The following is a 55,457-nucleotide window of genomic DNA, read 5'->3' as shown; positions in this document are numbered from 1 at the left end:
GGTAGGTGCGCACGTAAAGGCGCGACCAGCTCGGAATACGATCGGCGCGCGTATCGGTCCACGCGCGGCGGAAATGCAGCCAGCGCCATTTGACGTAGCGCAGCGGCGGCAGCGGCGGTGCATCGGGGTGCGAACGGGTTCGTCGGATCATCTCGGCTCCCGGCCGGCGGGTGGAATGCCCGCGCGGAACGTGACGGCGTCGTACGAACGCCGCGTCATTCCCACGCGTGCTTGCTGAATTGATAGCCCTTGCTGCGGATCGTCTTGATCCGCTGCGGGTTGCTCGCGTCGTCGCGCAGCTTGCGGCGCAGCTTCGAGATGCGCCCGTCGATCGTGCGGTCGAGGCCGTCGAACTCGACGCCGCGCAACTGCAGCATCAGGTCGTCGCGGCTGACGACTTCGCCCGCATGGCACACGAGCGCCCACAACAGGTCGAATTCGGCCGACGTCAGGTCGGGCGTGCTGCCGTCGGGCAGCACGACGGAGCGGTCGGTGCGGTCGATCGAGAACTTGCCGAACGCGTAGCGCTCGGGCTGCGGCGCGGTGCTCTCGGCCGCGCGCGCGGGCGCACGGCGCAGTTGGGCCTTGATCCGCGCGAGCAGGATGCGCGGCTCGACCGGCTTGTGGACATAGTCGTCCGCGCCGAACTCGAGGCCGAGCAGTTCGTCGAACGGCTCGTCGCGCGCCGTCACCATGATGATCACGCCGTCGTACTGCTTGCGCGCCTCGCGACAGATTTCGAAGCCGTCCTTGCCCGGCAGGTTCACGTCGAGAATGACGAGATCGGGACGAATGGACAGGATCGCCGGCACCGCGGCGTCCCCATGCAGCACGGTGTCGACTTCATAGTCGTTCTTGCGCAGGTAGCCGGCGATCAGCGTGGACAGGCGGGTGTCGTCTTCGACGAGCAGGATGCGAAAAGACATGGGCAGCGGTCGGTTCATCGGGGAAGCCGCGGCGGCGCCGGCCGGTGCCGGACGCCGGCCATTGGCCGAAACGTACCGCATGATACTGCGCCCGCAGACTGCCTGTTCAGAGGTCTTGAGAATAAGGGCGCGATATCGTCCGCGCTTGACGAATCGGCGCCGGGACGGTTCCATACGGGCTCGCTTGAATCCTGGCCGCTTACCTACCCGCCTGACTCGATGAATTACCAGACTATCCTCGAACGCATCCACACCGAACTCACCCCCTGGATTGGCCGGGGACGGGTTGCCGACTACATTCCCGAGCTCGCGAAAGTGCCCGCCGACAAGTTCGGGATGGCCGTCGTGACGCTGGACGGAAACGTTTGCACGGTCGGCGACGCGGACGAGCGCTTCTCGATCCAGAGCATCTCGAAGCTGTTCGCGTGCACGCTCGCGTTCCAGCTGCTGGGCGACGCGCTGTGGGAGCGGGTCGGCCGCGAGCCGTCCGGCACCGCGTTCAATTCGCTCGTGCAGCTCGAAAGCGAGCGCGGCAAGCCGCGCAACCCGTTCATCAACGCCGGCGCGCTGGTTGTCACCGACGTGCTGTGCCGCCGCTTCGTGCGGGCCGAGACGGCGCTCGTCGAATTCGTGCGGCGGCTGATCGGCACGAACGACATCGACTACGATTCGCGCGTCGCGCAGTCGGAGCTGCAGCACGCGGAGCGCAACCGCGCGATGGCGCACTTCATGGCGAGCTTCGGCAACATGCAGATGCCGCCCGACACGGTGATCGACGCGTACTGCCGCCAGTGCGCGATCACGATGAACTGCGTCGAGCTGGCGCGCGCCGCGCTGTTCCTTGCGAACGGCGGCGTCGCGCCGGTCACCGGCGAACGGATCGTCGATTCGAGTTCCGCGAAAAGGCTGTCGGCGCTGATGCTGACCTGCGGCACCTACGATGCGGCCGGCGATTTCGTGTATCGCGTCGGGCTGCCCGCGAAAAGCGGCGTCGGCGGCGGGATCGTCGCGGTGCTGCCCGGCGAGATGGCCGTGTGCGTGTGGGCGCCGGGGCTCGATGCGAACGGGAACTCGCTGGCAGGGACGCTGGCGCTGGAGTGGTTGACGACTTATTCGGGAAGGTCGATTTTTTGAGGGGGCGGAGTTAAGTGCGCCTCACCTAGCGCAACGGCGGCAGATTCATGTCGGCGCGCACCGGCGCGCTCAATGGGGGAATTCGGCCATCGGCAGCAATCGCCCCCAAACGGGCGATCGATCCATCGCGAGCGAAACGGCCACTCTCTATGTATATCGGTCGCTCGCTTATCCTGAATTATCGACGGCCGCTCTGATATGGCTCGTACCAGCCAACCGGGCCACCGATGGCCGTTTGCAATCGAAAACTTGTCCGAGTTCCGACGTACACTTGCCTTGGTTTAATCTCAACCAGCCTGCTAGACCAAAAAGGACAGGTCCCGAGGTAAACTATTCTAGTTCGCCGCCAAGTCAGCGATAAGTGGAAAATGTACCTAGCACGGAATGCGCCGTCCACACCAAAATATTTTATAGAAAATAATTTTTCGGGGTTTGCAATGACAAAAAATCAATTGCGCATGCTCGTAAGGGCTATAGAAAATGTGAGTGACAGGGATGCCGACTCTGGAGCTTTGCGCAGAAGAGATAGCACATCTTTCGATGAGGCTATATGCTCCCCGATACTTTCTTATCTGGTAAATCCATATGAAGAGGGCTATTGGGAGCTCAAAGGTGCATGGGATAATTCGTCGCCACTGTCCCTCTATCTAATGGAGAGACTTGGAACACTCAGCGAGCTGGAGAAAAATGGGGAGACGGAGCGATTCCTGCCTGCCGTTACCGCAAGAAAGCTCGGCGAGGATAGTCGAGCGGAGTTGTTGCGATTAACCAATCGCTTGAGCCCCATAAATGTCCTATTTTCCGTAATGACCAAGAAAAAGGCGGGCATCACTGTTTCAAATATTCCAAACATCGATGCATGGATAGAAAAGATTGACCCGGTAGAATTTTGCGATAAATTCAATAGTGCGGTGAAGATATTTGAAGAGAAGGTGTTATTCGATGGGTTTAGATCGTCAGTTTTTCCGAATCGTCTATTTCAGATAAAAAACGGCCTGATATCATTCCTTCAGCTCCCTCGCATCGACGGAGCGTTATGCTTGGCAGCCATTCAAAAAGCCGACGTCTGCGCAATGCAAGAATTCTATTCAGCTATTGGCGTGCTTCAGAATGCAACTGTGAGCCGTGTGTTTGCACCTGATGATAGTCTATTTCGGCCATATTTCGCAATGGTGTCTGGCGTTCTTTTGAGCCTAATTGACGACCGCCAGATATCTAGTGCTTTTACACGAGCACTGGATTATTATGAGGATAATGATTTTCAGCATTGCGTTAGCACCCTTGGGTTAATAGCCGAGGATTATCTTCAGCGCATATACGTCAGCCTTTTGAGGGAGCAGATCCCAAGCAACTTAACGCTTGGCCAGACGTTGGATCGCCTGCATAAAAATATCGACGAACAATTCCCAAATGGGAAGATGACTCAATCGACCGCTGACACCTTGTTTGATAAAATTAGAGCGATTGACAATGATTCCGACATGGAAGGGATAAAACCAATCCTCCGGGAGTTTGTTTCTCTCATCAAGAGCGATCGATCATATTACGGAACAAAATTCGACGAGCTGACGAAGCCGAAGTCGCGCCGAACGCCTTTTCCGAGTCATGTTGGCGAATGTCTTAATGAACTCTTAAAGTGGCGAAACGCGGCATCTCACAACAGCCGGGTTCCACTTGGCGCACATGAGGCCGATAGAACGCTCTACTGCCTTGTTAGCCTCATTAGTTGGTGGCAAAAGCAAATTACGACCCTTGATTGGTCGAGGGGCAAATTTGAACTAATCGAACAGCTAGTCGATACTGCCAAAGGAGCCACGGCAAAATGAAAAATCGAAAATAGTGATATGGGGGAGGTGGGAGGGAGAAGTGACGCCCGATCTCGACTAGGGACGTCCGATATAGAGACAAAGGGCGCCACTCGAGTGACCGGTTCGTTGATTGGACGCATGACTGAACTGGTCGAACCCGGTCGTCGAAAGTAGCGCGGCACTCGCCCGCTTGGTCGGCGCCCGGACGACATAGTCGGTTTATATCGTCGGAGTGCCAGCACGCTGGCGCTGGAATGGTTGACGACTTATTCGGGAAGGTCGATTTTTTGAAGTGGCGGAGTTGGGCGTGCCTCATCATCTGGCGCAATGCCGGCAGGTGAATAATCGGCGCGCCCAATGGAGAACTCGCCATTCGGCAGCAATCGACCCCACCGAGACGTGCACCGGTTCACACAACGAGACCACGAAAAATGAAAATATTCCTCGTCGCTTCATTATTAGGAATGTCATTGCTTGTTCAAACATCACCCGCCTTCGCGGATAGTGATAACGGGAAAAAGATCTTCCTGGCGAGATGTGCCATGTGCCACGGAGCAGATGCCAAAGGAACAGGACCATTGGCCAATAAAAGCAACCCACCCACGCCTGATCTAACGACGCCCGCCTTCAAAAAACGACTCAACGATTATCCAGGCGTTATTGTCTCGTCAGTCATACTTCGTCCAAACGGGGACCTGATTCCAAAAACGTTGCGGGAAAATGGTGTAAAACTGCCACCCCACCCCTGGACAGTCAAGGATTTTCGCGATTTGAATCAATACATGAGCGGATTGATTTTAAGGAAATGAATACCTTGATGCGAGTTTATATTGCCGGAATGTCAGCACGCTGCCGCTGAAATGGTTGACGACTGATTCGAGGCGGTCGTTTTCTATCGTGCCGATACCACGCACGATTGCCCCATGGCAACAGCGGCGGCCGGTTGATATCGGCACGCGCCGGCATGCTCATGGACGAATTGCTTTGCAATGACCCTGGCTTATAGCCCATTGCGTCCACGGATAACCTCACGATGCATTCGAATCTGCTCACGCTGCCGCCCGGTGTCCACACCGGCGTGCAGATTCGGCCGCGCTGGCCCGCGCGACACGTCCACGTGGATGCGGATGTCCTGGGCAAGCTGCAGGCGATGCAGGCCGCGTTGCCCGCGCCGGAATCACACCCTGATCCTGACACCAGTCCGAAAGCGTCCGCGCGTAAGTAGACTTGCCGGCACCTTGCGGCCCAAAAACGATATGTACCACTGCCAGGAAATCCCCTTCCTCGAGGTCGAGCGCCATCGTGGCGCCTTGGAATTGTTCTCGGCTCGGTCAGTCGGCCGGCGCGAAATTCAGCTCGACGCCATTGCCTGCCGGATCGCGGAAGAAAATCTGCATCTGGCCGGTGAGCGGAACGTAGGCACGCGTGAACACCACGTTGGCATCGGTCAGATGACGCGCCATTTCGGCGGCGTCCGCACAGGAGAACGCAACATGATCGAACGTATTGGCAACGTTTGACGGGCGCGACTCGCCCGGCCGCGCTTCCGACAGATGCAGCACGGCCTGCGTGCCCGCATACAACCAATACCCGAAGCTCTTGAACGGCGGACGAAACCCTTCCTGCAAGCCGACGATGTCGACGTAGAAATCGCGAAGCGAATCGAGTGTCTGCCGATCCGCCCGCAAATTGTAGTGACTGAATCCGGTAACTGGCATGACGTGTAGCTCGTGTTGGCGCAACGTGACAGGAAATGGCATCGCGCCGGGCATTGCCGCTTCGGGCACGCTCCGCGCGAAAACGGCAAGCCGGCAGTGGCAAGCAATCGCGGCCGACGATCGACATGGGCATCGCACGACCGTGAACGACCGTGGGCCGATAAAGCGCACGCCAGTATATTGCGGCGGCGCAGGGACGTGGCGCCGGTTTGGCGGGGATGGCCGCGCGACGCGGCAAAACGCCCCTACGAGAATCGCATCGGCAAGCGCCCCGATTTTCCGGTACAAATCGGGAACGCTGAAATTCCCCGCGGGCAATCGGAGACACTCGTTCATGACTCGGCAAAACGCACCGGATATCGCAACGGCAACCCGCACGACTCCCGGCGACAGCCCATCCGCGCCGATTCCCGCCATCGTGCCGTCAAGCACCGCGCTGCTCGTCATGCATTACCAGACCGACATCCTCGGCCTCTTCCCGTCCGTCGCGCCCGGGTTGCTCGCCAATACGCGCCGGCTCTGCGATGCGGCCCGGGCAAGCGGCATCGGCGTCTGGTTCGCGAACCTCCGGTTCAGCCCCGGCTATCCGGAAATCAGCCCGCGCAACAAGAACGGCCAGGGCATCAAGCAGCTCGGCCTCTTCGTCGACGACGGCCCGTCGCCGGAACTCGGCCGGCAGCCCGGCGAGCCGCTGATCGTTGCGCATCGCGCCAGCGTGTTCTTCGGCACCGATCTGCAAGCGCGGCTGGTTGAACAAGGTGTCGATTCGCTGATCATGGTCGGCATCGCGTCGACGGGCGTCATGCTGTCGTCGATCGCCTACGCGAGCGACGCGGACTTCCGCCTGTACACGGTCAAGGACTGCTGTTACGACCCGGACCCAGTGGTCCATGAGCACCTGTTCTCCACCGCTTTCGAATCGCGCACGACGGTGCTGTCGCTCGCGGACGCGCTGCGGCTGATCGAGTAAACCAGCGTACGCGCGAGCGTGACAGGCCGGCGGCTCGACGCGAATCGGCCCGCGGCATAACACCTACCGGGCCGTTCCGATCCCTTTCAGGATGAGGTCGACGCCGGCCACGAACTGCTCGCGCTCGTCGTGCGCGGCCAGTTGCGCCGCCACCTTGCGCACGAACGGACATTCCGCGGGATCGAGTTGCTTCCACCGGCCGGCGACGGCCGCAACGATCTCCGGCTGCGCCGGATCGCGCGAATGCAGGCGGGCGCCGGCCGCGTATTGGCCGGCCAGCCCGAAGATGGAGTGCATCAGCGCGGATGCCGCGTTGAATTGCGCGGGCCCCGGCACGCCCAGCACCTGCAGAGGCCCGCCGACGCTTTCGAGAATCCGCAGCACCGCGTCCTACCACGGCGCGCGGAACAACTGCGCGCCCACCCACGGATGTGAGCTGAACGCATCGAACAGACGCAACGCGACGCGACGGATCGCCTCCGCCGCATCGCCGTCAGGCGCCGCCGACTCGTCCGCCATCGCGCCCGCGATCACCCGATCCGCGGCCGCCGCGAGCAGGTCGTGCTTGTCGGCGACATGCCAGTAGATCGCGCCGCTTCCGGTCACCAGGTGCGTAGCAAGCGCGCGAAACGTCAGCGCGCCTTCGCCGTCGTTGTCGAGGATGCCGATCTCGGCGACGGCCATCCGCTCGCGGGACGCAGCGTTCCCGACTTCGAACTGGCCGACGGAACCCGGCTCGGCGAACACGTCAGGCACGGCAAAGGTGTGCTGCTGGACTTCGATGGCGGAAGGCCGTTTCAGGCGCTCGCCAATCGCTGGCGCGACCGGATCGCCTATCTCGCCAGCGATGCGAAAGACCGGTTGGGATTGCGCGCCGTGCTCGTGCGGCCCGACGGTGTCGTCGCGTGGGCCGGTGACGATGCTGCGAGCGCCGACGAAGCCGCGCACGCTGCAGCGCGATGGTTCGGCAAGCCCTGCGCCGCGCGTTGAATGCGGCCGCTCGTCGCCTGAGGAATCCGGTGTATATTGCCGACCGATACGCCTGCATGCGCGCCGTCGCCGGTGTGCCCGACCTCATCGAATGCCAACGCCATCCGCCCTGCCGACCCCTGCCGAACTGAACCGCACGCTGCCGTTCGCAGCCGGTGCGCGGCCGTGGCGGCTCGTCCGCTATGCGTGCATCGACTGGCTCGGCATCCTGCTGTGCTGGGCCGCGATCCGCTTCGTGCCGAATCCGTTCGTCCATGTCGCGGCCGTGTTACTGATCGCGGGCCGGCTGCAGGCATTCGGCGTGATCCTGCACGATGCCTGCCATCTCCCGATGCGGCGCATGACGCTGCCGCTGGCGCTCGTCGAAGCGCTCGCCGGCTGGACGATCGGTTCGTCGATCGCCGCGATGCGCTATCACCACCTGCGCCATCACCGTGCGGTCGGCACCACCGAGGATCCGTACCTGCACCGGCTGGCCGCGCGCGGCGGCTGGGTGCGGCGTGTGATGATGCTGCGCGGCGCGCTGCTGCCGGTCTGGTGGCCGCTGCGCGCGCTGATGGCGCCGCTTGCGCTCGCCTGGCCCGCGTTCCGGCCGTGGTATGCGCGCGGCTTCATGCAGGACCGCTCGCGCCAGGATCTGCGCCGTCACCCTGAAGTCATCGCATGCGCGCGCGCCGACCTGCCGCATTGTGCGGGCTATCTGCTCGCGATTGCGGCCGTCGTGCACTGGGATCTGCCGTTCTTCACGTACTACGGACTGCCGTGGATCGTCGGCGGCATCATGAACGCGAACCGCGTGCTGCTCGAACACCAGCACGTCGAGATCGACGAACGCGCGCCGGAATCGATCTGGCGGATGACACGCACGATGACGTTCGGCTGGATCGGCAAGCTCGTGCTGTATCCGCGCAATATCGGCTATCACCAGGTGCATCACGCGTATCCGGCGCTCGCGCTCGAACATCTGCCGGCCGTGCACCGCTACCTGACGGACGGCGCCGCATTCGCGCCGCCCGCGCCCGGCCAGGCCGGCTCCACACGCTAGACGCTAGACGCCCTGCGTCGCGCGGCGCCTACAGCTCGAAGCGCATCACCTTTTCGCCGCACTGCGCGGCCGGCAGCGGCTCGTCGTGCTTCACCGCATCGAGCAGCCGGTCGATCGCGACGTGCACGATGTCGGCGCGCACGTTATGCGGACGAAAGCCCGGCGCGTTGTCGAGGCCCTGCCGGTGCGCGCGCATGATCCGCACATCCTGCTGGATCACGAGATGCGTGTACAGGTTCAGCAGCGGACGCAGCGCGCGCAACATCCAGCGCGGCAGCCGGAAGCGATACGCGATGTACGTATAGACGCGCGAGCGGCGCGCATCGATCGGCGTGATCTGGCTGACGATCAGGAAACCGGAACGTTCGCCCCACAGATAGTCGCAGCGCGTCACGTTCGGCGCGATGAAGCGGTCGACGTGCGCGAGCGGCACGCGATCGGGGTTCGTGAGCCAGTCGAGACAGAAGCCGATCTTGTCGTCGCCGTCGTGATACGTGACGGCGACGCTGTCCGGCGTCGTCGCGACCGTCGCTTCCATCGCCTGGCCACGGCTGCTGCGGAAGATCCCGTCGTGCACGAATACCGTATGCGGCACGTCCATGAAGTTCTGCGCGAGCATCGCGATGTCGCCGTCGAACGTGTTCACCATGAAGTACGACTGCCACGGCGCGACGTCGCAAAACGGCATCCGGAAAATCGCGCGCGCCGACGGATTGCCCGTACCGAGATACACCCACACGAGCCCGTCGAGCAACCGCACGGGCAGCGTGCGCTGCCGGAACGGATAGCGGCCGGGCGCGCCGGCCGGCTGCGTGCCGTCGATGCTCGGCACGTGGACGACCTGCCCTGCGCCGTCGTAGCGCCAGCCGTGATACGGGCACACGAGCGTGTCGCGGTCGACCTTGCCGGCCGATAGCCGCGTGCCGCGATGCACGCACTGGTCGATCAGCGCGGCGACGCGGCCGTCGCGTTGCCGGAACAGCACGATGCCGGTATCGAGGATCCGCACGCCGAGCGGCTTGTCGCGCGGGAGTTCGCGTTCGGTGCACGCGACGAACCATTGCTCGTGCAGGCCGTCGGCCGGCGGTGCCGGCTCGCGCGAGCCCGCCGCATCGCGCGACGGGCAATCCTGCCCGCATCCGCGTGGTTCGATCATGTCGTTCATCGCGTCATTCATTCGTCATCGCAAGCAGCGCATCGGCCACCGGCAACCGCGTCACGAGTGCGCACGGCTTCACGTCGCCCGCACGGATGCCGGCCCGTTCGGCCGCCTGTTGCAGCAGGTCGCCGAGCCGCTCCGGCGATCGGCCCAGCCGTCGCACGCGCAGCGTGCCGAGCTGGCCGAGGCGGCGTGCGTGCGCATAGTGGAACGCCTGCACCAGTTCGGTTTCGACGGCTGCACACATGGCGCCGGCCGCGTCCGCACCGATTTCGCCGGCGACGCACAACACGTAATGCGGCAGCCCTTCTTTCGCGACACACGGCACGATGCACGCACCGACTTCGCCATGCTGCCCGCGCGCGCGATTCAGCGCATCGGCCGCAATCCGTTCGTCGAGCTTCTCGCCGACGAGATCGGCGCTCGCCGCCGCGCGCCCGACGAACGCAATGCGCGGCGTGCGCGCGGTCATGCCGACCACGCGCACGCGATCGCCAAGCGCATAGCGATACAGGCCACCGCCGGTGGTCAGCAGCACCTGTGCGTCGTCGCCGGGTCGCAGCCCTTCGACGTCGCACACGCTGCCGTCGTCGCGCATGAATTCAAGGTAATGGCTGCCGATCGCGAGCGGGCAACCGTCACCGGCGCCGAACGGAATGCTCGCGACGCCTTCAGTCGCGAACAGCCCTTTCGGCAGCCATTGCACCTGCGGAAACCGCACGCGCAACGCGTCGGCGTAATGCTGGCTCGGTCCGTCCAGCCAGCAGCTCACGGCGGCCAGGCGCGGCCACAGCGCACGGCAATCGCCATTCCCGATCGCACCGCGCAGCGCCGCGCGGCGGTCGGCCGGCAACGCCGCCTCGACCCATGCGAGGTCGCGAGCGCCGTCGGCATCGTCGCGATCGAACAGCGGGCGCAGCACGCTCGTCAGGAAGGTCGGGCTCCATACGCTGATGAACGCGAGCGCTTCGTCCGCGACGAGCGCGCGCAGCGTCTCGCGCCGCCACGTCGCCGCGTTGCCGGTCAGCGGCGGCACGAGCAGCGTCGACGCGAGCGCGGCCGCGCTGCTGTCGCCGAGGTAGTCGAGATCGCTCGCCGAGCCGACCGGAATCCCGTTGGGCGCGACACCCGGCGCCTGCAGCGGCGGCGACATCGACCAGTACGCACGCCCCTCGCCGAGCGCCGGACAAGCGCGATACATGTCGGCCAGCCATACGATCATCGCGGCCTGCAGTTCGCGCAGGAACGCGGGCGTATAAGGAATCCGCTTCTGGTGCGCGGTGCTGCCGCTCGTCCGTTCGAGGAACACCGGGCGCTCGGCGGTCAGCACCGGTTCCGTTTCGTGCGACACGCGATCGAGCCACGGCAGGAAATCGGCGGCCGCCTGCACGGGCACGCGCTCACGGAACTGCGCGGGGCCATCGATCCGGTCGAAGCCGAACCGGCGGCCGAACGCCGTATCGCGGTTCGCGGCGAGCAGCGCCATGAGCCGCCGCGCCTGCGCGTCCCCCGGCGCTGCGAGGCCGGCCTGCCAGCGATCGACGTCCGGCCGCGCGGCGCGCGCGAACGTGCGCCATGCGTCGACCGGGCTGCGTACCGAAGCGTCCATCAGAAATAGGTCTTGTCGAGTTGCGCGAGATCGTCGGGCAGCCGGCGCGGCGGCGCGAAGATCGTGAGCCAGCCGTACCACAGCGGCCGTGTCTCGCGCAGGTCCGACACCGCGTGCATGTCCTGCCAGCGCAGCGCGGGGCGGCGATGATGCGTGAGGTTGTAGTTGAAGTTCAGCAGCAGCCAGCGCACCGGCGTCGGCGCGCGCATGTTGTACGTGCCTTCGACGACGTCGAGCGGCGTGCGCATGTGGTACACCCATTGCAGCGACGACCACGAGAACGCGAATGCGAGATACGCGACCAGCACCGCCGACACCGACCAGTCGAGCAGCCAGCCGGCCAGCAGCCATGCGCCGACTGCCGCGAGCGTTTCGTAGCGGATTCGCCGGAAGTCGGCCGTCGTGAATTCCTTGAAGGCGGCCGCGTAGGTGTTGTCGTCGCCGCGCGCGGCGAGCCGCTGCATCGTTCGGCCGGGCACCAGCGCGAGCACGAAACTGCCGACGAAACCGCCGAGCCAGATGCCGCCGAGGATCGCGGCGTAGTATTCGATGCACTTGCGCAGCAGCGATTCGTCCGCGGTCGCGAAATCCGCCCGTTCGGCGCGCGTGCGGTTGCGCACGTGATGGCCGAGATGGTTCACGTGAATGAGCGTCGCGGCCGCGCCGAACATCGTGGACGCCCACCACATCATCATATAATTCGCGATCGGCCGGCGATGCCCGAACCCGTGGAAGGTTTCGTGCATCATCGAGAACACGCCCTGCATCACGAGGCAGAACGGCACGAGCGCGAGCCACTTGATCGCGCCGACGCCGGTATGCGAGAGCCAGGTGAGCGTGCCGGCCCACACCACGCTCTGCAGCGCGAGCACGAGCAGGTTCGCACGATCGTAACGTCGGGTCTGCACGGCAGCGGCTGGCGCGCTCGGTCGGTTCATGGCTCGGAATGGCGGTTGTTTGCACGGGAGGATACAACAGATGCGTCAGCCGCCGGTAACGGCCCGCGCCCCGTCCCTGACGGGGCGGAACTAGCATGCGGCCGTTGCGCCGCACGCCCGCCGACAGCACCGCGTCGCGCATGCCGGCCCGCGACGTGCGCTTCGCGATCGACGCACGCATTCCGCGCTTCTGGTATCGCGGCGCGTGCCATGTCACGCGCTTCTTCGACGCGTTTTCCGTGATGTTTCCGCTCGGCGAGCGCTTCTTCATCGAAAGCGTGCGGCCGTTTCGCGACCAGGTTGGCGGCGACGCGACGCTCGCGGCCGACGTCGATGCGTTCGTGCGGCAGGAAGCATCGCATATCCGCGTGCACCGGCTCTACAACGCGCGCCTCGCGTCGCAGCGGGTGCCGGTCGACGCGCTCGAAGCGCTGCTCGAAAAACGCCAGCGCAATGCCGCGCGGCAGGTATCGCCCGTCACGCGGCTCGCGCTGACCGCGTGCCTCGAGCACTACACGACGATCCTCGCGCACCGGCTGCTGAGCGACCCGGCGATCCTCGACGGCGCCGATCCGACGATGGCGGCCGTGTGGCGCTGGCATGCAATCGAGGAAACCGAGCACAAGACGGTCGCGTTCGACGTGTTCGCGGCGGCCATGCCGAACGCGGCGCGGCGCTATGTCGTGCGCTGCGCGGCCATGCTCGGGATCTCCGTCTACTTCGTGATCGACCTGATCCATTTCGTGCACCGCCTCGTCGCCGTCGACGGGCAGACCTGGAACCTGCGCGGCTGGCTGCAACTGCTGCGCTGGCTGTTCGTCGCGCCGGGCATCTTCACGCGCGTGATGCCGATGTGGCTGTGCTGGTTCTCGCCGCGCTTCCATCCCGATCGCCTCGACAGCGACGCGGCGCTGCGCGCGGCACGCGCCGCGCTCGCACCGTACCTGGCCGGCGCCGAACGCGAACCGGAGTCGCACGCATGACGCGCGCGCCGTGGACGCCCGACGGGTTCGACGACTGGCGGCGCCACTATCCGGCAACGCCGTTCGCGCGTGCCGCGGTGAACCTCGACCGGACCGATGCGTTCATCGACAGCTGGACGCGGCGCACCGCCCGCCTGCCGCTGACGACGACGGTCGTGCTCGTCGCCGGGCTGTATTCGGAATGGCTGCCCGGCTGCAATCGCGGTGCGCGGCAGACGCTCGGCGCGGCCGGCTATCGCGTGCTGACGGTGCCGGTGCGTTCCGCGCGCGGCGTGTTCGATCAGGGCGCGCATATCGGTATGTACCTGCGCACGCACCTGCCGGCCGGCGGCGAATTCGTCGCGCTCGCGCACAGCAAGGGCGGCATCGACACGCTCGCCGCGCTCGTCGGCGATCCGGCGCTGGCCGCGCGTTGCGCGGGCCTCGCGCTCATGCAGCCGCCGTGCGGCCCGTCCGCGATCGTCGATACGATCTTCCGGCACGGCATGGCGCCGCATGCGGCCGCGCCGTGGCCTGACCGCATCGCACGCCGCATGCTGCGCACGCGCTGGGCCGACGCGGGCACGCGCGACATCAGCAGCCGGCGCGATCCGCGCGTCGGCGCCATGCTTGCCGCGCTGCCGCGCGACCTGCATCTCGTGCATGGCGTGAGCTGGTCCGTCGAGGCATCCACGCGCTTCGATTCGCATCACGGGCGGCTGAACGGGCATCGTCCCGGCTGCGCGCACGACGGACAGTTCTACCTCGAACACCAGGTGATGGCCGGCATCCCGCAGGTCTGCCTGCCGCGGCTCGACCACGGCCAGCCCGTGCTCGGCGGGCTCGGCTTCGACGCCGGCCGCTTCTGGCTCGCGCTCGCCGACCTGCTGCACGTCACGCGCGCTCAGACCAGGTAGATCTCGAAGCCCGGCACGCGGCCGGCCAGCAGGCCGTCGATCGGTGCGGCCGGCTCGCCGGTCGACAGCGTATAGAGATCCATCGGCGTACGCGCCGCGTAGTAGCGCGCGAGCGCCGGCCGAAGCGGATCGCCGTCGTACAGGCACAACTGCATCAGCGCATGACTGTTGCGCACGCGCAGCCACGCGGCATCGAGCAGCGCCGCGAACACGGACGGATCGCGCTCGCGCACCTGCAGGTGCGTCAGGTAGACGTCGCGCAACGGCTCGCCGGGCGCCGCGATACGCGGGCGGCGCAATGCGGGCGCGAGCGCATTGAATGCGGCACGCACCGCCCGCAGCGGCAACGGCAGCCGCTCGAGCACGATCCGTTTGATATCGCCGGCGTCCCATGGCGCGACACAGCCGAGCAGGTTGTCGTGCGCATCGAGCGCCAGCAGGAACGCGCCGATGCCGAACGACGGCCACGTGTCGAGCCGCCGCGCGAATTCGTCCACGGAGAATACGCCGCCAAACGGCTGGCGGCACGATTCGGCATCGAGAAACGCGCGCAGTGCGTCCGCATGATGCGGCTGCGCCTCGACGATCCGCACGCCCGGCACGCTGCGCGGCGCCGACGACAGCCCGCGCCGCGCATAGATCGACACGTTCTCGTAGCCGTGCCAGTGCGCGAAACGCAGCCGGTTCTCGCGCCGCGATCGTGCCAACGACTGCACCGCGAGCCGGTTGTCGCGGATCATGCAGCAATACGCATGCTGCACGCCGGCGTCGGCGCGCAGCGTCGCGAAGCGTTCGCGCACCGAGTCGGTCCACTCGCGCGACAGCCGCCGGTCGGGCATCAGCCGCAGGTCGCCGAGATAGGCGACCGGCTGCGCGCGTTCGCCGAGATAGCCGTCGCGCACGACGAGGCTCGCGAGCCCCTTCAACGACGCGCGCTCATCCTCCGCGAGCCAGACCTCGTGATGCGGCGCGTGGCAGCGATGCAGCGCGAAGTAGTCGGGCGCACGATCGAAGCGCAGCGGCAGGCTGCCCTGCATCGCATGGCGGGACTGGAAATCGAGAATGCGCGCGTTGTCGGCCGGTTGCGCGAGACGGATCCGCATGCGCGGCTCACCTGCCGTCGAACAGCCGGCGCGCGAGCGGCCGCAGGTTCGACGCCGACAGTTCGCACAGGCACACGAGTTCGTCGCCCCGCGCATAGCCGGGGTTGCGTGCGAGGAAGTAGTCGACGTCGGCCAGCCGCCGGTGCGCGGCCGGCACCTCCGCGAGCGCGGGCGTGAGCCGGCCCTGCGGCGTGTCGAACGACAGCAGGCCGGTAGCGGCATCGTACGCGTGCCCGTAGCGGCTCGCGGCCAGGTGATCCATCAGGTCCTGCGTGGCCGGTGCGGTCAGGTTGTCGGCACGCGGCGCGTAGTCGCGCGCGAACGCGCGCAGGTAGCGATAGGTGCGATGCCCCTTGCAGATCAGGAACCAGTACAGCGGCACGGCGGGCGCCTGCCGCCACACGTCGCCCGCGTGGCGGATCCACGCGAACGCGAGATGCTGCGTGCCCCAATGCGCGGGATCGATGATCGTATCGCCGGAAAAGATCACGCGGATCGATGCGTCGCGCCAGCGTGTCTCGTACTGCTTGAGCGTCGAGAAGCCCTGGATCGCGCCGCCGCCGTCGCGCAGCACGATGCAGTGCGTCTTGTCGCCGAGGTCGCGGTCGAACTGCGCACGAACCGTGTCGCAATAGGACGCCGCATACAACGAGAACATCCGGTCGATGTCGTCCGGGCCCAGGGCCGTTCGTTCGACGGCGGTGGCACGCAACTCCATCGGCTCCTCCTGCAAGACTGAACAGCTTGCTATGATAGCCCGTTACCCGCCCGCTCCCGCCATGTCCCACGCCGTTTTCCGCCAGGATGCGAACGACGCGCCGATCGCCCGGCCATGGCTGCTGCTCGCCGCCTATCTCGTCGTGACGGGCGCGTTCTACGCATTCGTCACGCACCTGCCGCTCGGGCCGGTCACGCTCGTTCCGGCGAGCGCGCTCGATCGCGCGGTTCCGCTGCTGCCCGGCGCCGTGCCGCTCTACCTCAGCTACCTGTTCGCGATGCCCGCGCTCGTCCGGCTCGGGCGCGGCCGCGCATGGCTGCTGCCGGCGTTCTTCGCCGGCGCGCTCGCGGCCGGCGCGTGCCTCGTGTGCCATCTGCTGCATCCGACCGCCGTCGCGTGGCCGCCCGCTCACGACGGCTGGATCGCGTGGCTGCAGCGAATCGATACGCCGCTTGCCGCATCGCCGAGCGGGCACGTCGCGCTGCCGGTCGCGATCGCGATCGTGCTGCTGGCGCAGCGGCAACGGTCAGCCGTGCTGTTCGCCGCGTGGAGCGCGCTGCTGATGGTGACGGTACTGACGACCGGCCAGCATCGCGCCGCCGATGTCGCATGGGGCTGCACGACCGGCATCGCGGCCGGCACGTTCACGCTCGCGTTGCTGCGCATCGAGGCCGACCTGCGCACGGTGGCGGCCGCACTGCTCGAATGGGCATGCATCGTCGTCGCGATCCGCGTGGCCGTCGCGCTCGGCGCGTGGTACCTGTATGCGCTTGCGGTGCTCGTCGTCGCGACGCGGCAGCATGCGCTGTTCATCCTGTATCACGACGCGACCCACTATCACCTCACGCGCCGTCGCGGTTTCAACGACTTCCTGATCAACGTCGCAATCGGCGTGCCGGGGCTCGTGCCCGTCGAGTTCTACCGGCCGCTGCATCTCGCGCATCACCGGCATCTCGGCACCGCGCAAGACCCGGAGCGCCAGTTTCTCTATCACGGCCAGCCGTGGCGGTTCCGGCCGCTCGACGCATGGCCGCTCGCGCGGCAGTTGCTCGGCGATCTGTTCGTGCTGAACATGGTGCGCAACATGGCGGCATTCCGGCGCGCGGGCGGGCAGAACATGCGGCTCGGCCCGCCGTTCCAGGCGGCCGCGGCCGTATGGGCGGTGATCGTCGCGCTGCTCGTGTGGGCGTGTTCCGCGCGAACGATCCTGCTGGTCGCGGCGCTGTGGTTCGCGCCGCTGCTCACGCTGTCGGTGCTGCTGCAGAAGATCCGCAGCATGGCCGAGCACAGCGGCGGCCCGCACGCGACGCCCGGCTGGGCCGACTGGACGTATTCGTGGCGCACGGGCTGGATCGGCCGCGTGTTCGTGTGGCCGTATCACATCAATCTTCATCTGCAGCATCACCGGAATCCGGCGGTGCCGTGGCATGCGCTGCCGGGCGCTATCGACGAACACGAGCCGCAGCTCGACGCACCGGAGCTGGCCCGGCTGCTGTGGTCGGGCATCCCGCCGAAGCCGTGACCGGCGACGGCGTGCGCGATGTCGCGCGCCGTCGCCCCCTGCCCCGTTACTGCGCGATGTACACGCCCGACGTCGGGCACGTGCCCTGCGTATTGCCGTCCGTCACGAGCGATGCGGCGCTCGGGAACTGCGCGGTCGCATTGGTCTTCACCGCGATCCACGCTTCGGTGAAGTAGCTGACGCCATTCGTCTTCGTGCACTTCAGCGACACCGCGCTGCGCGTATTGCTGCCGAATGCGCCTTCGAACGCCGACAGCAGCTGGTTACGCGTGACCGTCTTGCCCGCGTTCGCCTGCAGGAACGTGTTGAACGACGTGTTGCCGAGCCGGCTGATCATGCCGGACGCCTGGTTCCAGTACGCATCGGGCGTCGCCGAGTTCGAGCAGGTGCCGTGCTTGAACCACTCGTGCTTGTCGAGGCACGACGCGACGCCCGGCATGTACGTCGACAGCGTGTTGCGGGTCGCGCTGCTGATCGGATACGCATCCATGCTGCACCACTGATGCGCGTTGTCGAGGTCGATGTCGTTCTGCGGCACGCCGCAGTAGAACGGCTGGTTGCCGTCGTAGTTGTTCGGCCACAGGCCGTGCAGCGACAGGCTCGTCGCCGCGTACGTGCCGGCGAGGTTCGTGCATTCGGGCGTGTCGTGCGACGCGCAGAAGCCGGGCTCCCACGACGCGGCGAGCAACAGGTAGTCGTAGCTGGTCTGCGCGGTGGCGTGCAGTGAAGCGGAAGCGACGGCGAGTGCGGCAGCGGCGCGGGCGAGCGTCTTGAGCATGGCGTTTCCTCGGAAAAGGCTTGCGGTCGCGGGATGCGCCGCAAGGTTGTCGAATGTCTGTCCGCGATTGTTGCCGACGCAACGTGGCACGAATGTGAAGGTGGACGAAAGAACGCGCGACGCGACGCCGGCCTCGCCGGTCGCCCGCACGCTGGGCAAGCCGGTGCGGATCAGGCCGGCCACGATCGTGAGCGACTGATCGTCCGGCGCCGCCGCGGACGCCGCACTATCGACACCGGCTCGCGCACGCATGCGGCACGCCGCCCCTCACGATCCGGCGCCCAGCTGCGTGCACGCGCGTGCGATCGATTCGGGGCCTTCGAGCGCGAGGATCTGCCACACGCCGATGCTGACGCGCTGGCGCGCCGCCGTCGACGCATCGGCCAGCAACGCCTCGACGCGCGGTGCGGCGTCCGGCGCCTGCTGCTTCAGCGCCGCGTGATGTCGCGCGCGCGACGCCGGTTCCGATTCGTACACGTCGCACAGGCGCACCATGCCGGCGAGGCCGGCAAGGTCGTCGTCCTTGTCGATCGCACCCGGCTCGACCGGTGCGAGCCCCTTGCGCTCCGCCGCCGGCAGCTTGTTGCGCGCGCCTTCGTCGATCGACGTGGCGGATGCCGGCGGCAGGCCGCCGATCGCCGCGACGATCCGGCTGCCTGCGGCGATCATGTCGCCTTGGCACTCGATCTTCTCGTCGGCCGCGACGTTCGAGCAGAACGATACGGACGTCCGGTACACGTCGTCGCTCATGCGCGGCACTTCGTCCAAGCTCGCCTGCGCGAAGCCGGCGCTGGTCAGCGCCAGCGCGGCGGGAATCAGGATGCGGAATGCGCTCGTCTTGTTCATTGTTGTTTGCGTATGGGGGTTCTCGTGGCGGGCAACATTGCTCGACCGCGCAGTGGCAGCCGCAGTGACGCCGGGCCCGCGCCCGGCGGCACGCGATCACTTCATCGACGCAGCTTCCGATTGGCCGGGCGACAGCGCCGCGTTGTCCTGCTCGCGCCACGTGCGGCGCGACAGCATGATCGCCTTCACGGCCGAGCGCGCGACCTTCCACCACGCGAACGGCCGCGGATCGGCGAGCATGCTGAGCGCGCGTGCATAGTCGAGCGTGAGCCCGGGGGTCCATGCCATCGTCACCGCGCGCTTGCGGATCTGCGCGGCGACCCACAGCTCCGGCGTGAGCAGCAACCGCACGAACGCGCCCCACCCGGCACGCGCGCCCTTCAACCGCCACACCGCACCGTCGAGCGCGGCTTCGAGCGCGTTCGATACCGTGCTCGAGCAGTTGCGGTGCGTGAGGTTGTACGTCGCGTCCTGCCGGTACGACGACCAGAAGGCGTCCAGCTTCGCCGGATCGTAGTTGCGGATCCGCACGCGCACGGTCGACGGGCACCACGCCTTCGACTCGGTCGCGTAGTCGGGCTGGAACAGGCCCGGCACGTCGTTTTCGCGTGTCGCGCGCAGGATGCGCGTGAATTCGTCCGGAGAACGATCGATTTCGACACCCGGATACAGGCTGATATAAATGCCCTCGGGCGCCTCCAGCGCCGCGTGCCCGGTCGAGATCACGCCGTTCACGTCCACGGCCGCGATATAGCGGTCGATCACCGGATAGCGCTGCGCCTCGGCCTTCGACGTGCCGGTCGGCGTCCACACATGCACGGTGAGCGCATGCTCGCCGTCGGCCGGCGGGCCGTCCCATTCGGACTGCGCGAAATGCGGCCGGTCGCGCGTATCGTCGAGATCCGGCGCGAGCGCCGGCGCCGGCGAGGTTGCGAACGCCGGGTTGCGCGTCAGCCGCCGCACGCGCGCGGCGAGGCTCAGCATGTGCATCCCGCCGAACATCAGCAGCAGGCCGAGGCAGTACGGCACGGTGCCCACGTAGTGCGTCGGGTACGGCTGATAGAAGAAGATCGCCAGCAGGATCTCGACGACGCCCCATGCGAATGCGACGTTCCAGCGGCGATAGCGCACCATCCACGCTGCCGTGCACTGCAGCAGCCCGTCGACGAGAAACAGCGTGCCGAAGATCATCGACAGCAGGAAATGGCCGTGGTGATGCCCCGCGAACACGAGCCCGGCGGCAACCACGACCACGATCCCCTTCACGTAGCGCAGGATGCGCTGCCCGCCGACGCCGCTGCCGGCCACCGCGAGCGTTGCGAGCCCCTCGATCAGGAACAGCCACGCAAAGATCTGGATCGGGAAATGCAGCGCGCCGTCGAGCGCATCGACGAAGATCACGACGCCCGCGACGACCCATACCCAGCCGAGCACGGTCAGCCCGCGCCAGCGGGTGCGCAAGTATTCGATGCCCAGCAGCAGCAAGACCAGTCGTACCATCGCGCCCTCTCGTCATTTTTTCGGGACACGCGCTGGTCACGCGTTTCCTGTCGTTTCGACCGCGCATCGTGCCACGCGCAAGCCGAAAGGCGGTAATTCGTACCGGCGCGCCATGTCTCGACATGACCGTTGGCGGCCGGGATCCCCCGCACTGGCCGAATAATAAGATATGGCGGAGACGCTTGAAAGCGCGACGGTACCGTTATCGGCGCCGCACGGGCAGCGGCCGCCGACCGCTGCCGTGGCAGATATCCCGTTCGACAACGCGCGGCGGATACGCGAGAATCCGGCTTCCGAGGGCGAAAACCACTGAACCGAGCCGCACCAGACGGGACAACAACAATGACCGTATCGATCACGCGCCGGCGCCTGCTGGCCGCCGGCGTCGCCGCGAGCAGCCTTGCGCTGTCGGGCTGCTTCACGCCGAAGCTGTACAAGGACGACGCATACAGCGAATACGTATCCGGATTCATGATTTCCGAGGACGGCAAGAAACTGGTCGTGCTCGGCATGCGCTACCACTACATCTTCGATCTGCCGGCCCAATTGCGGCCGGTACTGCTGTCCGGCTACCGGAAATCGCTGCACACGACGTTTGCCGGCTTTCATGCGACCGGCGGCAGCGTCACCGGCCACTACCGGATCGTGTTGCCGAAGGACGCGTCGGACGACGATCGACAGGCGGCCGCCGCCGACGGATTCGTCGCCGAACCAGCCGGTCTCGTGCTCGAAGGCGACATCGACGGCAAACGCTACTCGACGGAAGGCTTCGCCGCGAAGGACAAAGGCGTCACGCAGCCGTTCAACAAGCAGTACTCGGTGTACATCCAGGAATCGCCGTCCGTCGTCGGCATGGGCCTGCGAATTCTCGCCACGCCGATTACCGTGGCCGCCGACGGCGTGCTCGTGCTGGGCGGCATCGTGCTCGTGCCGTTCGCGGCCATCGCGATCCACGCAAACGGCGGCCTGCGGATCATGTAACGGCGCGCGCGGTGCGCCTGCCGTACCGACGTCGACAGCCCGCGGCACGCGAGCGCACACCACGACCGCAACCGGAGCGTCGCCATGACCGCATCACCGCTTCACACGCCCCCGCTCGGCCCGCAACTCAAGCGCTGGCGCGCGCTGCATCGCGTCAAGCAAAGCCATGCGGCCGAACTGTTCGGCGTGGCGCAATCGACGATCTCGCGCTGGGAAGCCGGCATTCAGCAGATGTCGCCCGACGAGCGCGCGACCGCCGAGCGGTTGCTGGCTGCGCGCCTCGATTCCGCGGGCGACTACGCGCTCGCGCGGCTCATCGCGGGCAGCGCGGGCCGCATGCATCTCGTGTGCGACCTCACGCACCGCCTGCTCGCTTCTTCGCCCGCGCGCGCCGCCGAATTCTCGCAGCCGCTGCCGATGCTGCTCGGCACGTCGCTGTGGCGCTACGCGACGCCGGAAATTGCCCGCATGGAAGCCGCGCTCGGCACGCTCGGCTGGCATGACCATGCAGGGCCGCCTAGCGTCGAATTCGACACCGGCGCGAATGCGTCGCGTGTCGTGCCGATCCGCGGCAGCGTGTGCCGGTGGACACGGATGATGCTGTCGGACGGGTCGGCCGCGCGGCTCGTCGAGACGCTCCAGGATGTGTGATTGCCGGGGCGCGATGAAGAACCGCACGCCGGCAACGGCACGGCTACTTCGACGTGTCCGGCACGCAACGCAAAAGATGCGAACGTAAAGGGCAGCACGCCCAGGGGACATGCCACATGCCGACGAATGTCATGCGAGAACTCGTGATCGTCGCGTTCATTATCTATATGGGCGCCGCCGTGCTGGTCGCGCTTCGCTCGGGGGTGGCCAACGCCGGCGGCAGGCGCGTGGCGCGCCGCAGCAGCCCCTATCTGTTCACCCTGATCGTCGTTGTTCAGACGGGCTTCTTCGCGCTGTTCTGCTGGGCCGGGCTTTTCGCGAGGTAGGCGCACGACAAAGCGCCCCGATGCCCGCCCCCGCCACGCATATTTCATGCGTGGACGAACCGCGCCCACCCGCATTACGCTTGGCGGCTCATCGCAAGGAAGCCGACCATGACCTCCGATACGATCCACGCGCGGCTCGCTTTCCTGCGTGAAGCCGAACGCCTGAAGGATGTGCTGCGCAGCGGCTACACGTCGTCCGGGCGAGCGGAAAGCACGGCCGAGCACAGCTGGCGACTGTGCCTGATGGCGCTCGTGTTCGCGGACGCGCTGCCCGGCATCGACACGCTGAAGCTGCTGAAGCTATGCGTCGTCCACGATCTCGGCGAGGCGCTGCACGGCGACATCCCCGCGATCGAACAGGCCGCGCACCCCGACAAAAGCGCGCACGAACGCGACGATCTGCTGACGCTGACCGCGCCGCTCGACGCCGCACCGCGCGACGAGATCGTCGCACTGTGGGATGAATACGAGGCGGCGGCTACGCCGGAAGCGCGCGCGGCAAAGGCGTTCGACAAGCTCGAAACGATCCTGCAGCACAACCAGGGCAGCAATCCGGCCGATTTCGACTACGCGTTCAATCTCGGCTACGGTCACCGCTATACCGACGCCGCGCCGCTGTTCAGCGCAATCCGCGAGATCGTCGACGCGGATACGCAACGCCGGATCGATGCGGGCGGACAGCACGCGTAAGCTCGCGGGATCGGGCGCGCGTCGCCGCACAGCGCCAACGCACGTAAACGCACGCCGCACCACACGCACGGACCTTCGCCCGCCGTTCTCCTGGATCGCAGCAATGACGCCGCATGACCGCTGCCCCCGTGCGGCGTTCGCACAATTCGGCACAATTTCCACACGATTTGGCGTGATTTCCTCGCTTACCATGAGCGCCTGATTCGACTCGGCACGCCCGCGCGATGCGTACGCGGATTCCGTCGCGGGCAATGCGCCCGGCATGCGACGCCGACCGGATCGTCCCGCCCGGCCGCACGCATCGCCGGCACCGCTTGATCCTCGCCGCACGCTCATGACCCAGAAGACCCATCGCCGCCGGCGCATCGCGCTGGCTACCGTTGCCATCGTCGCAATCGCCGCCGGCGTCACGCTGAAGGCGTGCGCACCCGACAAGCATCCGCAATACCTGTCCGCGCCCGTCACGCGCGGCGATCTCGAAAACGCGGTGCTCGCGACCGGCGCGTTGCAGGCGTTCAAGCAGGTCGACGTCGGCGCGCAGGTATCGGGGCAGTTGAAGTCGCTGAAGGTCAAGCTCGGCGACAAGGTCACGAAGGGCCAGTGGCTCGCCGAGATCGACCCCGTGATCTCGGAAAACGCGCTGCGCCAGGCGCGCGCCAGTGAAGAAAGCCTGCGCGCGCAACAGCAATCGACCGCCGCGCAACTCACGCAAGCGGAACTCGCATTCCGGCGCCAGCAGGCGATGCTGCCCGACGATGCGACCTCGCGCGAATCGTTCGAGGCCGCCCGCGCGACGCTCGACGTGCAGCGCGCGACGCTCGCGTCCCTCGCCGCGCAGATCCGCTCGGCCCGCATCCAGATCGAAACCGCGCAGGCCAACCTCGGCTACACGCGCATCGTCGCACCGATCGACGGCGAGGTCGTCGCGGTCGTCACGCAGGAAGGCCAGACCGTGATCGCGCAGCAACAGGCGCCGGTGATCCTGAAGCTCGCCGATCTCGACACGATGACCGTGAAGGCGCAAGTGTCGGAAGCCGACGTGATCCGCGTGAGCGCCGGCCAGACCGCGTATTTCACGATCCTCGGCGAACCGGACAAGCGCCACTACGGCAAGCTGCGCGCGATCGAGCCGGCGCCGCAGAACTACGCCGAATCGCAGAGCCCGCTCGGCGGCGCGGGCGGCGGCTCGAAGCCGAACTCGGCCGTGTTCTACAACGCACTGTTCGAAGTGCCGAATCCCGAGCATCGGCTGCGCATCTCGATGACCGCGCAAGTCAACATCGTGCTCGGCAACGCACGCAACGCGCTCAGCATTCCAGCGGCCGCGCTCGGCGAAAAACGCAAGGACGGCACCTACGCGGTGCGCGTGCTGCGCGCCGACGGCAGCACCGAAACGCGCAGCGTCCGCATCGGCATCAACAACAACGTGCGCGTCGAAGTGCTGGCCGGCCTGAAGGACGGCGAACGCGTCGTGATCGGCGAAGCGGCCGGGGACGACCATGCGCCGCTGTCGGACGTGGTGTGACGATGAGCCAGCCCCTGCTGAAACTCGCTGCCGTCACCCGACGCTTTCCGGCCGGCGACAAGGATGTCGTTGTCCTGAACAATGTCAACCTGTCGATCCACGCGGGCGAGATCGTCGCGATCGTCGGCGCGTCGGGCTCCGGGAAGTCGACGCTGATGAACATCCTCGGCTGCCTCGATCACCCGAGCGAAGGCACCTACACGGTCGGCGGACGCGACACGCACATGCTCGACAGCGACGAGCTCGCGCAACTGCGCCGCGAACACTTCGGCTTCGTGTTCCAGCGCTACCACCTGCTGCCGCACGTCGACGCCGTCGCGAACCTCGAAATGCCCGCGATCTATGCCGGCACGCCGCGCGCCGAGCGGCACGCACGCGCACGCGAACTGCTCGCGCGCCTCGGTCTCGCGGATCGCGCGCACCATCGCCCCGGGCAACTGTCCGGCGGCCAGCAGCAGCGCGTGAGCATCGCGCGTGCGCTGATGAACGGCGGCCAGGTGATCCTTGCCGACGAACCGACCGGCGCGCTCGACACGAAAAGCGGCCAGGACGTGATCCGCATCCTGCACGAGCTGAACGCGCTCGGCCATACGATCGTCATCGTCACGCACGACAAGGCCGTCGCGCGCCATGCGAAGCGCATCATCGAGATCAGCGACGGCGAGATCGTCGCCGACCGGCCGAACCGGCACCATGCGAAAGCCCTCGCGGAAGCGGGTGTGGACGCAGCAGACGCTGAAGAAGCGACCGAAGCAGCGGCCGGCGAGTCACCCGCACGCGATCGCCACGACACGCCGCCGCCCGCAGCAGCCGACACCGATGCGCGCGCCGACACCGACAACGACGCCGATACCGGCACCCGCACACGACGCTTCGCGGCCGGCTCCGGCCGCTTCGCCGAGGCCTGCCGGATGGCGTGGATCGCACTCGTGTCGCATCGGTTGCGCACGCTGCTGACGATGCTCGGCATCATCATCGGCATCACGTCGGTCGTGTCGATCGTCGCGATCGGCGAAGGCGCGAAGCGCTACATGCTCGACGAGATCGGCAGCATCGGCACGAACACGATCAACCTCTATCCGGGCACCGACTGGGGCGACAGCCGCGCCGACGCGATCCAGACGCTCGTGCCCGCCGACGTCGCCGCGCTCGCCGAGCAGCCGTACGTCGACAGCGCGACGCCCGAAACGTCGCGCACGCTGCTGCTGCGCTACCGCAACATCGACGTGAACGCGCTCGTGAGCGGCGTCGGCGACCGCTTCTTCCAGGCGCGCGGGATGCGCTTCGCACTGGGTGTGGCGTTCGACGAGGACGCGGTACGCCGCCAGGCGCAGGTGGCCGTGATCGACCAGAACACGCGCCGCAAGCTGTTCGGCGCGACGCGCAACCCGATCGGCGAAGTGATCCTGGTCGACAACGTGCCGTGCGTCGTGATCGGCGTGACGGCCGACAAGAAGAGCGCGTTCGGCAGCGTGAAGAGCCTGAACGTGTGGGTGCCGTACACGACCGCGAGCGGGCGTCTCTTCGGGCAGCGTCATCTCGACAGCATCACCGTGCGCGTGCGTGACGGGCAGCCGAGCGCCGCCGCCGAGAAAAGCCTCGAAAAGCTGATGACGCAGCGCCACGGCCGCAAGGACTTCTTCACGTACAACATGGACAGCGTGGTGAAGACCGTCGAGAAAACCGGCCAGTCGCTCACCTTGCTGTTGTCGCTGATCGCCGTGATCTCGCTCGTCGTCGGCGGGATCGGCGTGATGAACATCATGCTGGTGTCGGTCACCGAGCGCACGCGCGAAATCGGCATCCGGATGGCGGTCGGCGCGCGCCAGTCCGACATCCTGCAGCAGTTCCTCGTCGAAGCCGTGCTCGTCTGCCTGCTCGGCGGCACGATCGGCATCGCGCTGTCGTTCGGGCTCGGCGCGCTGTTCTCGATGTTCGTCGCGCAATGGAAGATGGTGTTCTCGGCCGGTGCGATCGTGACCGCGTTCGTCTGCTCGACGCTCACCGGTGTGATCTTCGGCTTCATGCCCGCGCGCAACGCGTCGCGGCTCGATCCGATCGATGCGCTCGCGCGCGACTGACGCAAGGCCTGCCATGACGCATTCCTCCCCGCTTCACCGCCTGGGCGCATTCGCGTGCGCGGCCGCGCTGCTCGCCGGCTGCGCGGGCGCGCGCCATGAACCGCTGCCCGCCGTCGCGATGCCCGCGAACTGGGCAGCGCCGGTCGCGGCCGGCGCGCCGGCCACGACGCGCGACTGGTGGCGCGGCTTCGGCGATCCGCAACTCGACGCGCTGATCGACGACGCGCTGCACGCCAACAACGACCTCGCGATCGCGGCGATCCGCGTGTACCGCGCGCAACTGCAGGCCGGGCTCGCGGATACGAACCTGACGCCCGCCGTATCGCTCGGCGCGAACGGCGCCGTGTCGCGCACGCTCGATACGCACCGGATGAGCCGGACGAGCGGCGTGACCGGCTCGCTCAGCTATGAAATCGACCTGTGGGGCCGGCTGGCCGCGCTGCGCGACGCCGCGCGCTGGGAGGCCGACGCGACGGCCGCCGATCTCGAGGCCGCGCGGCTGTCGCTGATCGGCACGACCGCGTCGCTGTACTGGCAGATTGGCTATCTGAACCGGCAGATCGCGCTCGGCGACGCGAACATCGCGGATGCGGTCCGCACGCTCGCGATCGTCCGGTCGCGGCACGCGGCCGGCGCCGTGTCGGGGCTCGACCTTGCGCAGGCCGAACAGAGCCTCGCCGCGCAACGCGCCGCGCAGACGCAACTGATCCAGCAGCGCACCGAGAACCGCCACGCCCTCGCGATCCTGTTCGACCGGCCGCCTCAGCAACGCGCGGCGGAACCGTCGGCACTGCCCGATGCGGCGCCGCCGGACGTGGCGGCCGGCCTGCCGGCGAGCCTGCTCGGCCGGCGCCCCGACCTGCGCGCGGCGGAATTCCGGCTGCGCGAGTCGCTCGCGCAGGTCGACGCGACGCGCACGAGCTTCTACCCGACCTTCACGCTGACCGGCCAGGCCGGCACGTCGAGCACGAGCCTCGAGCGCGTGCTCGCGAATCCGGTCGGCACGCTCGGGCTCGGCCTGGCACTGCCGTTCATCCAGTGGAACACGATGCAGTTGCAGATCAAGGTATCGAAGACCCAGTACGAGGAAGCCGTGGCCGGATTCCGCCAGAAGCTCTACACGGCGCTCGCGGAAGTCGAGAACGCGCTGTCGGCGCGCGTGCAGCTCGAACGCGAAGCCGAGCAGCGCGCGCTGTCGCTGGCCCAGGCGCAGCGCGCCGAGCGGCTTGCCGCCGCGCGCTTCGCGGCCGGCGCGACCGCCGTGCAGCCATGGCTCGACCAGCAGCGGCTGCTGCGGGACGCACAAAGCGCCGACGCGCAAACGCGCCTGAACCGGCTCAACAACCAGATGACGCTGTACCGCGCGCTCGGCGGCGGGACGTCCTGACCGCGGCGCGCACCGGGCCGGCCGCGCGAGCCGTACCAGCCGCGCGCGGCATCATTCGCACACGGGCGCCCCGCGCCGCGCCGGCGCGAACGCCACCGCGCTCGCCGTCGCGAGCACGGCCACGCCCGCCGCGCCGTACATCATCACCCAGCCGAACCCGTGCACGAGCGCCGCGTGCAGCGCCGCGCCGGTCGGGTCGGCCTGCGCGAGCGCCGGTGCGATCTCGTGCAGCGCGTCGGTACGGCCGGATGCGATTTCCTGCGCGAGCCGGCGCAGCGCCGCGTCGCCGATCGTGCCCGCGATACCGGCCTTCAGGCTCGCGACGATCCCCGCGACCAGCACGAAGCCCATCGCCGCGATGTTCAGCGCGAGCGAGATCATCCGCGCGCTCATGTCGATACCCGACGCCATTCCGGCACGCGAGCTCGGCACCGCTCCCGTGGTCGTATTGGTCACGGGCGTGTTCGTGAGCCCGAGCCCGATGCCCGCGATCACGCAGCCGGGCAGCATCGTGATCCAGCTTGCAGGGTCGGCCGCGCTGCCGATCCGCATCAGCGCGAAACCCGCCGCGATCGTGAACAGGCCGCCCGGGATCACGACGCCCGGCCCATGGCGCAACGCGAGCCGTTCGCCGAGCGGCGGCGCGACCAGCGTCGGCAACGTGTACGCGAGCAACGCGAGGCCGGCCGTCACGCTGTCGTAGCCGAGCGCGACCTGGAACCAGATCGGCAGGTAGATCATGAACGGCCAGAAGCTGAAGTTCATCCCCATCGAACCGAAGATCGCGCCGGTGAACGCGCGAATCCGGAATACCGAGAAGTCGAACATCGGCCGCGCGCTGGCGCGTTCCGCGATGAAGAAGCCCGCCAGCGCCAGCACGGTCGCACCGAGCACGCCGAGGCCGGCGGCGCTGGTCAGCCCGAGTTCCGCGCCTTGCGTGATGCTGAACGCCAGGCCGAGCACCGCGAGCGACAGCGTGACGATGCCTGCCACGTCGAGCCTGCCCGCATGCGGATCGCGCGACTCCCGCACCGCGCCGCCGATCAGCACGAGCGCGATGGCCGCGAGCGGCGCATGGACGAGGAACACCCACGGCCAGCTTGCCAGCGCGACGATCGCGCCGCCGACGATCGGCCCGAAACCGAGCCCGATGCCGAACACGATCCCCCAGATCCCGAATGCGCGGCCACGCTCGCGGCCCTCGCGAAACTGGTGCGACAGCACCGCAATCTGGCAGATCAGCATCGCGCCGCCGCTGGCGCCCTGCAGCAGCCGGCCCGCGACGAGCACCGGCACGTTCGGCGCGAGCCCGCACAGCAGCGATGTCGCGCCGAACAGCACGGTGCCGATCGCGTACACGCGCTTGCGGCCGAACCGGTCGGCGAGCGTGCCGGCCGCCATCAGCACGGTCGTGCACGCGATCGTGTACGCATTCATGATCCACTGCATGCCGCTGAAATCGCCATGCAACACGTGTTCGAGCGTCGGCAGGATCACCGGCACGCTCGAGATTTCAAGGCCGAACATCAGCGACGTGAGACAGACGGCCGCGAGTGCGACCGCATTCCTGCGGGAGTCGGATAGCGTCATGCGTATTGCGCCACGGCCCGGGAACGGGCCGCGCGCCTCCAGGTGAGAAGGATTCGCCACGTGCGGCCGGCGACGCACGCTGGGCGGGAATCGGTACTATAGTGAGAATTTCCATCCCCATTGACGCACGCCTTTCTCCAGACTGGGGAACTGCAGGACTCAATTACCGCCCCCTCCCATGACCGACAGACTCGACGGCGTGACGACCTTCGTCCAGGTAGTGGAATCGGGCAGCTTCGCGCTCGCCGCGGAGCGGCTCGACATGACGCGCTCGGCCGTCGGCAAGGCGGTCGCGCGGCTCGAGAAGCGGCTCGGCGCGCGGCTGCTGCAGCGCACGACGCGCAGCCAGAGCCTGACCGACGACGGCCAGGCGTACTACGACCGCTGCGTGCGTGCGCTCGCGGAACTGGAAGCGGCCGAAGCCGACCTCGACTGCGGCCGCAACGAGCCGCGCGGCAAGCTGCGCCTGAGCGTGCCGCTTGCGTTCGGGCACCACTGCGTGACGCCCATCGTGCTCGATCTCGCGCGCACCTATCCGCATTTGCGGATCGACGTGTCGATCACCGACCGTTTCGTCGATCTCGTCGAGGAAGGCATCGACCTCGCGGTGCGCATCGGCACGCTCGCGGACAGCACGAGCCTCGCGGTGCGGCGGCTCGGCACGCAGTACGGCAGCCTGGGCGCGGCGCCGTCGTATCTCGCCCGCTACGGGATGCCGAAGACACTCGACGATCTGAAAGACCACCGGACGATCGCGTATTCACGTTCGGGCGTGATTCAACCGTGGGACTTGCGCGCGCCGGACGGCTCGACGGTGCGTGTCGACATGCCGCACCAGCTCAGTTTCGACGACGTGCAGGCGATTGCGGCGGCCGGCGCATCGGGGTTCGGGATCGCCTGGCTGCCGAGCTGGCTGCTCGATCACTACGTGAAGCGCGGCGAGATGACGGTCGTGCTCGACCGCTGCTTCGTCTGCGAAGGCGACATCCACGCGATCTGGCCGAAGACGCGCTACCTGCCGCGCAAGACGCGCTGCGTGATCGACGCGCTCGCACAGGCGATTCCGCCGATGATCGAGCGCCGGGATGAGGTCAACGAGATGAAATGAAACCGACGCGCCGCGCGGCGCGTCGGGCCGTCACGCAGCGCCGAGATCGGCCAGCGGATGCGCGAACAGCTTCCACGGCGACGTCAGGAAATGCCGCACGCGTTCGGCGCGCAGTTCCACGAGCGACGCGGGCGCCCAGCGCGGCTTGCGATCCTTGTCGACGAGATGCGCGCGCACGCCTTCGCAGAAGTCGCCTTCCTCGATCGCGCGCGCGACGATGCCGAGCTCCATCCGGAACGATTCGGCCAGCGTCATCTGGCGTCCGCGCAGCAGCGCCTCGCGTGTCACGGACAGCATCGTCGGCGAGTGGCCGGTGAGCGCTTCGAGCGTCGCCTGCAGCCATTGGCGGTGCTCGCGCGACAGCTCCTCGCGCGCAAGATCCTGCGTCAGCGTCGCGACGATCCGCTCGACGGTCGAACGCTTGTCGAAGTGACGCACGATCCACGGCATCTGGCTGTCGAGCGCCGCGTGCGGCACGACGTTGCACGGCGGCTCGAACACCTTGCGCAGCAACGGCAGCACATCGCCTTCCCACTTGACGCTTTCGATGCGCGTCTCGAACGTGTCGAGCCATGCGGACGGCACGCACAGATCGGCGAGCTTCGCGGTCAGCGCGTCGGCGCCCGACAGCATCGCGCCGGTCAGCCCGACGTACAGCTCGAGTTCGACCGGCATGCGCGACAGGAAATGCGTCGCGCCGACGTCGGGCACGAGGCCGATGCGCGTCTCCGGCATCGCGATCTTGCTGCGCTCGGTCGCGACGCGCAGCGCCGCGCCCTGCGCGAGGCCCATGCCGCCGCCCATCGTCACGCCGTCCATCAGCGCGACCACCGGCTTCGGGAACGTATGAATCGCGTAGTCGAGACGATATTCGTCGACGAAGAACGGCAGCCAGGTTTCGCGCTGCGCGACCATCCTGTACAGCGCGCGCACGTCGCCCCCCGCGCAGAAGCCCTTCTCGCCGGCACCGCGCAGCACGACCGCGACGATCTGGTCGTCGTCGCGGCAGCGCTCGAGGAGTGCGGCCAGCTCGCCGATCATCGCGTACGACAGCGCGTTGAGCGCGGCCGGCCGGTTCAGCGTGATCAGCGCCACGCGATTCACCACGCGGAACTGCACCTCGGATGCGCGCTCCGCGAACGCGTCGTGATTCGTCACCGGCGTGCTCATCGTTGCGACTCTCCGTCGGTACGCCACTGCGGCGCGCGCTTGCCGAGAAACGCGGCCACGCCCTCGCGCGGATCGTTCGTATCGAACAGGTCGACGAAGCGCTCCCGCTCGACCGCGAGCGCCGCGCCGCGCGGCACGCCGCGGCGCGCGAGGCCGATCAGCTCCTTGCTGTACGCGACCGCGTGCGGGCTCTGCCGCACGACGTTGCGCGCGAGCGCCAGCGCCGCATCGCGCGACGCGCCCGACTCCACGACGTCCTCGACGAGGCCGATCCGCAGCGCCGTGGCCGCGTCGACACGCGCGCCGGTCAGGATGATCTTCTTCGCCCAGCCTTCGCCGACCAGCCAGGGCAGCGTCTGCGTGCCAAGGCCGCACGGCAGCAGGCCGACCGACGGCTCGGGCAGCGCCATCTGCGCATGCGTCTCCGCGATCCGCAGGTCGCACGCGAGCGCGCATTCGAGCCCGCCGCCCATCGCATAGCCGTTGATCGCCGCGATCGTCACGACGCGCGCGTCGTGCAGCGCCTCGAACGCCGCGCCGAAGCGCGACGCCATCGCGCGCGCAACCGCGCGGTCGCCTTCGGCGAACGTGTTCAGGTCGGCGCCCGCGCTGAAGAACTTCGGGCCGTCACCGGTGATCACCAGCGCGCGCACGCGCGGGCTCGCATTCAGTTCGGCGACGGTGTCCTGCAGTTGCCGAAGCCCGTCGGCGGTAAAGGCGTTCGCGGGCGGACGCTTGAGCGTCGCGCACGCGATCGCGCCATCGTCGACGTAGTCCAGTTCGATCATCACGCGTCCTTCTTCGTTGCCGGTTGGTACAGGCGGATCACCGCCGAGAAATCCAGCTGGCCGTCGCCGCGGCTGCTCATCGTCTGGTACAGCTGCTGCGCGAGCGCGCCGAGATAGACCGGCTGGCGGGCCTGCTTCGCCGCGTCGTTCGCGAGGCCGAGATCCTTCAGCATCAGGTCGGTGCCGAAGCCGCCCGAGTAGCCGCGCGACGACGGCGCGGTATCGATCACGCCCGGATACGGGTTGTACGTATCGGAACTCCAGCAGCGGCCCGTCGACGTGTTGACGATGCCGGCCAGCACCTTCGGGTCGATGCCGAGCGCGACGCCGAGCGACATCGCCTCCGACACGGCCGCCATCGAGATGCCGAGCACGAGGTTGTTGCAGACCTTCGCGACCTGCCCCATCCCCGTCGCGCCGCAGTGGACGATGTTCTTGCCCATGCCCGCGAGCACCGGCTTCACGCGCTCGAAATCCGCATCGCTGCCGCCGACCATGAAGGTCAGCGTGCCGGCCGCCGCGCCGCCCGTGCCGCCCGACACGGGCGCATCGACGAACGCGCCGCCGTGCTCGCGCACGAGCGCGCCGAACGCCTGCGCGCTCGCCGGGTCGATCGTGCTCGAATCGATCACGGTCGCGCCCGCGCCGAGGCCGGCGAGCACGCCGTTCTCGCCGGACAGCACCGAGCGCACGTGCGGCGCGGCCGGCAGCATCGTGATGACGAACGTCGCACCCGATGCCGCATCGCGCGGCGACGCGGCCACCTGTGCGCCGGCGTCCTGCAGCGCGCGCAATGCGTCGGCGCTCAGGTCGAACGCGTGCACTTCGTGGCCCGCTTTCAGCAGGTTCAGCGCCATCGGCGCGCCCATGTGGCCGAGGCCAATAAAACCGATTTTCATGTTCGTGTCCTCCGCCGCTCAGTGCAGCCGGATCGTCGTATTCACCGGGGCGGCCGTCGTGTCGTCGTCGAACCAGCGCGCGGTGACCGTCTTGGTCTGCGTGTAGAACTGCACGACCTGCTTGCCGTACGGACCGAGATCGCCGAGCTTCGAGCCGCGCGAACCCGTGAAGCTGAAGAACGGCACGGGCACCGGAATCGGGATGTTGATGCCGACCTGGCCGATGTCGATCTCGCTCTGGAACTTGCGCGCGGCCGCGCCGCTCTGCGTGAACAGCCCCACGCCGTTGCCGAACGGGTTCGCGTTGACGAGCGCGATCGCGTCGTCGAGCGTGTCGGCTTCCATCACGACGAGCACCGGCCCGAAGATTTCATGCGTGTAGACCGACATGTTCGTCTTCACGCCCGAGAAGATCGTCGGGCCGACGAAGTTGCCCTGCTCGTAGCCGGGCACCTTCACGTCGCGGCCGTCGAGTTCGAGCTTCGCGCCTTCCTTCACGCCTGCGTCGATCAGCGACAGGATGCGCTCCTTCGCCGCCTTCGATACGACGGGGCCGACGTCCGTGCCCGCTTCCGCGCCCGCGTTGACCTTCAGCGCCTTCGCCTTCGCGACGATGTCCGGCAGCCAGTCGCGCGCGTTGCCGACGAGCACCGCGACCGAGGTCGCCATGCAGCGCTGGCCGGCCGCGCCGAAGCCCGCGCCGACGAGCGCGTTGATCGCCTGCTCGCGGTTCGCATCGGGCAGCACGACTGCGTGGTTCTTCGCGCCCATCATCGACTGCACGCGCTTGCCGTGCGCGCTGCCGAGGTTGTACACGTGCGTGCCGACGGCAGTCGAGCCGACGAACGAGATCGCCTTCACGAGCGGATGCGTGCAGATCGCATCGACGACTTCCTTGCCGCCGTGCACGACGTTCAGCACCCCTTTCGGTACGCCGGCCTCGATCGCGAGCTCGACGAGCTCCATCGTCGACAGCGGATCCTGTTCCGACGGCTTCAGCACGAACGTGTTGCCGCACACGATCGCCATCGGGAACATCCACAGCGGAATCATCGCGGGGAAGTTGAACGGCGTGATGCCCGCGCACACGCCGAGCGGCTGGCGCAGCGTGTAGGTATCCACACCACCCGCGACGTTCTCCGCGAATTCGCCGAGCTGCAGCGAACCGATCGAGCACGCGTGCTCGACCACTTCGAGGCCGCGGAAGATGTCGCCTTCGGCATCGGGAATCGTCTTGCCCTGCTCGGCCGTCAGCGTCTTCGCGATGCGCTGCTGGTTCGTGCGCACGAGATCCTGGAACTTCAGCATGATGCGCATGCGCGCGGCGATCGGCGTGTTCTTCCAGGTCGCGTACGCGGCGTGCGCGGCCTGCACGGCCGCGTCGACTTCCGCGACGGTCGCGAACGGCACGCGCGCGAGCACCTGCTGCGTCGCCGGGTTGACGATGTCACGCCACTCGTTCGTGGCGGACTCGACGAAGGCGCCGTCGATCAGCAGCTTGACCGTCGGCACGTCTTTCGAATTCGCGTTCATCGATCCCATCTCCTTGCAGAGGGCCGCGAAGCGCGATATCGCCGCGCGGCCGGTTCAATTCGGCTGCGGGCGGCCGCCGCGAATTGCGGCGTGCGCGGCCCGCGCTCACGTCACTTCAGTTCGGCGGCGAAATCCTCTTCCCAGTATTCGCCGGGCATCCGTTCGCTTGCGTCGTCGCCGCGCTCGATCTCGCGGCGACGCAGCTCGACGCGGCGGATCTTCCCCGAGATCGTCTTCGGCAGCTCCGCGAACTGCAGGCGGCGAATGCGCTTGTACGGCGCGAGCTTCTCGCGCGAGAAGCGGAAGATTTCCAGCGCGAGTTCCGGGCTCTCCTCGTAGCCCTGCCGCAGCGTGACGAAGGTCTTCGGCACCGACAGCCGGACGGGGTCGGGGCTCGGCACGACGGCCGCCTCGGCGATCGCCGGATGCTCGATCAGCACGCTCTCGAGTTCGAACGGGCTCAGCCGGTAGTCGGACGACTTGAACACGTCGTCCGCGCGGCCGATATAGACGTAGTAACCGTCGTCGCGGCGCATCGCGATGTCCGACGTGCGGTAGTGGCCGTCGCGCATCGCGTAGGCCGTCGCGTCCGGATTGTTCGCATAGCCTGTCATCAGCCCCACCGGGCGCGTCACGTCGGCGCCGATCGGCAGCGCGACCTCGCCTTCGGTCACGGGCGCGCCGTCCGGGTCGAGCAGTTCGATCCGGTAGCCGGGCAGCGGCCGGCCCATCGAGCCCGCGACGACCGGCTGGCCCGGCGAGTTGCCGATCAGGCAGGTCGTCTCGGTCTGGCCGTAGCCGTCGCGAATCGTGATACCCCACGCCTTCTTCACACGCTCGATGATCTCGGGATTCAGCGGCTCGCCCGCGCCGACGATCTCGCGCAGCTTCACGTCGAACGACGCGAGCGGCTGCTGCACGAGCATGCGCCACACCGTCGGCGGCGCGCACAGTGTCGTCACCTGGTACTTGACGAGCGCATCGAGCACCACCTTCGGTTCGAAGCGCGCGTAGTTGAACGCGAACACGCACGCCGGCGCGTTCCACGGCGCGAAGAAGCAGCTCCACGCGTGCTTCGCCCAGCCCGGCGAGCTGATGTTCCAGTGGATATCGCCCGGCTGCAGGCCGACCCAGTACATCGTCGACAGATGGCCGACCGGATAGGTGCGGTGCGTATGCTCGACGAGCTTCGGTTTCGACGTCGTGCCCGACGTGAAGTACAGCAGCATCGCGTCGTTCGACTGCGTGACGGCGTCGGGGCTGAATGCGGCGCTCGCCGCGTAGCCGTCGTTCATCGCGAGCCAGCCTGCGCGCGGCGCGCCGGCGACGATCCTCTGCGCGAGGCCGAGATCAGCCTGTTCGAATTTCGCGGTTTCGTTCTCGTCGACGATCGCGTATTTCGCGCCGCCGATCCGCACGCGGTCGCGCACGTCGTCGGGCGACAGTTGCGTGGTGGCAGGCAGCACGATCGCGCCGAGCTTCATCGCGGCGAGCATCGCGTCCCACAGCTCGACGCGGTTCGGCAGCATCAGCAGGATCCGGTCGCCGCGCACGACGCCGATCGAGCGCAGCCAGTTCGCGATCCGCGACGAACGCTCGGACATCTGCGCGAACGAATACGGATCGCCCGTGCCGGTCGCGGCGTCGACGATCCACAGCGCGGGCTGGTCGTTGCCGCGCGCCATCGGGTCGAAGTAGTCGAGCGCCCAGTTGAACGCGTCGAGCACCGGCCACTCGAACTCGCGATACGCGGTGTCGTAGTCGGTGCGATGGCGCAGCAGAAAGTCGCGTGCGTCCAGGAATGCCTGTACCGTCATCGTGTCGTCTCCTGTCGGTCCACGTTAGCGCTTTAGCGCTTACGTGGACCCCATGCCTTGCGCGGTCGACGAGAGTTAGCGCTTTAGCGCTTACTCTCGTCCCGTGCCTTGTGCGGTCGGTTCGCATAAGCGCTTCGGCACTTACGCCGCCTCCATGCCGCGGCAAGTCTCCATGCCTCGCGGTCAACCCGCGCATGCGCTGCATTACATGCCCGATTCCCTTTTACGCGGCGCACGGTCACGTCGTTGCGTGCCGCGTTCGCCGTGCTGCCCTCGCGCCCTTCGTGATGCTTCTGTCGACGCAATCGCCGCGGCTCAAAGCTGCCGCGCGATCACCATCCGCTGCACTTCGCTGGTGCCTTCGTAAATCTGCGTGATGCGCGCGTCGCGATAGTGACGCTCGACTTCGTAATCGACCAGGTAGCCGTAGCCGCCGTGGATCTGGATCGCGTCCGAGCACACGCGCTCGGCCATCTCGGACGCGAACAGCTTCGCCTGCGATGCTTCCGACAGGCACGGCAGCCCGGCCGTGCGCAGCTTCGCCGCGTGATGCACGAGCAGGCGCGCGGCGTTGATCTGCACGGCCATGTCGGCGAGCTTCTGCTGGATCGCCTGGTGCTCGGCGATCGGCTTGCCGAACTGCACGCGCTCGCCCGCATAGCGGCGCGCCTTGTCGAACGCGGCACGCGCGATGCCGAGCGCCTGCGCGGCGATGCCGATGCGGCCGCCTTCGAGATTCGACAGCGCGATCTTCAGCCCTTCGCCGCGATTGCCCAGCAGGTTTTCTTCCGGAATCGCGCAGTTCTCGAACGTGATCGGGCACGTATCCGACGCGCGGATGCCCATCTTCTTCTCGGGTTTGCCGACGATGAAGCCCGGCGTGTCGGTCGGCACCAGGAACGCGGAAATGCCGCGCTTGCCGGCTTCCGGGTCGGTCATGGCAAAAACGATCGCGACGCCGGCGCGCTGGCCGTTGGTCACGAACTGCTTCGCGCCGTTCAGCACCCATTTGCCGTCGCGCAGTTCCGCACGCGTGCGCAGGTTGTTCGCCTCGGAGCCGGCCTGCGGCTCGGTCAGGCAGAACGCGCCGATCACGCGGCCGGACGCCATCTCGGCCAGCCAGCGATCCTTCTGCGCCGGCGTGCCGAAGCCGAGGATCGGCCCGCAGCCGACCGAGTTGTGCACGCTCATCATCGTCGCGCACGCGGCGTCGCCCGCGGCGACCTCTTCCATCGCCAGCGCATAGGCCACGTAATCCGTATACGAGCCGCCCAGCTCCTGCGGCACGATCATCCCGAGCAGGCCGAGTTCGCCGAGCTGCGCGACGATCGCGTCGGGCAGGTGCGCATCGTGGTCCCATTGCGCCGCGTTCGGCGCCAGCATCTCGGTGGCAAACGCGCGCGCGGCGTCGCGGATCATCCGCTGGTCTTCGGTGTAAAGCTCGTCCATGGTGCTGCTGTCTCCCGCGGCCGCCGGGCGCGACCGTCCTTGCGTTTCGATGCAACAAGTGTAGGCAAGCAGGCGCGACTGTTCGATGCTCGCGTCGCTCATTTACACTGAGCGTTTTTGCCATACCGGCGGCACGGATGAAGCAGGAAGACAAGGGAACCGTCGCGATCAGCCTCGTCGCTTACAGCGTCGCGCTCGCGACCCGGCGCGGCGTCGCGGCCGAGCCGCTGCTCGCGCAAGCCGGCATCGCACCCGCGCTGCTCGAGCAGCCGCGCGCACGCGTGTCCGCGCAGCAATACGGCGCGCTGTGGAACGCGATCGCGCGCGCGCTCGACGACGAGTTTTTCGGGCAGGATCGCCACCCGATGCGCAGCGGCAGCTTCATCGCGATGAGCCAGGCGGCGCTGTCCGCGCGCGACGGCCTGCATGCGATGGCGCGTGCGGTGAATTTCATGCACTGCGTGCTCGACGACCTGCACGCGGAGCTCGACGCGAACCCGCAGCGCGTGCGGCTGCGCTTCGTGCACCGCAACAACGGCGCGACGCCCGCGATGTTCACGTACGCGACCTATTTCATCATCGTCTACGGGCTCACCTGCTGGCTGATCGGGCGGCGCATCCCGCTGCTGCACGCGAGCTTTCGCTGCGACACACCGCCCGCCGACCACGAATACCCGTCGATGTTCTGTGACGACATGCGTTTCAACGAGCCCGATTCGTATGTCGATTTCGATCCCGAATTCGCGACGCTGCCGGTCGTGCAGAACGCGAAGACGCTGAAGACGTTCCTGCGCAACGCGCCGGCGAGCTTCATCGTCAAGTACCGCAACCCGAACGCGCTCGCGCAGCGCGTGCGCGCGGTGCTGCGCGGGATGCCGCCGGCTGCCTGGCCGGGCGCCGGCGGGATGGCCGCGCGGCTGCACGTGGCCGAGGCCACGCTGCGCCGCAAGCTGCACCAGGAAGGCCACGCATACCAGTCGATCAAGGACACGCTGCGGCGCGATCTCGCGTTCGAGGCGCTGGCCGACCCCGCGCGCACGATCGCCGACGTCGCGGCCGCGACCGGTTTCGCGGAGCCGAGCGCGTTCTACCGCGCGTTCCGCAAATGGAGCGGGCGCAGCCCGGCCGACTATCGCGACGAAGTGCTCGCGCGGGGCGGCGGCGCGAGCTGAAGGCGGCCGGCCGTCGTTTCGCGCTTTGTGCCGAAACCGCCTACTCTTTAAGTGTCGGGCTCACGCCCTTTCCGCCAGCCGGGCGGCACGCGGCCGCGCGCCGCCCGGACGCCGCGATGCACTTTCACCGTCACGGGCCGTCGCCGGCGCCTGCCACGCCCGGCGGCCACCCACGTCACCCGCTGTCCGCGCGGGTCGCGCGCGCCGCGCTGTTCGCGGCGCTACTCGTCGTGTGTGCCGCGGTCGCCGCGCCGCCGCCCGCCGAAGCGCCCGCCGCCCGCCCGGTGATCGTGATCCCCATCAACGGCGCGATCGGGCCCGCCAGCGCCGATTTCATCGTGCGCTCGCTCGACCGCGCGGCTCGCCAGCATTCCCCGCTCGCGATCCTGCAACTCGACACGCCCGGCGGCCTCGACACGTCGATGCGGCAGATCATCAAGGCCATCCTGGGCTCGCCCGTGCCGGTCGCCGCGTTCGTCGCGCCGGGCGGCGCGCGGGCCGCAAGCGCGGGCACCTACATCGTCTATGCCAGCCACTTCGCGGCAATGGCGCCCGGCACCAATCTCGGCGCGGCGTCGCCCGTGCAGTTCGGCATCGGCGGCGGCGCCACGCCGCCTGGCGGGAACCCTGCGGCACCGCGGGCGCCGGCCGGCACCCCGGGGGCATCGGGAGCGTCCGATGCGGCCGCTACGCAGGCCGCGCTGCCGACCGATACCCAATCGACCGAGATCCGCAAGGCGACGCAGGACGCCTCCGCCTATATCCGCGGCCTCGCGCAGTTGCGCGGGCGCAATGCCGAATGGGCCGAGCGCGCGGTGCGCGAGGCAGTGAGCCTGTCGGCGAACGAGGCGCGTGCGCAGCATGTGATCGACCTGATCGCACAGGACCCGGCCGACCTCGCTCGCCAGCTCGACGGCCATAGCGCGACGACCACCGCCGGCACGGTGCGGCTCGCAACCGCGCATTCGCCGCTCGTCGTGGTCGAGCCCGACTGGCGCAGCCGCTTCCTGGCGATCATCGCCGACCCGAACGTCGCGCTGATCCTGCTGACGATCGGCATCTACGGCCTCTTCTTCGAGTTCGCGAACCCCGGCTTCGTGCTGCCGGGCGTCGTCGGCACGATCTGCCTGCTGGTCGGGCTGTTCGCGATGCAGTTGCTGCCGATCAGCTATGCGGGCCTCGGCCTCGTGCTGCTCGGTCTCGGCTGCCTGGTCGCCGAGGCGTTCCTGCCGACCTTCGGCGTGCTCGGGTTCGGCGGAATCGTGTCGTTCACGATCGGTGCGCTGATGCTGATCGATACCGACGTGCCCGGCTACGGGATTCCGTGGCCCGTGATCGCGAGCCTCGCGCTCGGCGGCGGGCTGCTCGTCGCGGGCGTGTCGAGCGTCGCGCTGCGCGCGCGCCGCCGCCCGGTCGTAACGGGCGCCGAGGCGATGGTCGGCAGCATCGGCGAAGTGCTCGACGACGGCCTGCTGGCCGACCAGCCGCGCGGCGCGGCCGGGCCCGCACCGTCGGCCGCGGGCTGGGCGCGCGTGCACGGCGAGCGCTGGCGCGTCGCGAGCAGCGTGCCGCTCGCCGCCGGTTGCCGCGTGCGGGTCACCGGGCGCCAGGGGCTGCTGCTCACCGTCGCCCCGCTGTACGACGTGCCGACGCAAGAACAACACCAGGGAGTCCCGTCATGATCGGTTATACGTTCGGCTTCAGCAGTGTCCTGATCGTCTTCTTCGTCGTGCTGGTCGCGTCGTCGATCCGCATCTTCCGCGAGTACGAGCGCGGCGTCGTGTTCATGCTCGGCCGCTTCTGGAAGGTGAAGGGGCCGGGGCTCGTGCTGATCATCCCGATCGTCCAGCAGGCCGTGCGGATGGACTTGCGCACCGTCGTGTTCGACGTGCCGCCGCAAGACGTGATCACGCGCGACAACGTGTCGGTGAAGGTGAATGCGGTCGTGTATTTCCGCGTGGTCGATCCGGAGAAGGCGGTGATCCAGGTCGCGCGCTTCTTCGACGCGACCAGCCAGCTCTCGCAGACGACGCTGCGTTCGGTGCTCGGCAAGCACGAACTCGACGCGCTGCTCGCCGAGCGCGAGCAACTGAACGCCGACATCCAGAAGACGCTCGACGCGCAGACCGATGCATGGGGGATCAAGGTGTCGACGGTCGAGATCAAGCACGTCGACCTGAACGAGACGATGGTGCGCGCGATCGCGCGGCAGGCCGAGGCCGAGCGCGAACGGCGCGCGAAGGTGATTCATGCGGAAGGCGAACTGCAGGCATCGGAGAAACTGCTGCAGGCCGCGCAGCGGCTCGCGCAGGAACCCCAGGCGATGCAGCTGCGCTACCTGCAGACGCTGACGACGATCGCCGCGGACAAGAACTCGACGATCGTGTTTCCGCTGCCGATCGATCTGCTGGGGGCGTTGCTGGATCGGTTGGGGGGGAAGCGGGAGGGGTGAACCGGATATGCACCGGATCGTGCGGATGAAGGGATGCGAGAACCGGAGCATCCCTGAACCGCCACATCGGCCGAATGGTATGGACGATGGCGGCCCACGAGAAGTTGACGTATACAACGAGATCCGCATGCATCGTAGTACGGATCAACGATGGGCAAGACTCAAGCAAGGAAGACTGCATCGGCGGCGCCGACCCGAGCCTACGGAAAGGTGGCCCTCAGCGCCGAGGAAACACTGCATCGACTATGGCAACGCGGCCTGCGTATCGACGATCGTCCGGCGAATTTGCGCATGCTCCGGTCAATCGGCCATTTCCGGTTGCTGGTTTACATGCGCCGGTTTCAGAACCCCATGACCAAACAGTTCTGGCCCAGAACCCGCTTCTCCGACATCGCCGAACTCTATGCATTCGATCGACGCCTCCGTTCGATCACGCTGGACGCGGTCGAGCGCATCGAGGTTGCCTTGCGCGCCGCGCTCAGCAATCCCCTCGCCATCGACTACGGCAGCCACTGGTATATCGAAAGGGACCGGTTCGTCGACCTGCGCCAGTATGCGCGCATACTGGATCAGATCGCCAGGGAATGCGAAACCCGGAAAGGATCGGCGCTGACGCACTACTATCGCACCTACGCCAAGCCGGACTTGCCGCCGATCTGGCTCGTATGCGAGCGATTGAGCCTGGGCGCGCTGTCCCGGATCTTCAGCGCGCTCTCGATGCGCGACCGCAAGATCGCCGGGCGTCACATATGGCCTGGCATCCCGGATACGGTGCTCACGAGTTGGCTGCAATCGCTCACCGACCTGCGCAATGCCTGTGCGCATCACGCGCGGCTTTGGGAAATGAAGCTGACGGTATCGCCTCCCGCGAAGCCGGCCGCAAAGACCCTCGTCCGATATGCCCCGGAAATGACCCGGCCGGAAACGTTCTATGCGCGCGCGACGATGATGAAGGCGCTGCTCGATCCACTCGGCTACGGAGGTGAATGGCGAGAAGCGCTGCGAGCCGCGTTGACGGGTTGCGATCACGTGGAGCCGTCCAGACATCTTGGCTTTACGAGCGATTGGCATGCCACGCCGGCATGGCGGTGAACGCAGACACGGTCGCAGCGGAACGCATGGCACCACACCGCTTCCGGCACGATTCATTTTTTGACATCCCGTCCATACTTCGCTAGCATCGACGATGAAAACGCTGGAGACGCCTCTCGACGAAGCGCAACACTCCAGACGGCAAAAGGACGCGCAAGCGTCCTTTTTTATTGCCGAGCCTCCTTCCTTTCCAGCCCATCCCCGGATTCAGCGGCCCGCCGCCCCGCTGTCGACCGCACACACACCCACGCCGATCCCTGCCGCTCATCCGGAAGGCGAACTGCAGGCGTCCGAGAAGCTGCTGCAGGCCGCACAACGGCTCGCGCAGCAGCCGCAGGCGATGCAGTTGCGCTACCTGCAGACGCTGACGACGATCGCGGCGGACAAGAATTCGACGATCGTGTTTCCGCTGCCGATCGATCTGTTGGGGGCGTTGCTGGATCGATTGGGTGGAAGCGGGAGGGGTGAATGCCCGGCGCCTTGCATACGTCGATCCGCCCCCTTAAGTCGCTGACGCCAGGATGGCGTCAATCAGTTCGGCACCGCCTTCGATGTCCTCGTTACCCAAGAATCGGGAAATCTCCATGTGTCCGTCATCGAACACGTCGATCTCGATCCGCTGCCCCACGACTGTTACGGAAACGAGAATGGAGTCGGGTCGATGGCGACTCAGTGCGTAAGCCACACGGGCGCCGTCCAGCTTCGTCAGCAAACCAAAAATCGGGTGAGTCATACTGGATCCTATTTCTTGAATCGGTTGTCGTTGAGCAGTTCAAGTGCTTTGCGCGCGTCCTTGACCCCATTGCGCGCATCACTCTGAATATCGTCCAGCGTCACGCCCTCGACGGATGCATCGTAGAGACGGACCGTCCACAACGCGGACAATTGCGACTCGCCCGCCACGCGCGTATTGGCGATGGGACTCAGGAAACAGCGCGGCAGCACGGATTCGGGCCGTTCTGACCGCTTTTTGGCGGTTCGCCAAAACTATCAACAAACGTCATCAGCACATCGCTTGTGCGCACCAAGCTAGCCACGATCACCCCCATCTAGAGCCTCCCCTCCATTTCCCCCTTCCATTAGGACAAATCCTCACCCCCGGGGGCTGGCGCCCGTCCCGGAACCGTCTATGATTATTACATTGATCAATGGCACATTAAATGCTGACTGAAATGACGCGCGGCGACTGACGCCGGCGGTGCATTCCGGATCAGCGCCCCACACGGAGACGCATCATGGCCGACCATCCGCTGCCGGAAGTCCACCTCGACGAGCTGCCGCAATTCCGCGCGGTCCAGCAGCTTGCGTACCGCTGCGTCGAAACGGTCGGCGCGATGCTCTACCCCGGCATCACCGAAAAGGAAGCCGCGCGCCTGCTGACCGAATGGCTGCAGGACAACGGCGTGCACGACTGGCTGCACAAGCCGTTCGCGTGGTTCGGCGACCGCACCGCATTCGAGGGCTTCTCGGGCCTCAGGCACATGGGCGGCTTCAATCTCGCGTTTTTCCCGAGCAACCGGCAACTCGAGACCGACATGCCGGTGATCCTCGACGTCGCGCCGGTGCTCGACGGCATCGTCGCCGACGTCGGCTACGCGCACTGCCTTGGCCGCAACCCGATCCTCGAACAGTTGCAGGACGACCTGATGGACCACCGCGACATGATCGTGCGGCTCGTGAAGGAGCGCCGGTCGATGGCCGAGGTCGCGCAGGAGGTCGATGCGCTGTGCCGCCGCCAGGGTGTCGAGCCGCGCCACAAGGCCTATCCGTTCAAGGTGCTCGCGCATCGCGTCGCGAAGATCCACAAGCTGTCGAAGCCGCGCTTCGTCGCGCGCTTCGGGCTGAACGCGACGCGCAACCTGCTGCTCGACCAGGGCCGTGCGGCGAAACAGCAAGGCTGGTCGCCGCTGTGGTCGATCGACCGCCGCTCCGAGCATGCGCCCGTGCCGGGCCTGTGGGCGGTCGAGCCGCACCTCGGCTTCGCCGGCGTCGGCGCGAAATTCGAGGAGCTGCTCGTGATCACCGACGACGACGCTTACTGGCTCGACGAAGACCTGCCGCACGTGCGCCGCCGGCAGCGCCGCCAGGCCGAGCGTACGCAGGCCGTCGCGACCGTGCCGGCCGCCGCCTGACGCCCGGCGCGAACGCGCCCTTCCTCCCGAATCCCTGAACGACGGACTCACGATGCAGCCTCTTTCCGACGAAGCGCCGCTGGCCCTGTTCGAATCGGTCCATGGCGAAACGGCGGTCGCCTCCGGCGACCTGACGCTCGCGGTCAGGACCTGGGGCGACCCGGCCCGCTCGCCGGTCGTGCTCGTGCACGGCTACCCCGACGACAGCAGCGTCTGGCAGCACGTCGCGCCGCTGCTCGCGCGCAAGCACTACGTGATCGCGTACGACGTGCGCGGTGCGGGCCTGTCCGGCGTGCCGACGCGGACGGCCGACTACCACCTCGCGAAGCTGACCGACGACTTCGTCGCGGTGATCGACGCGCTCTGCCCCGGCCGCGCCGTGCACCTGATCGCGCACGACTGGGGCTCGATCCAGGGCTGGGAGTTCGTCACCGATTCGCGCCTGGCCGGCCGGATCGCGTCGTACACGTCGTGCTCGGGGCCGTGCCTCGATCACGTCGGCTTCTGGCTGCGCGAACGCGTGCTGCGCCCGACACCGGCATCGCTCGCCAAGCTCGGCGGCCAGCTCGTGCGCTCGTGGTACGTGTATCTATTCCACCTGCCGTTCATCCCCGAGCTCGGCTGGCGGCTGTGGCTCGGCCGCGCGTGGCCGCGCCTGCTGCGCCGGCTCGAGAAAACACCTGCCGCGCCGCGCCCGACGCAGGCCGACGACGGCGCGCGCGGCGTACGCCTCTATCGCGCGAACTTCATCCGCTGCCTGTTCACGCCGCGCGAACGCTACGCGCATGCGCCGGTGCAGACGATCGTGCCGCTCGGCGACAAATACGTGAGCCCCGCGCTGTCCGAGAACCTGTCGCGCTGGGTGCCGCAGTACTACCGCCGCGAGATCGCGGCCGGCCACTGGCTGCCGCTCGCCGATCCGGCACGCTTCGCGGATCTCGCCGGGCAACTGATCGACGCGGTCGAATCGGGCAACGAACCGCCCGCGCTCGCGAAGGCACGCCGCCGCGCAACGAGCGGCCGCTTCAGCGGCAAGGTCGCGGTGGTGACGGGCGCGGGCAGCGGCATCGGCCGCTGCGCGGCGCTCGCGTTCGCCCGCGAAGGTGCGACGATCGTTGCGTGCGACGTCGATCTCGCGAGCGCCGAACGCACCGCGCTGCTGATCGGGTTGACCGGCGCGCAAGCGCACGCGAAGCGCGTCGATGTCGGGTCCGCCGACGAAATGGAAGCGCTGGCGACGTGGGTCGGCAGCGAACTCGGCGGCGCGGACGTCGTGATCAACAACGCGGGCATCGGCATGGCCGGCGGCATCCTCGACACGAGCACGCGCCACTGGGAACGCATCCTGCACGTGAACCTGTGGGGCGTGATCCACGGCTCGCGTCTGTTCGCGCGGCAGATGGCCGCGCGCGGCGCCGGCGGCCACATCGTCAACACCGCATCGGCCGCCGCGTTCGGTCCGTCGCGCGACCTGCCCGCATATGCGACGACGAAAGCCGCGGTGCTGATGCTCAGCGAATGCATGCGCGCGGAACTGGCGGCGCAAGGCATCGGCGTGACGGCCGTGTGCCCCGGCTTCGCGGAGACCGGCATCATGGCGTCGACGCAATACGCGGGCGCCAATGCCCAGGACGAAGCGCGACTGCGCAAGCGCGCGACGAAGCTGTACCAGATGCGCGGCCTGAAACCCGAAACCGTTGCGCAGGCAATGGTCGACGGCGTGCTGCGCAACCGTCCCGTCGTCGCGGTCGGCGGCGAGGCGCACGCGATGCGCTTCGTCGGCCGCTTCATGCCGTGGCTCGGCCGGATGATCGCCCGCGTCAGCATGGCATCGCATTGACGGCGCACGACGCCGCACAGGGAGACACAGATGACCGATACCGCCGACTATCACCAGATCAAGGCCCGGCACGTGAAGTTCGACTTCAGCGACACGCCGATCACCTGGGTGCCGAACGACCCGGGCAGCACGCACATCATCAACACGCTGAACCTGCTGTTCCCGGAAGGCGAGCTGTGGTTCTGCCGCGTGTACAACAAGGCATTGCCGCTGATCACCGATGCGCGCCTGCGTGACGAGGCCGAAGGCTTCCTGCGGCAGGAAGCCGTGCATTCGCGTTCGCACGGCGGCGTGCTCAAGCACTACTACGACCGGCACGGGATCGACACGAAGCCGTTCACGCAGAAGCTCAACCGCCTCTTCACGCGCGTGCTCGGCGAACAGCCGCTCGGGCTGAAGATCGGCCACACGCGTTTCTGGCTGCGCCAGCAGCTCGCGGTGATCGCGTCGCTCGAGCATTTCTTCGGCTATCTCGGCAACTGGGTGCTCAACGCGCACGGGCTCGACGAAGGAAAGGCCGACCCGACGATGGTCGACTTGCTGCGCTGGCACGGTGCGGAGGAAGTCGAGCACCGCACGGTCGCGTTCGACATCTACCGGCACATGGGCGGCACCTATCCGGAGCGCTGCGTGCACATGGCGTTCGTGATCCTGCTGCTGCTCTACTACATCACGACGGGCGCGAAGTTCATGTACCGGCGCGATCCGGCCGCCGGCCGCTACCCGGGTTTCGTGCTCGCGTGGCGGCACGGCTCCCGGCGCGGGCACCTGCCGTCGTTCTGGAAGGTGATCGGCGCGGCGCTGCGCTATTTCAAGCCGAGCTATACGCCGCACCACGAAGGCTCGACCGAACAGGCGCTCGCCTACCTCGCCCGCTCGCCGGCCGCGCAGGCGGCCGCGCACGGCGGCAACTGGGGCGCGACGAAGGGCGCCTGAACGGGTTTCCTGCCGGTTCGGCGGGCGGCGCCCGCCGAAATGCGTACAATCGCGGCTTCATTTCCCGGAGGTGCCGCGATGGCCATGAAGAAAACCGATCTCGAAAAGAACAAGGCGCTCAAGCTGACGCACGCGATGAAGCAGTCGAACACCGCGCGTTTCGGCAAGGGTGCCGAAGAAGCGGTCAAGCTCGACCGCCGCGCGCAGCGCAAGCTCGACCAGGAACAGGGCCTCGTGCCGTTCGCCTGCAAGCTCAACGCCGAACTCGTCGAACAGCTCAAGGCCCGCGCGGCCACGCACCCGGAAGGGATGACGGGCCTGCTGTCCGAGCTGCTCGTGAACGGGCTCGCGCAACGCGACGCGTGACCGCCACGTATCTCGAAATTTCCGTTGACATTGCTGCGCTGCCACGACACACTCGTTCGCATGCCTACGCTCAAGCCCGCCGCCATCGCGCATAAAAACCGAGTGAACGCCCACCCGCGGCGATCACCGGAGGCGCTTGTGCGTTAGCATCGAGATTCAGTTGTGCATGTCACAAGGCCTCGCCGGAAACGGATGAGGCCTTTTTGTTTGGGTACGCGTCATCCCGCCCGGCTCAACGGATGGAGATGACGATGGACCAAGCAAGCCGGCTGGTTGTCTGCCCCGATCGGTGCCGCACCGATGCGATCGCACTGCCGCGGGTCGTGATGCAATTCACGGTCGCGCCGCGCAAGACGCTGACATGGTGCGCGCAAAGCGATGCCGAGATCCGCGTGCACGACGCGACGCTGTGGGTCACGCGGCTCGGCAGCGTCGACGATTACTGGATCCGAACCGGCGACGTGCTGCGCGTGCGGCGCGGCGATCGCATCTGGATGAGCACCGACGACGACCGTCCGGCCGAAGCATCGATCACGACCGCGTACGCAATGCGACGCGGCGCGTGGCTGGCGCATGCGCTCGCGCGAATGCGCAGCTTGCTGCGCCAGCGATGTCGAAGTCTTGCATGACGAAAGCGCTGCTGCGCACTCGCTACGGAGATGCAGCAGCGTCACGCGATGCGCGGCGCGCACGTCGATGCATCGCGCTCTACTATCTCGAAAATTATCGTTGACAACGTCGTTCCACCCAGACAAACTCGTTCGCATGCCTACGTATACGCTCATCGCCGTCGCGATTCACTTCTCGATGAACATTCGAAAGAATGGTTCACGGGAGGCGCGTGTGCGTTAGCAATCGAGCAGTACCGCATGTCACACCAGGCCTCACCGGAAACGGATGAGGCCTTTTTGTTCTGGTGCGCGTCATCCGTCCGGCTCACTGAATGGAGAAAACGATGGACCAGGCAAGCCCGCTGTTTGACCGTCCCGATCGGCGCCGCGCCGGCGCGATCGCGTTACCGACTGTCGTGATCCGTTTCGCGGTCGCGCCACGTACGACGCTGACGTGGCGCGCGCCGCAGGACGCGGAGCTCCGCGCGCATGGCGCGGCGCTGTGGGTCACGCGCCCGCCGTGCGTCGACGACTATTGGGTGCAGCCCGGCGACGTGCTGCGCATCGCACGCGGCGAGCGCATCTGGCTCGGCACCGATGCCGGCCGGTCGGCGGAAGCGACGCTCACGACGGCATACGTGCGTCGCGGCGAGCGCTTCAGGCGCACGCTCGCGCAAGTGCAACGTTTGCTCTTCGGGGCAGGGAGAACGAGCGGATGAGTGACGCGCCGTCAGGCACGCGAGGCGCGGAACGGCCGCGACCGGAAACGGACGCACCCGCGGCGTAACGCGCCGCAGGTGCGCATCGAATGACGCGGCACGCCGGTGCGTGCCGCGCGCGATCGCGCGCCGTGCGCAGCGACGGGATGCAGCAGGTGCATCAGGTGCTGGCGGCGAGACGCGGGCCCGTGCCTCGGGGAGTGGAATCGAAGTCGGGACGTTGCGCTGCCTGCGAGGTCACCCACGGATCGATGCCCTGCTTCTGCACCTCCTCGAGGAATGACACCCGTGTACGCCAGTAATCCGCTTGTAATTTCGCATCGATGACGCGCTGTTCGGCAGCGAACAATTCCATGCGCGCCGTCACGAGCATCGACGCAGCGGTTTTTTCCGGCGTCGGGGCGTGTCGCATCGCCCACCGGCTGATCCAGTTCAACATGCTGACCTCCGTGATTACGGACGAACCCGCATCGGGCAATCGCAAGCGGCCGTGCCTGCCCGAACACGCAACGGCCTTGACCGCACCTCACCGCCCGGCCTGCACGGACTGCGACTCCCCCGCGTCGGCAATTACCGACCGGCGTGTGCATGTGCGGTGTATCTATCCTAGAAAGACTTGCCGGTTTATGCGATGGGGTCTTGCAATCTTTTACACAGAAACCACAGTCGCCCCCGCATCACGAAATGACAGTTGCGGGCGGGACGGCTTCGGCGCAGGATAGCCCGATATCTGCAACCGCCTGGACTGACGAATGGCCGCCGCACGCCGCGGCCGGGCATTCGTACCGGCCGAGCACGTGCGTTCCCGCGCACGCGCCGCCCGCCCCGCCCCGCGTGCGTGCGTGCGTGCATTAGGCAGGCTCTCCGTTTCAACCGGATGTCATCCCGCACCCGCCCCCTCCCGCGCGATACGCCGCGCGTGTCGTCGTGCATGCCGTTGCGCGCGCATCGGCCGGCGTCGTTCGCGCATCCCCCTCCCGCTTCAGCCATTTCTTCCGGCTCGTTCCGCCCGAACCGGTAAAATGCGCGCCTTCGTCGCGCGGCCGGGCTGCCTGACCGTTCGCGCGCAGGCAGCCGATCGATCTTTCGATCGTGCCCTCCAACTATATCGTCCGAGCTATCCGCGCTATTACAATCCGCCGATAGCCGGGCAATAGTGGCTGGTTACAGTAAGCCCGCCGCGCATTGCCTTTACAACAATTCGGCACAACAAGCAACACGACAACCCGACCGGAGAAACGCCTTCATGGAATCCATCAAGCGGTATTTCGGCTTCGCTGAAGCCGGCACCGACTTCCGCACCGAAATACTCGCGGGCGTCACCACGTTCCTGACGATGGCCTACATCATCTTCGTCAACCCCGCGATCCTCGGCGATGCCGGCATGCCGAAGGAATCCGTGTTCGTCGCGACCTGCCTCGTCGCGGCGCTGGCGTCGCTCATCATGGGGCTGTACGCGAACTACCCGATCGCGTGTGCGCCCGGTATGGGCCTGAACGCGTATTTCGCGTATACGGTCGTCAAGGGGATGGGCTTCACGTGGCAGGCCGCGCTCGGCGCGGTGTTCATCTCCGGCTGCCTGTTCCTGCTCGTCACGCTGTTCCGCGTGCGCGAGGCGATCGTCAACGGCATTCCGAAATCGCTGCGGATCTCGATTACCGCGGGCATCGGCCTGTTCCTCGGCATCATCTCGCTGAAGACCTCGGGCGTGATCGTCGGCAACCCGGCCACGCTCGTCACGCTGGGCGACCTGCACAAGCACGACACGATCCTCGCGATCATCGGCTTCTTCACGATCGTCACGCTCGACCACCTGCGCGTGCGCGGCGCAATCCTGATCGGCATCATCGGCGTCACGATCCTGTCGTTCTTCTTCGGCGACAACCAGTTCCACGGCGTGTTCTCGGCGCCGCCGTCGATCGACGCGACGCTGTTCAAGCTCGACATCCGCGCCGCCCTGTCGACCGGCATCATCAACGTGATCCTCGTGTTCTTCCTCGTCGAGCTGTTCGACGCGACGGGCACGCTGATGGGTGTCGCGAACCGCGCGGGCCTGCTCGTCGAAGGCAAGATGAACCGCCTGAACAAGGCGCTGCTCGCCGACAGCACGGCGATCGTCGCGGGCTCGGTGCTCGGCACGTCGTCGACCACCGCGTATATCGAAAGCGCATCGGGCGTGCAGGCCGGCGGCCGCACGGGCGTGACGGCGATCACCGTCGCGGTGCTGTTCCTCGCGTGCCTGTTCATCGCGCCGCTCGCCGGCGTCGTACCGGCCTATGCAACGGCACCGGCGCTGCTGTACGTGTCGTGCCTGATGCTGCGCGAGATGGTCGAGGTGCCGTGGGACGATGCGACGGAAGCCGTGCCGGCCGCGCTGACCGCGCTGCTGATGCCGTTCACGTACTCGATCGCGAACGGTGTCGCGTTCGGCTTCATTGCTTACGGCGGCCTCAAGCTGCTGACGGGCCAGGCCCGCTCGGTCAAGCCGATCGTGTGGATCATCGCGGCCGTGTTCCTGTTCCGCTTCTTCTATCTCGGCAGCGAGTGACGGCGGCGCTTCGGCGCGATGCATGATGAAAAAACGCCACCTTCGGGTGGCGTTTTTGTTGTGCGTGCCGTGCCGCCTGATCCGCGCGGACTACGGTATCGCGACGCGACCCGGCGCCACGACGATGTCGACTTCACCTGGCGCGCCCCGACCGATCGCGTCGTCATCCGATCAAGCCGCCCCGTCGGCCATCGACATGCCGGCTGCGAGCAACCATGCGCCTGCCGGCAGACGGCGCGCCCTTCCCCCATCCCGAACGATTCTCCACGTGCGGCACCGTCTTTTTATTGCGTCGGAATTCGAATGATTTTCTCTGCGATCCTGACGAATCGAGATGCCGGTTCGTGTCGGCACACCAGCAGCCGGCCCGGTGCAGTCACAATCCGGTGCGGCCCGCATACGAAAATGCCGCCCGGCCCCGCCGAACGGCATCGCGTGAGGGGCAACGCCTTCGCGTGCGCAACGCTCGGCGATGCGCGCCGCAAGACGAGCGTCGTGTCATCAGCGCCAGTTGGCCTCGTAGAAACGGACGTAGCCGCTGCGCAGCGTCACGCACTGCGCGCGCGTCTCCGACAGCAGGCGCCGTGCGGCCGCCTCGATACGGTCGCGATGCTGGTCGAATGCGCCGACCATGTCCTCGAAGCGCGGCGATGCCGCGCCGAAGTGATCTTCCAGCGCCTCGGCGGTGATCTGGCATTGGACACGCTCGCCATTGACCAACGCCGTGAACGCAAGCATCAGGTCACGCCCCGAATACTCGGGTTTCTCGTTCGTGAAATGGATCTGCATGGGAGCCGCCTCGACCGGTAGAAAACGAATGACCGCGTCCGTCGTCCGCTACCGGCCGGACGAAGTGTACGCGGGCTCGCCGGCGGAGGCACGGCCCGCGGGGATAGGCGCGGACAATGCATGCCGGTTGCTTTCCACTTTAGACGGTTTCGCGCAGGAGACAAATTTTACGGCGTGCGTCGTTCCGACGCGCATTTCATCTGATCAGCGCGGCATCCGGCACCGTTTCGGAAACCGGCGTCAGTGAGGATCGGTCGGCCAGACGTTGAGCGCGATCGCAGCCGTCGCGGCGCCCACCGCAATCGCGGCCGCCCCGTATCGCACCGCATCGGTCAAATCGAACAGCAGCCCGTGGATCGCCACGGCGATGCCGCCCAGCATGATGAAAGTGGCGATGGCCGCCAGCACGACCCTCAGTTCCGTCCGAACCATGATGCGTCTCCCGAACGGATGCATGTCGCGTCGCATGCATGTTGCAATGCGGAACACGGCGCGTGCGTGCTCCATTTCCATCATTGCAGGCGGGCATTTAAAAGCAAGGGGATTTTGTTCGCGGTCGCGCGGCGTACGTGACGCTTGTATGATGATGCGTACCCGGATGGTTGCCGTTCGCACATCGATGGTGCGCCGCACGTGGCGACGGGAATCTGGGGGTGTTTCGGCGCGTGTGCGTGCGCCGGGAGACGGTCAATTTCGAGAAGCATGGGCCCGGGTAAACGCTGAAAGCGCCAACCAGGACCGACCGCGAAGCATGGAGCATCAGTAAGAGCTGAAACGCCAACTGCTGCCGACCGCGAAGCATGGGCATCAGCAAGCGCTGAAGCGCTAACTGCTGCCGACCGCGAAGCATGGGGCATCAGCAAGCGCTGAAGCGCTAACTGCTGCCGACCGCGAAGCATGGGGCAGCAGTAAGCGCTGAAGCGCTAACTGCTGCCGACAGGAGACAAGTCATGCCGCAACACTTCGTGCTGCCCGCCACCGCGGGTCGCAACGACCTGCTCGCGCAGGCGCATGCGCGTTCGACCGCGGTCGGCCTGCGCGCGCACGAACGCCCGGATTTCTCGCCACTGTCGCACATCGCGCTGCGCGAACTGCTCGACACGAACCACACGCTGTTCTCGCACGCCCGCCCGGTGATGGAGAACCTCCACGCGCAAATCGCCGACACGCAAAGCCTCGTGCTGCTGACAGACGCCGACGGCGTGATCCTGCACAGCATCGGCGACGCGGACTTCATCGAGAAAGCCAACCGCGTCGCGCTGTGTACCGGCGTCTCGTGGGCGGAAGGCGCGCGCGGCACCAACGCGATCGGCACCGCGCTCGCATCGGGCCAGGCCGTCGCGGTGCACGGCTCCGAACACTTCCTGCGCGCCAACCACATCCTCACCTGCTCGTGCGCGCCGATCTTCGACCCGTTCGGCCGCACGCTCGGCACGCTCGACGTCAGCGGCGATCCGCGCGGCTCGAGCCCGCATACGCTCGCGCTCGTGCGGATGTCCGCGCAACTGATCGAGAACCACCTGTTCGCGAACCAGTGCTCGGAAGCCTTGCGGCTGCGCTTCCATGCGCACGAGGAATGCGTCGATTCGCTGTTCGCCGGGCTCGTCGCATTCGGCCCCGACGGCGGGCTGATCGCCGCGAACCGCAGCGCGCAATTCCAGCTCGGCGCATCGTTCGACGCACTGCAGCACCAGGCCAGCGACGCGCTGTTCGGCCTGCGCTTCGGCCAGCTCGCGCAGCAGGCGGCACGCGCGCCCGGTGCGATGTTCCGCCTCACGCTGTCGACCGGCGTACGCGTGCTGGCGCGCTGCGAATTCGCGGAAGCACACAAGACCACCGTCGCCGTCACGCCGCCCGCGCCCGCCGCGCGCGTGCGCACGCCGGACCCCGACGCGATCACGTTCGCGACGCTCGACACCGGCGACGCGCGCATGGCCGCCGTGCTCGAGCGTGTCGCGAAGATCCGCGGGCGCGACCTGCCGCTGCTGATCCTCGGCCAGACCGGCACCGGCAAGGAATGGCTCGCCCGCGCGCTGCACCAGGCATCGCCGCGCGCGGACGGCCCGTTCGTCGCGGTCAACTGCGCAGCGCTGCCCGATTCGCTGATCGAGGCCGAGCTGTTCGGCTACGAAGACGGCGCGTTCACCGGCGCGCGCAAGCGC

Annotated in this window: 56 protein-coding genes and 1 pseudogene (2 of these 57 cut by a window edge); 32 read left to right on the top strand and 25 right to left on the bottom strand. The window is 67.1% G+C overall.

Annotation, left to right across the window (positions count from 1 at the left end):
- Together HWX36_RS17200 and HWX36_RS17195 are read right to left on the bottom strand one after the other, a co-directional pair.
- On the bottom strand, positions 1-151 hold the beginning of the coding sequence (locus HWX36_RS17200; protein WP_175953242.1) for an ATP-binding protein. 980 nt of this gene lie to the left of the window's left edge; the window shows 151 of its 1,131 coding nt (coding positions 1-151); it begins with the start codon at positions 149-151; its stop codon lies off the left edge, out of view.
- Positions 152-215: 64 nt separating this feature from the next.
- Positions 216-926, bottom strand: a complete 711-nt coding sequence (locus tag HWX36_RS17195; protein WP_166961862.1) for a response regulator — start codon at positions 924-926, stop codon at positions 216-218.
- 219 nt (positions 927-1,145) lie between these two features.
- Here HWX36_RS17195 and HWX36_RS17190 point away from each other — a divergent pair, with 219 nt between their 5' ends.
- The 4 genes from HWX36_RS17190 to HWX36_RS17175 all read left to right on the top strand — a co-directional run bounded on the left by HWX36_RS17190 (position 1,146) and on the right by HWX36_RS17175 (position 5,093).
- Positions 1,146-2,060, top strand: a complete 915-nt coding sequence (locus HWX36_RS17190) for a glutaminase (RefSeq protein ID WP_175953241.1) — start codon at positions 1,146-1,148, stop codon at positions 2,058-2,060.
- A 437-nt stretch (positions 2,061-2,497) separates the two neighbouring features.
- Complete coding sequence (locus HWX36_RS17185; RefSeq protein WP_175953240.1) at positions 2,498-3,886, top strand: hypothetical protein; 1,389 nt, start codon at positions 2,498-2,500, stop codon at positions 3,884-3,886.
- Positions 3,887-4,299: 413 nt separating this feature from the next.
- Positions 4,300-4,677: a cytochrome c gene (locus HWX36_RS17180; RefSeq protein ID WP_175953239.1), complete on the top strand. Its 378-nt coding sequence runs from the start codon at positions 4,300-4,302 to the stop codon at positions 4,675-4,677.
- Positions 4,678-4,901: 224 nt separating this feature from the next.
- Positions 4,902-5,093 (top strand): hypothetical protein, encoded by a 192-nt coding sequence (locus tag HWX36_RS17175; RefSeq protein ID WP_175953238.1) that lies wholly within the window; start codon positions 4,902-4,904, stop codon positions 5,091-5,093.
- A 106-nt stretch (positions 5,094-5,199) separates the two neighbouring features.
- On the opposite strand, the gene HWX36_RS17170 is transcribed toward HWX36_RS17175, so the two are convergent.
- The gene (locus tag HWX36_RS17170; protein WP_175953353.1) at positions 5,200-5,586 is read right to left on the bottom strand and encodes a VOC family protein; all 387 of its coding nucleotides are present in this window, start codon (positions 5,584-5,586) and stop codon (positions 5,200-5,202) included.
- A gap of 334 nt (positions 5,587-5,920) precedes the next feature.
- Here HWX36_RS17170 and HWX36_RS17165 point away from each other — a divergent pair, with 334 nt between their 5' ends.
- Positions 5,921-6,556, top strand: coding sequence for an isochorismatase family cysteine hydrolase (locus tag HWX36_RS17165; RefSeq protein WP_175953237.1), 636 nt, complete (start codon positions 5,921-5,923; stop codon positions 6,554-6,556).
- Positions 6,557-6,619: 63 nt separating this feature from the next.
- Here the strand turns inward: HWX36_RS17165 and HWX36_RS37200 are convergent, their stop codons facing one another.
- Entirely contained in the window at positions 6,620-6,940 is a 321-nt protein-coding gene (locus tag HWX36_RS37200; RefSeq protein WP_244136439.1) for a hypothetical protein, read from the bottom strand.
- 6 nt (positions 6,941-6,946) lie between these two features.
- Positions 6,947-7,075 carry a hypothetical protein gene (locus HWX36_RS37780; protein ID WP_347879218.1) on the bottom strand — a complete coding sequence of 43 codons (129 nt, stop codon included), beginning with the start codon at positions 7,073-7,075 and terminating at the stop codon, positions 6,947-6,949.
- A 57-nt stretch (positions 7,076-7,132) separates the two neighbouring features.
- Here HWX36_RS37780 and HWX36_RS37190 point away from each other — a divergent pair, with 57 nt between their 5' ends.
- On the top strand, positions 7,133-7,546 hold the full coding sequence (locus HWX36_RS37190; RefSeq protein ID WP_347879221.1) for a hypothetical protein: 414 nt from the start codon (positions 7,133-7,135) through the stop codon (positions 7,544-7,546).
- 91 nt (positions 7,547-7,637) lie between these two features.
- Positions 7,638-8,591 (top strand): fatty acid desaturase family protein, encoded by a 954-nt coding sequence (locus HWX36_RS17155; protein WP_175953236.1) that lies wholly within the window; start codon positions 7,638-7,640, stop codon positions 8,589-8,591.
- 28 nt (positions 8,592-8,619) lie between these two features.
- On the opposite strand, the gene HWX36_RS17150 is transcribed toward HWX36_RS17155, so the two are convergent.
- The 3 genes from HWX36_RS17150 to HWX36_RS17140 are packed head-to-tail and all read right to left on the bottom strand — an operon-like array spanning position 8,620 to position 12,297.
- Positions 8,620-9,747 (bottom strand): aromatic ring-hydroxylating dioxygenase subunit alpha, encoded by a 1,128-nt coding sequence (locus HWX36_RS17150; protein WP_244136437.1) that lies wholly within the window; start codon positions 9,745-9,747, stop codon positions 8,620-8,622.
- Positions 9,748-9,760: 13 nt separating this feature from the next.
- The gene (locus HWX36_RS17145; RefSeq protein ID WP_175953235.1) at positions 9,761-11,359 is read right to left on the bottom strand and encodes a GH3 auxin-responsive promoter family protein; all 1,599 of its coding nucleotides are present in this window, start codon (positions 11,357-11,359) and stop codon (positions 9,761-9,763) included.
- Entirely contained in the window at positions 11,359-12,297 is a 939-nt protein-coding gene (locus tag HWX36_RS17140) for a fatty acid desaturase (protein WP_175953234.1), read from the bottom strand. The genes HWX36_RS17145 and HWX36_RS17140 overlap by 1 nt, the downstream gene beginning before the upstream one ends.
- Before the next feature lie 95 nt (positions 12,298-12,392).
- On the opposite strand from HWX36_RS17140, the gene HWX36_RS17135 reads away from it, so the two are divergent.
- Together HWX36_RS17135 and HWX36_RS17130 are read left to right on the top strand one after the other, a co-directional pair.
- The gene (locus HWX36_RS17135; protein ID WP_175953233.1) at positions 12,393-13,280 is read left to right on the top strand and encodes a metal-dependent hydrolase; all 888 of its coding nucleotides are present in this window, start codon (positions 12,393-12,395) and stop codon (positions 13,278-13,280) included.
- Positions 13,277-14,176: a hypothetical protein gene (locus HWX36_RS17130; protein WP_175953232.1), complete on the top strand. Its 900-nt coding sequence runs from the start codon at positions 13,277-13,279 to the stop codon at positions 14,174-14,176. The genes HWX36_RS17135 and HWX36_RS17130 overlap by 4 nt, the downstream gene beginning before the upstream one ends.
- Here the strand turns inward: HWX36_RS17130 and HWX36_RS17125 are convergent.
- Together HWX36_RS17125 and HWX36_RS17120 are read right to left on the bottom strand one after the other, a co-directional pair.
- Complete coding sequence (locus HWX36_RS17125; protein ID WP_175953231.1) at positions 14,164-15,279, bottom strand: hypothetical protein; 1,116 nt, start codon at positions 15,277-15,279, stop codon at positions 14,164-14,166. The genes HWX36_RS17130 and HWX36_RS17125 overlap by 13 nt on opposite strands.
- 7 nt (positions 15,280-15,286) lie before the next feature.
- Positions 15,287-15,997, bottom strand: coding sequence for a hypothetical protein (locus HWX36_RS17120; RefSeq protein ID WP_175953230.1), 711 nt, complete (start codon positions 15,995-15,997; stop codon positions 15,287-15,289).
- Between the two features lie 61 nt (positions 15,998-16,058).
- Between HWX36_RS17120 and HWX36_RS17115 the strand changes: the two genes are divergently transcribed.
- Positions 16,059-17,519, top strand: coding sequence for a fatty acid desaturase family protein (locus tag HWX36_RS17115; RefSeq protein ID WP_175953229.1), 1,461 nt, complete (start codon positions 16,059-16,061; stop codon positions 17,517-17,519).
- Positions 17,520-17,565: 46 nt separating this feature from the next.
- Here the strand turns inward: HWX36_RS17115 and HWX36_RS17110 are convergent, their stop codons facing one another.
- The 3 genes from HWX36_RS17110 to HWX36_RS17100 all read right to left on the bottom strand — a co-directional run bounded on the left by HWX36_RS17110 (position 17,566) and on the right by HWX36_RS17100 (position 20,643).
- Positions 17,566-18,297, bottom strand: coding sequence for a ribonuclease T2 (locus tag HWX36_RS17110; protein ID WP_175953228.1), 732 nt, complete (start codon positions 18,295-18,297; stop codon positions 17,566-17,568).
- Between the two features lie 267 nt (positions 18,298-18,564).
- Entirely contained in the window at positions 18,565-19,143 is a 579-nt protein-coding gene (locus tag HWX36_RS17105; protein WP_175953227.1) for a hypothetical protein, read from the bottom strand.
- Positions 19,144-19,239: 96 nt separating this feature from the next.
- A complete protein-coding gene (locus tag HWX36_RS17100) occupies positions 19,240-20,643 on the bottom strand; it encodes a DUF308 domain-containing protein (RefSeq protein WP_175953226.1) in 1,404 nt (467 codons plus the stop codon).
- Between the two features lie 342 nt (positions 20,644-20,985).
- Here HWX36_RS17100 and HWX36_RS17095 point away from each other — a divergent pair, with 342 nt between their 5' ends.
- From HWX36_RS17095 to HWX36_RS17065, 7 genes are all read left to right on the top strand, one after another.
- On the top strand, positions 20,986-21,624 hold the full coding sequence (locus HWX36_RS17095; RefSeq protein WP_175953225.1) for a hypothetical protein: 639 nt from the start codon (positions 20,986-20,988) through the stop codon (positions 21,622-21,624).
- A gap of 84 nt (positions 21,625-21,708) precedes the next feature.
- Positions 21,709-22,275: a helix-turn-helix transcriptional regulator gene (locus HWX36_RS17090; protein ID WP_175953224.1), complete on the top strand. Its 567-nt coding sequence runs from the start codon at positions 21,709-21,711 to the stop codon at positions 22,273-22,275.
- Positions 22,276-22,391: 116 nt separating this feature from the next.
- Positions 22,392-22,601 (top strand): hypothetical protein, encoded by a 210-nt coding sequence (locus HWX36_RS17085; RefSeq protein ID WP_175953223.1) that lies wholly within the window; start codon positions 22,392-22,394, stop codon positions 22,599-22,601.
- A gap of 108 nt (positions 22,602-22,709) precedes the next feature.
- A complete protein-coding gene (locus HWX36_RS17080; RefSeq protein ID WP_175953222.1) occupies positions 22,710-23,291 on the top strand; it encodes an HD domain-containing protein in 582 nt (193 codons plus the stop codon).
- 334 nt (positions 23,292-23,625) lie between these two features.
- A complete protein-coding gene (gene macA, locus HWX36_RS17075; RefSeq protein ID WP_175953221.1) occupies positions 23,626-24,816 on the top strand; it encodes a macrolide transporter subunit MacA in 1,191 nt (396 codons plus the stop codon).
- Between the two features lie 2 nt (positions 24,817-24,818).
- Positions 24,819-26,897, top strand: coding sequence for a MacB family efflux pump subunit (locus HWX36_RS17070; RefSeq protein WP_175953220.1), 2,079 nt, complete (start codon positions 24,819-24,821; stop codon positions 26,895-26,897).
- Positions 26,898-26,910: 13 nt separating this feature from the next.
- On the top strand, positions 26,911-28,284 hold the full coding sequence (locus tag HWX36_RS17065) for an efflux transporter outer membrane subunit (RefSeq protein WP_175953219.1): 1,374 nt from the start codon (positions 26,911-26,913) through the stop codon (positions 28,282-28,284).
- Positions 28,285-28,335: 51 nt separating this feature from the next.
- Here the strand turns inward: HWX36_RS17065 and HWX36_RS17060 are convergent, their stop codons facing one another.
- The gene (locus HWX36_RS17060; RefSeq protein ID WP_175953218.1) at positions 28,336-29,874 is read right to left on the bottom strand and encodes an MFS transporter; all 1,539 of its coding nucleotides are present in this window, start codon (positions 29,872-29,874) and stop codon (positions 28,336-28,338) included.
- Between the two features lie 178 nt (positions 29,875-30,052).
- Here HWX36_RS17060 and HWX36_RS17055 point away from each other — a divergent pair, with 178 nt between their 5' ends.
- Positions 30,053-30,982, top strand: a complete 930-nt coding sequence (locus HWX36_RS17055; RefSeq protein ID WP_175953217.1) for a LysR family transcriptional regulator — start codon at positions 30,053-30,055, stop codon at positions 30,980-30,982.
- Positions 30,983-31,012: 30 nt separating this feature from the next.
- Here HWX36_RS17055 and HWX36_RS17050 read toward each other — a convergent pair whose 3' ends face one another.
- The 6 genes from HWX36_RS17050 to HWX36_RS17025 all read right to left on the bottom strand — a co-directional run bounded on the left by HWX36_RS17050 (position 31,013) and on the right by HWX36_RS17025 (position 38,638).
- Entirely contained in the window at positions 31,013-32,152 is a 1,140-nt protein-coding gene (locus HWX36_RS17050; protein WP_175953216.1) for an enoyl-CoA hydratase/isomerase family protein, read from the bottom strand.
- The gene (locus tag HWX36_RS17045) at positions 32,149-32,940 is read right to left on the bottom strand and encodes an enoyl-CoA hydratase (protein ID WP_175953215.1); all 792 of its coding nucleotides are present in this window, start codon (positions 32,938-32,940) and stop codon (positions 32,149-32,151) included. Before HWX36_RS17045 ends, HWX36_RS17050 begins: the two co-directional genes overlap by 4 nt.
- Positions 32,940-33,839 (bottom strand): 3-hydroxyisobutyrate dehydrogenase, encoded by a 900-nt coding sequence (mmsB, locus tag HWX36_RS17040; protein ID WP_011354325.1) that lies wholly within the window; start codon positions 33,837-33,839, stop codon positions 32,940-32,942. The genes HWX36_RS17045 and mmsB overlap by 1 nt, the downstream gene beginning before the upstream one ends.
- Positions 33,840-33,857: 18 nt before the next feature.
- The gene (locus HWX36_RS17035; protein ID WP_175953214.1) at positions 33,858-35,381 is read right to left on the bottom strand and encodes a CoA-acylating methylmalonate-semialdehyde dehydrogenase; all 1,524 of its coding nucleotides are present in this window, start codon (positions 35,379-35,381) and stop codon (positions 33,858-33,860) included.
- A gap of 101 nt (positions 35,382-35,482) precedes the next feature.
- A complete protein-coding gene (locus HWX36_RS17030) occupies positions 35,483-37,189 on the bottom strand; it encodes an AMP-binding protein (RefSeq protein ID WP_175953213.1) in 1,707 nt (568 codons plus the stop codon).
- Between the two features lie 315 nt (positions 37,190-37,504).
- Positions 37,505-38,638 carry an acyl-CoA dehydrogenase family protein gene (locus tag HWX36_RS17025; RefSeq protein ID WP_175953212.1) on the bottom strand — a complete coding sequence of 378 codons (1,134 nt, stop codon included), beginning with the start codon at positions 38,636-38,638 and terminating at the stop codon, positions 37,505-37,507.
- A 137-nt stretch (positions 38,639-38,775) separates the two neighbouring features.
- Here HWX36_RS17025 and HWX36_RS17020 point away from each other — a divergent pair, with 137 nt between their 5' ends.
- The 5 genes and pseudogenes from HWX36_RS17020 to HWX36_RS17000 form a co-directional block, all read left to right on the top strand.
- A complete protein-coding gene (locus HWX36_RS17020; protein ID WP_175953211.1) occupies positions 38,776-39,810 on the top strand; it encodes an AraC family transcriptional regulator in 1,035 nt (344 codons plus the stop codon).
- A 116-nt stretch (positions 39,811-39,926) separates the two neighbouring features.
- Positions 39,927-41,492: a nodulation protein NfeD gene (locus tag HWX36_RS17015; protein ID WP_175953210.1), complete on the top strand. Its 1,566-nt coding sequence runs from the start codon at positions 39,927-39,929 to the stop codon at positions 41,490-41,492.
- The gene (locus tag HWX36_RS17010) at positions 41,489-42,262 is read left to right on the top strand and encodes a slipin family protein (RefSeq protein ID WP_175953209.1); all 774 of its coding nucleotides are present in this window, start codon (positions 41,489-41,491) and stop codon (positions 42,260-42,262) included. Before HWX36_RS17015 ends, HWX36_RS17010 begins: the two co-directional genes overlap by 4 nt.
- 150 nt (positions 42,263-42,412) lie before the next feature.
- Positions 42,413-43,354 carry an Abi family protein gene (locus HWX36_RS17005; RefSeq protein WP_175953208.1) on the top strand — a complete coding sequence of 314 codons (942 nt, stop codon included), beginning with the start codon at positions 42,413-42,415 and terminating at the stop codon, positions 43,352-43,354.
- Between the two features lie 271 nt (positions 43,355-43,625).
- Positions 43,626-43,868, top strand: a pseudogene (locus HWX36_RS17000) (hypothetical protein); the annotation flags it as partial.
- Here HWX36_RS17000 and HWX36_RS16995 read toward each other — a convergent pair.
- Positions 43,857-44,087, bottom strand: a complete 231-nt coding sequence (locus tag HWX36_RS16995; protein ID WP_175953106.1) for a hypothetical protein — start codon at positions 44,085-44,087, stop codon at positions 43,857-43,859. The pseudogene HWX36_RS17000 and the gene HWX36_RS16995 sit on opposite strands and share 12 nt — an antisense overlap.
- A gap of 8 nt (positions 44,088-44,095) precedes the next feature.
- Positions 44,096-44,299, bottom strand: coding sequence for a hypothetical protein (locus HWX36_RS16990; protein ID WP_175953207.1), 204 nt, complete (start codon positions 44,297-44,299; stop codon positions 44,096-44,098).
- A gap of 290 nt (positions 44,300-44,589) precedes the next feature.
- Between HWX36_RS16990 and HWX36_RS16985 the strand changes: the two genes are divergently transcribed.
- The 6 genes from HWX36_RS16985 (at position 44,590) to HWX36_RS16960 (ending at position 49,958) form a co-directional block, all read left to right on the top strand.
- Entirely contained in the window at positions 44,590-45,486 is an 897-nt protein-coding gene (locus HWX36_RS16985; protein ID WP_175953206.1) for a M24 family metallopeptidase, read from the top strand.
- A 52-nt stretch (positions 45,487-45,538) separates the two neighbouring features.
- Positions 45,539-47,326, top strand: coding sequence for an SDR family oxidoreductase (locus HWX36_RS16980; protein WP_175953205.1), 1,788 nt, complete (start codon positions 45,539-45,541; stop codon positions 47,324-47,326).
- A gap of 30 nt (positions 47,327-47,356) precedes the next feature.
- A complete protein-coding gene (locus HWX36_RS16975; protein ID WP_175953204.1) occupies positions 47,357-48,262 on the top strand; it encodes a metal-dependent hydrolase in 906 nt (301 codons plus the stop codon).
- 78 nt (positions 48,263-48,340) lie between these two features.
- Positions 48,341-48,628, top strand: a complete 288-nt coding sequence (locus tag HWX36_RS16970; protein WP_175953203.1) for a hypothetical protein — start codon at positions 48,341-48,343, stop codon at positions 48,626-48,628.
- Between the two features lie 251 nt (positions 48,629-48,879).
- The gene (locus HWX36_RS16965) at positions 48,880-49,257 is read left to right on the top strand and encodes a DUF2917 domain-containing protein (RefSeq protein WP_175953202.1); all 378 of its coding nucleotides are present in this window, start codon (positions 48,880-48,882) and stop codon (positions 49,255-49,257) included.
- Positions 49,258-49,583: 326 nt separating this feature from the next.
- The gene (locus tag HWX36_RS16960; RefSeq protein WP_175953201.1) at positions 49,584-49,958 is read left to right on the top strand and encodes a DUF2917 domain-containing protein; all 375 of its coding nucleotides are present in this window, start codon (positions 49,584-49,586) and stop codon (positions 49,956-49,958) included.
- 160 nt (positions 49,959-50,118) lie between these two features.
- On the opposite strand, the gene HWX36_RS16955 is transcribed toward HWX36_RS16960, so the two are convergent.
- Entirely contained in the window at positions 50,119-50,397 is a 279-nt protein-coding gene (locus HWX36_RS16955) for a hypothetical protein (protein ID WP_175953200.1), read from the bottom strand.
- Between the two features lie 807 nt (positions 50,398-51,204).
- Between HWX36_RS16955 and HWX36_RS16950 the strand changes: the two genes are divergently transcribed.
- Both HWX36_RS16950 and HWX36_RS16945 read left to right on the top strand, forming a co-directional pair.
- Positions 51,205-52,506 carry an NCS2 family permease gene (locus HWX36_RS16950; RefSeq protein WP_175953199.1) on the top strand — a complete coding sequence of 434 codons (1,302 nt, stop codon included), beginning with the start codon at positions 51,205-51,207 and terminating at the stop codon, positions 52,504-52,506.
- Between the two features lie 22 nt (positions 52,507-52,528).
- Positions 52,529-52,813 carry a hypothetical protein gene (locus tag HWX36_RS16945; RefSeq protein ID WP_175953198.1) on the top strand — a complete coding sequence of 95 codons (285 nt, stop codon included), beginning with the start codon at positions 52,529-52,531 and terminating at the stop codon, positions 52,811-52,813.
- Positions 52,814-53,007: 194 nt separating this feature from the next.
- On the opposite strand, the gene HWX36_RS16940 is transcribed toward HWX36_RS16945, so the two are convergent.
- Both HWX36_RS16940 and HWX36_RS37185 read right to left on the bottom strand, forming a co-directional pair.
- A complete protein-coding gene (locus tag HWX36_RS16940) occupies positions 53,008-53,295 on the bottom strand; it encodes a DUF1488 domain-containing protein (protein ID WP_011354308.1) in 288 nt (95 codons plus the stop codon).
- A 240-nt stretch (positions 53,296-53,535) separates the two neighbouring features.
- The gene (locus tag HWX36_RS37185) at positions 53,536-53,811 is read right to left on the bottom strand and encodes a DUF2964 domain-containing protein (protein ID WP_264165889.1); all 276 of its coding nucleotides are present in this window, start codon (positions 53,809-53,811) and stop codon (positions 53,536-53,538) included.
- A 434-nt stretch (positions 53,812-54,245) separates the two neighbouring features.
- Here HWX36_RS37185 and HWX36_RS16930 point away from each other — a divergent pair, with 434 nt between their 5' ends.
- Positions 54,246-55,457, top strand: the 5' portion of a protein-coding gene (locus tag HWX36_RS16930) for a sigma-54-dependent Fis family transcriptional regulator (protein WP_175953197.1). Its footprint extends 693 nt past the window's final position; the window shows 1,212 of its 1,905 coding nt (coding positions 1-1,212); it begins with the start codon at positions 54,246-54,248; its stop codon lies beyond the right edge, outside the window.

The sequence above is a fragment of the Burkholderia sp. BCC0405 genome (assembly GCF_902833075.1).
Taxonomy (GTDB): domain Bacteria; phylum Pseudomonadota; class Gammaproteobacteria; order Burkholderiales; family Burkholderiaceae; genus Burkholderia.
This window is presented reverse-complemented; position numbering and strand designations above follow the sequence as displayed.

Bases quoted from the DNA above. Each gene is read 5' to 3' on its own strand.
- HWX36_RS16965 (WP_175953202.1), top strand. From the start codon at position 48,880: ATGGACCAAGCAAGCCGGCTGGTTGTCTGCCCCGATCGGTGCCGCACC.
- HWX36_RS17120 (WP_175953230.1), bottom strand. From the start codon at position 15,997: ATGGAGTTGCGTGCCACCGCCGTCGAACGAACGGCCCTGGGCCCGGAC.
- HWX36_RS17005 (WP_175953208.1), top strand. From the start codon at position 42,413: ATGGGCAAGACTCAAGCAAGGAAGACTGCATCGGCGGCGCCGACCCGA.
- HWX36_RS16940 (WP_011354308.1), bottom strand. From the start codon at position 53,295: ATGCAGATCCATTTCACGAACGAGAAACCCGAGTATTCGGGGCGTGAC.
- HWX36_RS17025 (WP_175953212.1), bottom strand. From the start codon at position 38,638: ATGGACGAGCTTTACACCGAAGACCAGCGGATGATCCGCGACGCCGCG.
- HWX36_RS17180 (WP_175953239.1), top strand. From the start codon at position 4,300: ATGAAAATATTCCTCGTCGCTTCATTATTAGGAATGTCATTGCTTGTT.
- HWX36_RS17060 (WP_175953218.1), bottom strand. From the start codon at position 29,874: ATGACGCTATCCGACTCCCGCAGGAATGCGGTCGCACTCGCGGCCGTC.
- HWX36_RS37185 (WP_264165889.1), bottom strand. From the start codon at position 53,811: ATGATGGAAATGGAGCACGCACGCGCCGTGTTCCGCATTGCAACATGC.
- HWX36_RS17195 (WP_166961862.1), bottom strand. From the start codon at position 926: ATGTCTTTTCGCATCCTGCTCGTCGAAGACGACACCCGCCTGTCCACG.
- HWX36_RS16995 (WP_175953106.1), bottom strand. From the start codon at position 44,087: ATGACTCACCCGATTTTTGGTTTGCTGACGAAGCTGGACGGCGCCCGT.
- HWX36_RS17175 (WP_175953238.1), top strand. From the start codon at position 4,902: ATGCATTCGAATCTGCTCACGCTGCCGCCCGGTGTCCACACCGGCGTG.
- HWX36_RS17185 (WP_175953240.1), top strand. From the start codon at position 2,498: ATGACAAAAAATCAATTGCGCATGCTCGTAAGGGCTATAGAAAATGTG.
- HWX36_RS17130 (WP_175953232.1), top strand. From the start codon at position 13,277: ATGACGCGCGCGCCGTGGACGCCCGACGGGTTCGACGACTGGCGGCGC.
- HWX36_RS17065 (WP_175953219.1), top strand. From the start codon at position 26,911: ATGACGCATTCCTCCCCGCTTCACCGCCTGGGCGCATTCGCGTGCGCG.
- HWX36_RS16950 (WP_175953199.1), top strand. From the start codon at position 51,205: ATGGAATCCATCAAGCGGTATTTCGGCTTCGCTGAAGCCGGCACCGAC.
- HWX36_RS17145 (WP_175953235.1), bottom strand. From the start codon at position 11,359: ATGGACGCTTCGGTACGCAGCCCGGTCGACGCATGGCGCACGTTCGCG.
- HWX36_RS17190 (WP_175953241.1), top strand. From the start codon at position 1,146: ATGAATTACCAGACTATCCTCGAACGCATCCACACCGAACTCACCCCC.
- HWX36_RS17015 (WP_175953210.1), top strand. From the start codon at position 39,927: ATGCACTTTCACCGTCACGGGCCGTCGCCGGCGCCTGCCACGCCCGGC.
- HWX36_RS16980 (WP_175953205.1), top strand. From the start codon at position 45,539: ATGCAGCCTCTTTCCGACGAAGCGCCGCTGGCCCTGTTCGAATCGGTC.
- HWX36_RS17090 (WP_175953224.1), top strand. From the start codon at position 21,709: ATGACCGCATCACCGCTTCACACGCCCCCGCTCGGCCCGCAACTCAAG.
- HWX36_RS17140 (WP_175953234.1), bottom strand. From the start codon at position 12,297: ATGAACCGACCGAGCGCGCCAGCCGCTGCCGTGCAGACCCGACGTTAC.
- HWX36_RS17020 (WP_175953211.1), top strand. From the start codon at position 38,776: ATGAAGCAGGAAGACAAGGGAACCGTCGCGATCAGCCTCGTCGCTTAC.
- HWX36_RS17050 (WP_175953216.1), bottom strand. From the start codon at position 32,152: ATGAGCACGCCGGTGACGAATCACGACGCGTTCGCGGAGCGCGCATCC.
- HWX36_RS17010 (WP_175953209.1), top strand. From the start codon at position 41,489: ATGATCGGTTATACGTTCGGCTTCAGCAGTGTCCTGATCGTCTTCTTC.
- HWX36_RS16955 (WP_175953200.1), bottom strand. From the start codon at position 50,397: ATGTTGAACTGGATCAGCCGGTGGGCGATGCGACACGCCCCGACGCCG.
- HWX36_RS17150 (WP_244136437.1), bottom strand. From the start codon at position 9,747: ATGATCGAACCACGCGGATGCGGGCAGGATTGCCCGTCGCGCGATGCG.
- HWX36_RS17085 (WP_175953223.1), top strand. From the start codon at position 22,392: ATGCCGACGAATGTCATGCGAGAACTCGTGATCGTCGCGTTCATTATC.
- HWX36_RS17080 (WP_175953222.1), top strand. From the start codon at position 22,710: ATGACCTCCGATACGATCCACGCGCGGCTCGCTTTCCTGCGTGAAGCC.
- HWX36_RS17115 (WP_175953229.1), top strand. From the start codon at position 16,059: ATGTCCCACGCCGTTTTCCGCCAGGATGCGAACGACGCGCCGATCGCC.
- HWX36_RS17045 (WP_175953215.1), bottom strand. From the start codon at position 32,940: ATGATCGAACTGGACTACGTCGACGATGGCGCGATCGCGTGCGCGACG.
- HWX36_RS17095 (WP_175953225.1), top strand. From the start codon at position 20,986: ATGACCGTATCGATCACGCGCCGGCGCCTGCTGGCCGCCGGCGTCGCC.
- HWX36_RS17170 (WP_175953353.1), bottom strand. From the start codon at position 5,586: ATGCCAGTTACCGGATTCAGTCACTACAATTTGCGGGCGGATCGGCAG.
- HWX36_RS17070 (WP_175953220.1), top strand. From the start codon at position 24,819: ATGAGCCAGCCCCTGCTGAAACTCGCTGCCGTCACCCGACGCTTTCCG.
- HWX36_RS17125 (WP_175953231.1), bottom strand. From the start codon at position 15,279: ATGCGGATCCGTCTCGCGCAACCGGCCGACAACGCGCGCATTCTCGAT.
- HWX36_RS16960 (WP_175953201.1), top strand. From the start codon at position 49,584: ATGGACCAGGCAAGCCCGCTGTTTGACCGTCCCGATCGGCGCCGCGCC.
- HWX36_RS17155 (WP_175953236.1), top strand. From the start codon at position 7,638: ATGCCAACGCCATCCGCCCTGCCGACCCCTGCCGAACTGAACCGCACG.
- mmsB (WP_011354325.1), bottom strand. From the start codon at position 33,839: ATGAAAATCGGTTTTATTGGCCTCGGCCACATGGGCGCGCCGATGGCG.
- HWX36_RS16970 (WP_175953203.1), top strand. From the start codon at position 48,341: ATGGCCATGAAGAAAACCGATCTCGAAAAGAACAAGGCGCTCAAGCTG.
- HWX36_RS16945 (WP_175953198.1), top strand. From the start codon at position 52,529: ATGATGAAAAAACGCCACCTTCGGGTGGCGTTTTTGTTGTGCGTGCCG.
- HWX36_RS17135 (WP_175953233.1), top strand. From the start codon at position 12,393: ATGCGGCCGTTGCGCCGCACGCCCGCCGACAGCACCGCGTCGCGCATG.
- HWX36_RS17165 (WP_175953237.1), top strand. From the start codon at position 5,921: ATGACTCGGCAAAACGCACCGGATATCGCAACGGCAACCCGCACGACT.
- HWX36_RS17035 (WP_175953214.1), bottom strand. From the start codon at position 35,381: ATGGGATCGATGAACGCGAATTCGAAAGACGTGCCGACGGTCAAGCTG.
- HWX36_RS17055 (WP_175953217.1), top strand. From the start codon at position 30,053: ATGACCGACAGACTCGACGGCGTGACGACCTTCGTCCAGGTAGTGGAA.
- HWX36_RS37190 (WP_347879221.1), top strand. From the start codon at position 7,133: ATGCCAGTAGATCGCGCCGCTTCCGGTCACCAGGTGCGTAGCAAGCGC.
- HWX36_RS16975 (WP_175953204.1), top strand. From the start codon at position 47,357: ATGACCGATACCGCCGACTATCACCAGATCAAGGCCCGGCACGTGAAG.
- HWX36_RS16985 (WP_175953206.1), top strand. From the start codon at position 44,590: ATGGCCGACCATCCGCTGCCGGAAGTCCACCTCGACGAGCTGCCGCAA.
- HWX36_RS17100 (WP_175953226.1), bottom strand. From the start codon at position 20,643: ATGGTACGACTGGTCTTGCTGCTGCTGGGCATCGAATACTTGCGCACC.
- HWX36_RS17110 (WP_175953228.1), bottom strand. From the start codon at position 18,297: ATGCTCAAGACGCTCGCCCGCGCCGCTGCCGCACTCGCCGTCGCTTCC.
- HWX36_RS17030 (WP_175953213.1), bottom strand. From the start codon at position 37,189: ATGACGGTACAGGCATTCCTGGACGCACGCGACTTTCTGCTGCGCCAT.
- HWX36_RS37780 (WP_347879218.1), bottom strand. From the start codon at position 7,075: ATGGCGGACGAGTCGGCGGCGCCTGACGGCGATGCGGCGGAGGCGATC.
- HWX36_RS17105 (WP_175953227.1), bottom strand. From the start codon at position 19,143: ATGAACAAGACGAGCGCATTCCGCATCCTGATTCCCGCCGCGCTGGCG.
- macA (WP_175953221.1), top strand. From the start codon at position 23,626: ATGACCCAGAAGACCCATCGCCGCCGGCGCATCGCGCTGGCTACCGTT.